The 55,625-nt window shown below is 62.1% G+C and carries 56 protein-coding genes and 1 tRNA gene (1 of these 57 running past the window's edge); 30 read left to right on the forward strand and 27 right to left on the reverse strand.

Annotation, left to right across the window (positions count from 1 at the left end; genetic code table 11):
- Nucleotides 1–31 precede the first annotated feature (31 nt).
- Nucleotides 32–108, forward strand: a tRNA-Met gene (locus tag IB264_RS27030).
- 397 nt (nt 109–505) lie between these two features.
- A complete protein-coding gene (locus IB264_RS27035) occupies nt 506–1,240 on the forward strand; it encodes a response regulator transcription factor (protein WP_025428209.1) in 735 nt (244 codons plus the stop codon).
- Nucleotides 1,241–1,249: 9 nt separating this feature from the next.
- Here the strand turns inward: IB264_RS27035 and IB264_RS27040 are convergent, their stop codons facing one another.
- The 5 genes from IB264_RS27040 to IB264_RS27060 form a co-directional block, all read right to left on the reverse strand.
- A complete protein-coding gene (locus IB264_RS27040) occupies nt 1,250–1,627 on the reverse strand; it encodes a transposase (RefSeq protein WP_128090485.1) in 378 nt (125 codons plus the stop codon).
- Between the two features lie 7 nt (nt 1,628–1,634).
- A complete protein-coding gene (locus IB264_RS27045) occupies nt 1,635–3,077 on the reverse strand; it encodes an HlyD family type I secretion periplasmic adaptor subunit (protein ID WP_025428207.1) in 1,443 nt (480 codons plus the stop codon).
- Between the two features lie 15 nt (nt 3,078–3,092).
- Nucleotides 3,093–4,808, reverse strand: coding sequence for a type I secretion system permease/ATPase (locus tag IB264_RS27050; protein WP_025428206.1), 1,716 nt, complete (start codon nt 4,806–4,808; stop codon nt 3,093–3,095).
- A 101-nt stretch (nt 4,809–4,909) separates the two neighbouring features.
- Nucleotides 4,910–5,527: a hypothetical protein gene (locus IB264_RS27055; protein WP_025428205.1), complete on the reverse strand. Its 618-nt coding sequence runs from the start codon at nt 5,525–5,527 to the stop codon at nt 4,910–4,912.
- A 280-nt stretch (nt 5,528–5,807) separates the two neighbouring features.
- Nucleotides 5,808–6,890: a hypothetical protein gene (locus IB264_RS27060; RefSeq protein ID WP_025428204.1), complete on the reverse strand. Its 1,083-nt coding sequence runs from the start codon at nt 6,888–6,890 to the stop codon at nt 5,808–5,810.
- 378 nt (nt 6,891–7,268) lie between these two features.
- Between IB264_RS27060 and IB264_RS27065 the strand changes: the two genes are divergently transcribed.
- From IB264_RS27065 to IB264_RS27075, 3 genes are read left to right on the forward strand one after another with little or no spacing between them, the layout of a single operon-like run.
- Nucleotides 7,269–8,678 (forward strand): DUF3300 domain-containing protein, encoded by a 1,410-nt coding sequence (locus IB264_RS27065; RefSeq protein WP_025428203.1) that lies wholly within the window; start codon nt 7,269–7,271, stop codon nt 8,676–8,678.
- Between the two features lie 25 nt (nt 8,679–8,703).
- Nucleotides 8,704–9,660 (forward strand): DUF2950 domain-containing protein, encoded by a 957-nt coding sequence (locus IB264_RS27070; RefSeq protein WP_025428202.1) that lies wholly within the window; start codon nt 8,704–8,706, stop codon nt 9,658–9,660.
- A 6-nt stretch (nt 9,661–9,666) separates the two neighbouring features.
- A complete protein-coding gene (locus tag IB264_RS27075) occupies nt 9,667–10,902 on the forward strand; it encodes a hypothetical protein (protein WP_025428201.1) in 1,236 nt (411 codons plus the stop codon).
- 18 nt (nt 10,903–10,920) lie between these two features.
- Here IB264_RS27075 and IB264_RS27080 read toward each other — a convergent pair whose 3' ends face one another.
- The 12 genes from IB264_RS27080 to IB264_RS27135 form a co-directional block, all read right to left on the reverse strand.
- Nucleotides 10,921–11,265 carry a cytochrome C oxidase subunit IV family protein gene (locus IB264_RS27080; protein WP_025428200.1) on the reverse strand — a complete coding sequence of 115 codons (345 nt, stop codon included), beginning with the start codon at nt 11,263–11,265 and terminating at the stop codon, nt 10,921–10,923.
- A gap of 9 nt (nt 11,266–11,274) precedes the next feature.
- On the reverse strand, nt 11,275–11,997 hold the full coding sequence (locus IB264_RS27085; RefSeq protein WP_025428199.1) for a heme-copper oxidase subunit III family protein: 723 nt from the start codon (nt 11,995–11,997) through the stop codon (nt 11,275–11,277).
- A gap of 9 nt (nt 11,998–12,006) precedes the next feature.
- Entirely contained in the window at nt 12,007–12,711 is a 705-nt protein-coding gene (locus IB264_RS27090; protein WP_025428198.1) for a cytochrome c oxidase subunit 3, read from the reverse strand.
- On the reverse strand, nt 12,708–14,486 hold the full coding sequence (ctaD, locus tag IB264_RS27095; RefSeq protein ID WP_025428197.1) for a cytochrome c oxidase subunit I: 1,779 nt from the start codon (nt 14,484–14,486) through the stop codon (nt 12,708–12,710). Before ctaD ends, IB264_RS27090 begins: the two co-directional genes overlap by 4 nt.
- A gap of 32 nt (nt 14,487–14,518) precedes the next feature.
- Nucleotides 14,519–15,361, reverse strand: coding sequence for a cytochrome c oxidase subunit II (locus IB264_RS27100; RefSeq protein WP_025428196.1), 843 nt, complete (start codon nt 15,359–15,361; stop codon nt 14,519–14,521).
- Nucleotides 15,362–15,501: 140 nt separating this feature from the next.
- On the reverse strand, nt 15,502–15,888 hold the full coding sequence (locus tag IB264_RS27105; RefSeq protein WP_025428195.1) for a cytochrome c family protein: 387 nt from the start codon (nt 15,886–15,888) through the stop codon (nt 15,502–15,504).
- A gap of 214 nt (nt 15,889–16,102) precedes the next feature.
- A complete protein-coding gene (locus tag IB264_RS27110) occupies nt 16,103–17,170 on the reverse strand; it encodes an ABC transporter ATP-binding protein (protein WP_025428194.1) in 1,068 nt (355 codons plus the stop codon).
- Nucleotides 17,171–17,180: 10 nt separating this feature from the next.
- Entirely contained in the window at nt 17,181–18,014 is an 834-nt protein-coding gene (locus tag IB264_RS27115) for a carbohydrate ABC transporter permease (protein ID WP_025428193.1), read from the reverse strand.
- 4 nt (nt 18,015–18,018) lie between these two features.
- A complete protein-coding gene (locus IB264_RS27120; RefSeq protein WP_025428192.1) occupies nt 18,019–18,951 on the reverse strand; it encodes a carbohydrate ABC transporter permease in 933 nt (310 codons plus the stop codon).
- Between the two features lie 100 nt (nt 18,952–19,051).
- A complete protein-coding gene (locus IB264_RS27125; protein WP_025428191.1) occupies nt 19,052–20,311 on the reverse strand; it encodes a sugar ABC transporter substrate-binding protein in 1,260 nt (419 codons plus the stop codon).
- Nucleotides 20,312–20,378: 67 nt separating this feature from the next.
- Nucleotides 20,379–21,551, reverse strand: a complete 1,173-nt coding sequence (locus IB264_RS27130; protein ID WP_025428190.1) for a PLP-dependent transferase — start codon at nt 21,549–21,551, stop codon at nt 20,379–20,381.
- A complete protein-coding gene (locus IB264_RS27135; RefSeq protein ID WP_025428189.1) occupies nt 21,548–22,264 on the reverse strand; it encodes a FadR/GntR family transcriptional regulator in 717 nt (238 codons plus the stop codon). The genes IB264_RS27130 and IB264_RS27135 overlap by 4 nt, the downstream gene beginning before the upstream one ends.
- Nucleotides 22,265–22,409: 145 nt before the next feature.
- On the opposite strand from IB264_RS27135, the gene IB264_RS27140 reads away from it, so the two are divergent.
- Nucleotides 22,410–22,664: a hypothetical protein gene (locus IB264_RS27140; RefSeq protein ID WP_025428188.1), complete on the forward strand. Its 255-nt coding sequence runs from the start codon at nt 22,410–22,412 to the stop codon at nt 22,662–22,664.
- Nucleotides 22,665–22,832: 168 nt separating this feature from the next.
- On the opposite strand, the gene IB264_RS27145 is transcribed toward IB264_RS27140, so the two are convergent.
- From IB264_RS27145 to IB264_RS27155, 3 genes are all read right to left on the reverse strand, one after another.
- Nucleotides 22,833–23,936: a Xaa-Pro peptidase family protein gene (locus tag IB264_RS27145; RefSeq protein ID WP_038576383.1), complete on the reverse strand. Its 1,104-nt coding sequence runs from the start codon at nt 23,934–23,936 to the stop codon at nt 22,833–22,835.
- Between the two features lie 228 nt (nt 23,937–24,164).
- A complete protein-coding gene (locus tag IB264_RS27150; protein ID WP_198956869.1) occupies nt 24,165–24,851 on the reverse strand; it encodes a helix-turn-helix domain-containing protein in 687 nt (228 codons plus the stop codon).
- A 192-nt stretch (nt 24,852–25,043) separates the two neighbouring features.
- Nucleotides 25,044–25,736, reverse strand: a complete 693-nt coding sequence (locus IB264_RS27155) for a GntR family transcriptional regulator (RefSeq protein WP_025428185.1) — start codon at nt 25,734–25,736, stop codon at nt 25,044–25,046.
- Between the two features lie 122 nt (nt 25,737–25,858).
- On the opposite strand from IB264_RS27155, the gene IB264_RS27160 reads away from it, so the two are divergent.
- The 4 genes from IB264_RS27160 (at nt 25,859) to IB264_RS27175 (ending at nt 30,113) form a co-directional block, all read left to right on the forward strand.
- On the forward strand, nt 25,859–27,226 hold the full coding sequence (locus IB264_RS27160; RefSeq protein WP_025428184.1) for a glutamine synthetase family protein: 1,368 nt from the start codon (nt 25,859–25,861) through the stop codon (nt 27,224–27,226).
- The gene (locus tag IB264_RS27165; protein WP_025428183.1) at nt 27,223–28,536 is read left to right on the forward strand and encodes an FAD-binding oxidoreductase; all 1,314 of its coding nucleotides are present in this window, start codon (nt 27,223–27,225) and stop codon (nt 28,534–28,536) included. Before IB264_RS27160 ends, IB264_RS27165 begins: the two co-directional genes overlap by 4 nt.
- A 379-nt stretch (nt 28,537–28,915) precedes the next feature.
- Entirely contained in the window at nt 28,916–29,830 is a 915-nt protein-coding gene (locus IB264_RS27170) for a transglutaminase family protein (protein ID WP_025428182.1), read from the forward strand.
- A gap of 133 nt (nt 29,831–29,963) precedes the next feature.
- On the forward strand, nt 29,964–30,113 hold the full coding sequence (locus IB264_RS27175; RefSeq protein ID WP_025428181.1) for a hypothetical protein: 150 nt from the start codon (nt 29,964–29,966) through the stop codon (nt 30,111–30,113).
- Nucleotides 30,114–30,129: 16 nt separating this feature from the next.
- Here the strand turns inward: IB264_RS27175 and IB264_RS27180 are convergent, their stop codons facing one another.
- Both IB264_RS27180 and IB264_RS27185 read right to left on the reverse strand, forming a co-directional pair.
- A complete protein-coding gene (locus IB264_RS27180) occupies nt 30,130–30,522 on the reverse strand; it encodes a nuclear transport factor 2 family protein (protein WP_025428180.1) in 393 nt (130 codons plus the stop codon).
- A 46-nt stretch (nt 30,523–30,568) separates the two neighbouring features.
- Nucleotides 30,569–31,186, reverse strand: coding sequence for a TetR/AcrR family transcriptional regulator (locus tag IB264_RS27185; protein ID WP_025428179.1), 618 nt, complete (start codon nt 31,184–31,186; stop codon nt 30,569–30,571).
- Between the two features lie 116 nt (nt 31,187–31,302).
- Between IB264_RS27185 and IB264_RS27190 the strand changes: the two genes are divergently transcribed.
- The 7 genes from IB264_RS27190 (at nt 31,303) to IB264_RS27220 (ending at nt 38,522) form a co-directional block, all read left to right on the forward strand.
- Entirely contained in the window at nt 31,303–32,397 is a 1,095-nt protein-coding gene (locus tag IB264_RS27190; protein WP_025428178.1) for a PotD/PotF family extracellular solute-binding protein, read from the forward strand.
- A gap of 112 nt (nt 32,398–32,509) precedes the next feature.
- On the forward strand, nt 32,510–33,373 hold the full coding sequence (locus IB264_RS27195) for an ABC transporter permease (RefSeq protein WP_025428177.1): 864 nt from the start codon (nt 32,510–32,512) through the stop codon (nt 33,371–33,373).
- On the forward strand, nt 33,373–34,164 hold the full coding sequence (locus IB264_RS27200; RefSeq protein ID WP_025428176.1) for an ABC transporter permease: 792 nt from the start codon (nt 33,373–33,375) through the stop codon (nt 34,162–34,164). The genes IB264_RS27195 and IB264_RS27200 overlap by 1 nt, the downstream gene beginning before the upstream one ends.
- Nucleotides 34,161–35,261: an ABC transporter ATP-binding protein gene (locus tag IB264_RS27205; protein WP_192434417.1), complete on the forward strand. Its 1,101-nt coding sequence runs from the start codon at nt 34,161–34,163 to the stop codon at nt 35,259–35,261. Before IB264_RS27200 ends, IB264_RS27205 begins: the two co-directional genes overlap by 4 nt.
- A 4-nt stretch (nt 35,262–35,265) precedes the next feature.
- On the forward strand, nt 35,266–36,000 hold the full coding sequence (locus IB264_RS27210) for an MBL fold metallo-hydrolase (protein ID WP_025428174.1): 735 nt from the start codon (nt 35,266–35,268) through the stop codon (nt 35,998–36,000).
- 16 nt (nt 36,001–36,016) lie between these two features.
- Nucleotides 36,017–37,450 (forward strand): aldehyde dehydrogenase family protein, encoded by a 1,434-nt coding sequence (locus IB264_RS27215; protein WP_025428173.1) that lies wholly within the window; start codon nt 36,017–36,019, stop codon nt 37,448–37,450.
- A 226-nt stretch (nt 37,451–37,676) separates the two neighbouring features.
- A complete protein-coding gene (locus tag IB264_RS27220; protein WP_025428172.1) occupies nt 37,677–38,522 on the forward strand; it encodes a DMT family transporter in 846 nt (281 codons plus the stop codon).
- A 108-nt stretch (nt 38,523–38,630) separates the two neighbouring features.
- Here the strand turns inward: IB264_RS27220 and IB264_RS27225 are convergent, their stop codons facing one another.
- On the reverse strand, nt 38,631–39,809 hold the full coding sequence (locus IB264_RS27225) for an aminotransferase (protein WP_025428171.1): 1,179 nt from the start codon (nt 39,807–39,809) through the stop codon (nt 38,631–38,633).
- Between the two features lie 18 nt (nt 39,810–39,827).
- Complete coding sequence (locus tag IB264_RS27230; protein WP_025428170.1) at nt 39,828–40,874, reverse strand: LysR substrate-binding domain-containing protein; 1,047 nt, start codon at nt 40,872–40,874, stop codon at nt 39,828–39,830.
- A gap of 222 nt (nt 40,875–41,096) precedes the next feature.
- Between IB264_RS27230 and speB the strand changes: the two genes are divergently transcribed.
- The 11 genes from speB (at nt 41,097) to IB264_RS27285 (ending at nt 51,011) form a co-directional block, all read left to right on the forward strand.
- The gene (speB, locus tag IB264_RS27235) at nt 41,097–42,158 is read left to right on the forward strand and encodes an agmatinase (protein WP_025428169.1); all 1,062 of its coding nucleotides are present in this window, start codon (nt 41,097–41,099) and stop codon (nt 42,156–42,158) included.
- A gap of 93 nt (nt 42,159–42,251) precedes the next feature.
- The gene (locus IB264_RS27240; protein ID WP_025428168.1) at nt 42,252–43,046 is read left to right on the forward strand and encodes a transporter substrate-binding domain-containing protein; all 795 of its coding nucleotides are present in this window, start codon (nt 42,252–42,254) and stop codon (nt 43,044–43,046) included.
- A gap of 64 nt (nt 43,047–43,110) precedes the next feature.
- Nucleotides 43,111–43,779 (forward strand): amino acid ABC transporter permease, encoded by a 669-nt coding sequence (locus tag IB264_RS27245; protein ID WP_025428167.1) that lies wholly within the window; start codon nt 43,111–43,113, stop codon nt 43,777–43,779.
- Nucleotides 43,776–44,423, forward strand: coding sequence for an amino acid ABC transporter permease (locus IB264_RS27250; RefSeq protein WP_025428166.1), 648 nt, complete (start codon nt 43,776–43,778; stop codon nt 44,421–44,423). Before IB264_RS27245 ends, IB264_RS27250 begins: the two co-directional genes overlap by 4 nt.
- 73 nt (nt 44,424–44,496) lie before the next feature.
- Entirely contained in the window at nt 44,497–45,576 is a 1,080-nt protein-coding gene (locus tag IB264_RS27255; protein ID WP_025428165.1) for a PotD/PotF family extracellular solute-binding protein, read from the forward strand.
- A gap of 119 nt (nt 45,577–45,695) precedes the next feature.
- Nucleotides 45,696–46,733: an ABC transporter ATP-binding protein gene (locus tag IB264_RS27260; RefSeq protein ID WP_025428164.1), complete on the forward strand. Its 1,038-nt coding sequence runs from the start codon at nt 45,696–45,698 to the stop codon at nt 46,731–46,733.
- Nucleotides 46,730–47,584, forward strand: coding sequence for an ABC transporter permease (locus IB264_RS27265; RefSeq protein ID WP_025428163.1), 855 nt, complete (start codon nt 46,730–46,732; stop codon nt 47,582–47,584). The genes IB264_RS27260 and IB264_RS27265 overlap by 4 nt, the downstream gene beginning before the upstream one ends.
- Nucleotides 47,581–48,381: an ABC transporter permease gene (locus IB264_RS27270; protein WP_025428162.1), complete on the forward strand. Its 801-nt coding sequence runs from the start codon at nt 47,581–47,583 to the stop codon at nt 48,379–48,381. The genes IB264_RS27265 and IB264_RS27270 overlap by 4 nt, the downstream gene beginning before the upstream one ends.
- Complete coding sequence (locus IB264_RS27275; RefSeq protein ID WP_025428161.1) at nt 48,378–49,157, forward strand: carbon-nitrogen hydrolase family protein; 780 nt, start codon at nt 48,378–48,380, stop codon at nt 49,155–49,157. The genes IB264_RS27270 and IB264_RS27275 overlap by 4 nt, the downstream gene beginning before the upstream one ends.
- A 214-nt stretch (nt 49,158–49,371) precedes the next feature.
- Nucleotides 49,372–50,325 (forward strand): ring-cleaving dioxygenase, encoded by a 954-nt coding sequence (locus IB264_RS27280; protein ID WP_025428160.1) that lies wholly within the window; start codon nt 49,372–49,374, stop codon nt 50,323–50,325.
- A gap of 122 nt (nt 50,326–50,447) precedes the next feature.
- Nucleotides 50,448–51,011, forward strand: coding sequence for an NADPH-dependent FMN reductase (locus IB264_RS27285; RefSeq protein ID WP_025428159.1), 564 nt, complete (start codon nt 50,448–50,450; stop codon nt 51,009–51,011).
- Between the two features lie 248 nt (nt 51,012–51,259).
- Here IB264_RS27285 and IB264_RS27290 read toward each other — a convergent pair whose 3' ends face one another.
- Nucleotides 51,260–52,816: a VOC family protein gene (locus tag IB264_RS27290; protein ID WP_025428158.1), complete on the reverse strand. Its 1,557-nt coding sequence runs from the start codon at nt 52,814–52,816 to the stop codon at nt 51,260–51,262.
- Between the two features lie 95 nt (nt 52,817–52,911).
- A complete protein-coding gene (locus IB264_RS27295; RefSeq protein WP_025428157.1) occupies nt 52,912–53,769 on the reverse strand; it encodes an SDR family NAD(P)-dependent oxidoreductase in 858 nt (285 codons plus the stop codon).
- 212 nt (nt 53,770–53,981) lie between these two features.
- Between IB264_RS27295 and IB264_RS27300 the strand changes: the two genes are divergently transcribed.
- On the forward strand, nt 53,982–54,737 hold the full coding sequence (locus tag IB264_RS27300) for a Crp/Fnr family transcriptional regulator (protein WP_025428156.1): 756 nt from the start codon (nt 53,982–53,984) through the stop codon (nt 54,735–54,737).
- A 71-nt stretch (nt 54,738–54,808) separates the two neighbouring features.
- Here the strand turns inward: IB264_RS27300 and IB264_RS27305 are convergent, their stop codons facing one another.
- Nucleotides 54,809–55,321, reverse strand: a complete 513-nt coding sequence (locus tag IB264_RS27305) for a Dps family protein (protein ID WP_025428155.1) — start codon at nt 55,319–55,321, stop codon at nt 54,809–54,811.
- Between the two features lie 271 nt (nt 55,322–55,592).
- Between IB264_RS27305 and IB264_RS27310 the strand changes: the two genes are divergently transcribed.
- On the forward strand, nt 55,593–55,625 hold the 5' portion of the coding sequence (locus tag IB264_RS27310) for a response regulator (RefSeq protein WP_025428154.1). 345 nt of this gene lie beyond the right edge of the window; the window shows 33 of its 378 coding nt (coding positions 1–33); its start codon is at nt 55,593–55,595; the stop codon falls past the right edge of the window.

Consider the following 55,625-nt stretch of genomic DNA (forward strand, 5'->3'; position numbering starts at 1 on the left):
GGATAAACCGCATAGCGGTTTACCGAGATGGCGCGGGGTGGAGCAGCCCGGTAGCTCGTCAGGCTCATAACCTGAAGGCCGCAGGTTCAAATCCTGCCCCCGCAACCAAATCAAAAAAAAAGCCCGCCAGGTAAATCCGGCGGGCTTTTTGGCGTTCTGGGACCAACTCCAAAGCGATGATCAGGCGGAAGGTATCGCCGGAACGGCAACCGGTTCAGCGTCCATTTTGACAAAACGAGAGCGGTATCTCGCCGAACTCGGTTGCAAAATTGTGACCGCTGCGATGATAGGCTTTCGATCATCGTCGCAACGAACTGGGTGTATTTTACTACTCAAGATATGTTACAGCGCCCAACGCCAGTGAGTGCGCTTAAAAAAACCGTATGTTGTCAACGGTTTGCCGGGACTGGTCCGATCGGATTAATCCCCATTTTCTCATGACATGATGCATGTTCGGGCATAGTATGCTGACCTTAGAGGTTGCAAACATCCTGGGGGTCGGCTCGTGTCCATCAGTTCAGGAACGCTGCGCCGCAAAGGGCGCAATGCACCCACCGGTATCGTCGTCGAACCGCATACTCTCGCCCGCACTGCCATTGTCACGCTGCTGGAGCGCGAACTGGCGGGGTGGACCTTCATCGACATGATCTCGACCGCGAGCCTGGACAGGGCACTCGGTATGGACATCCGTCTGATTACGCTGGATCTGGCGGGGAGGGACGTCGGAAGCAGCAGTCTGCGTTCCGATCTTGCGGCCATCTCCGAGCGTTTCTCCGATGCGCCGATCGCCTTGCTGTCGGACACGGACGATATCTCGATGGCAACGCAGGCGCTGCAGATGGGCATCCGCGGCTTCTTCACAACGTCGCTGCCAATCGAAATCGCTCTTGCGGGCCTCAGGTTGGTGCTGGCGGGCGGTGTGTTCTGTCCGCATCCGCTGGGGACCTTTGGCGATGGGACAGCGCTGCATTTGAGGCCTGAAGAGGCTGACCCCGCCAGGCGGCCGCGCCGCGACGATCTCCTTCATGCCGACTTCACGCCGCGGGAAACCGATGTTCTGGCTGAGTTGCAATGCGGCTCGTCCAACAAGGTTATCGCCGGCAAGCTGAACCTCTCGGGGCATACCGTGAAGATGCACCTCCAGCACATCATGCGGAAGCTGCAGGTTCAGAACCGCACGGAGGTCGTTGCCCGACTGGGCGGCAGGGCATCGCCGCGCAACGGATTGGCGATACCATAGTCGCTATCGTTATTTCGAGGCTTTCGCTAGCATCTCGCTCAGTGTCGCGGCCGTCAACATGGCTTCGGCCAGCAGTTTTTTCAGCTTCTGGTTTTCCAGCTCCAGCGCGCGTATGCGCCCAACGTCGAAGCCGACGGTTCGAAGCTGTGAGGATTGCCAGCGGTAGAAGGTCGGCTCGCTGATGCCATGGCGGTGGCAAACTTCCGCTACCGTCGCGCCGGTCCGATGTTCCCTCAGAATACCCATGATTTCGTCGTCGTCGAATTTTCGTTTGCCCATTATCGTATCCTTCGGCCGGATCAGGGGTGCCCGCGAGCCAAGAGTGGGGTGCGTCGGCAACAACGGAGCCGCACCTTCATTTGCACCGTGCACGGAGCCACCGGCCAAGGCTGTGTCAGTCCTCACGAAATGCTCTGTTGAAACTGTCAAGCAGTGGTCTCAATGCATAGAGCGCCACGCTGTTCGTACCCGTTTCGATCAGCGTTTGGGCCGGCATGCCCGCGACCAACTCGACCTCGCTCATCGTGGCCAATCGTTCATCAACGACATGGATCGTCGCGGCGTAGTAGGATTGGCCGGTCTGCTTGTCGACCAGACGGTCCGCCGAGACATATTCGACCTGACCTTTCAGCAGCGGGACCCGACGCTGGTTGTAGGGGAGCAGATGCACCTGCGCCGTGAGGCCGGGATGCACGAGATTGATGTCCTCTGGCCGGACGCGGGCGGTGACGATCAGGCGGCCTTTGCGTGGAACGAGATCGACAAGCGGTTCACCGGCGCCGATAACGCCGCCGGTTGTATGGACCCGCAAGTCCATGATCACGCCGTCCTCAGGCGCCCTGATCGCAGTTCGCGCAAGCTGGTCGTCGATCGCACGCAGCCTTTCGCTCAGTTGCAGGATCTGCGTTTCCGTTTCGCGCATGGTTTGCGCCACCTCGTTCAGGCGATCGCTTCGAAGCTTGACGAGATAGGCCTGGGCTTCGCTGATCACTTGATAGGCACGGGAGATCTGGGCGGCGCTTTCGCCGACCCGCCCGCTGATATCGGCCTTTTCCCGTTGCAGATTGAGGACACGGCTCTTCTTTTCCAGCCCCTTCTTGGTCAACGTCGTGACGCTCTCCAACTCCTGTCTGGAGATTTCGACACGTTCGCTCAGAGCCGCCTTCTGTGCGGTGAGACCGGCGACCTCCTGCTGCACCTGTTTCATCTTTTCTTCAGTGATCGCAATTTCGGCGCGCATGACCTGGCGGCGGGTTTCGAAAATCCGCTGCTGACCGGTGACGATCGCGTTGATCGCGGGATTGTCGACCATGGCGGCCAGCATTTCGGGCGGGTAGGTTATGCTGTCGGCATCGTCCTGCTCGGCAAGCAAACGCGCATGCCTTGCCTCCGCATCCCAGAGCTGCCCCTTCAGGCTGTCCCGCTCCGAGCGGAATTTGGTGTCGTCCAGGTCGATCAGGATCTGGCCGGAGGTAACGGTATCTCCGTTCTTGATGCGGATCTGCCTGATGATGCCGCCTTCGAGATGTTGGATGGTTTTGCGGCTGGATTCCGGTTCGACGACCCCCGAGGCGACTGCCGCGCTGGTAAGCGGTGCCAATGCCGACCAGGTGCCGAGGCCGACGACGAAAAAGCCGATGAGCAGATTGCCGGTCCTGGCGACGGAGCGAAGCCGCGACATCGGCGAGGCGGCGGCGAGTTCGATCGGCACGAGGCCGTCGGTCGGCGCATAGGTAAGCAATTTGCCGATTTGACCTTGCGCCTTTGCCAGATGATTGGCCGCGCTGCTTGCAACAGCGGATCGTGATGGAGGCCGGTCGATCTGTGCGGGGAGCATTGTGCGATCCCCCTCCTATGTTCCGGTCCGCGCCGGCGGTTGAAGATGAGTCTCAAAAATCTGTTCGCTGTCGCCGAAGGCGTCGACCGTGCCGTTGCGCAGGATGGCGATCTTGTTGGTGACAGGCAGAATTCCCATGCGATGGGTGATGACGACGACGATCATGCCGCGCGACCTCATCCGCGATATGGCGGTGAACAGCTTGCGCTCGCCGTCGTAGTCGAGGCTCGAATTGGGATCATCGAGCACCACCAGCGACGGATTGCCGTAGGCGGCGCGTGCCAAACCAAGCTGCTGGCGCTGCGCCCGCAGGAGCAGGCCGCCGCCTTCGCCGATATCGGTGTCGTAGCCCTTGGGCAGTCGCATGATCGTTTCATGCAAGCCGACGAGCTTGGCCGCCTCGATCGCCTTGCCGGGGTTGGATCCGTCCAGCCGGCCAATGACATCCTTGACGGCGCCGCCGAAGAGCTCGATGTCCTGCGGCAGGTAACCGACATGGCGTGTGCCCGCGCAAAGCCGCAGGGCGGAGATATCGACGCCGCCGAGAAGTGCACATCCGCTCGTGGCCGGCTCGACGCCTGCCATGATCCGGCCGAGCGTCGACTTTCCCGATCCCGATGGTCCGATCAGGGCGACGCAGTCGCCCGGCGCCAGGCGCAGGGTTACGCCCCGCAATATCTGGCGATCGGCATAGGGCAGGGTGTAGCCGACACTGTCGAGGATAAGGCCGCTCGGTTCCGGCACGGGAACCATGCGCGCGTCGCTGTCAGCGGCGACCGCAATCAGCATCTGATTGAGCCGTTCGAAGGCGCTGCGGGCAAAAGCAAAGGAGCGCCAGGCACCGATCGCCCCTTCGACCGGGGCAAGGCCGCGGCCGAGCAGCAGGCTGGCAACGAAGATGATGCCCGGACTGCTGTTTTCCTCGAGCACCAGCCAGGTGGCAGCACCCATCATCAGGATCTGCGTGAGCGTACGCACGGATTTTGACAGGCCAAGAATGATCTCGGTGCGCTGCATCGCGGCATCCTGTGCCTTCCTGGCCGCTTCGGCGTCGCGGTAGACGATCTGCGCGGCGCCGTCCTGCATGCCCATCGCACGGATAACCTGGATGTATTTGAGCGCGGTCGCAAAGCGCACGTAGCTGCGCGCAAGGGCGCGGTTGGCGTGGGTGAGCGGACGTCGGGTCGCCAGTTCGGTGAGGACGGCCAGGAGCAGCAGCGAGACGGCGCTCAGCACGCCGATCACGCCGAGCAGCGGATGGACGAGAAACAGCAGCAGCAGGAACACGGGCGCCCAGGGAACGTCGAAGAGCAGCGAACTTGCCGGCGAATCCAGAAACTGCCTGAGCGTCGACAGGTCCTTGTAGCAATCGGTCGCAACTGCGGTGCTGGTACGGGCGCCATATTCGAAGGAGGCCGTGAGAACCACCGGGCGCAACCGGTGATCAAGCCAACTGCCGATGCGCGACAGGGCGGCGCGGCGAACGATATCCAGGAGCGATCCGACCACCACGGCGACCGCAACGATCAGCGTCAGCATCACCAGCGTATCGGCGCTGCGGCTCGACAGCACGCGATCGTAGATCTGCAGCAGATAGATGGAGGGGGTGAGCAGAAAGAGATTGTAGCCGCAGCTATAGAGGAAGACCAGGCCAAAGGCGCTGGCGCAGGCCCTGAGGGCCATGACCAGATGCGTTGGTTCGCGCGGCGTGGGTGTCGAATTGGCTGTCATTATCAGATCTCGGTGCAATCGATTCTGACAAGGCAAGGGCTTGGCAAGACGCATGCAAGGATGAGGATCGTCGGCCGAAACCGGCGATCCTCATGAAAAATTCACGAACCGATGTCGTTGAGGTCGATCGATCCGAATGCGTTGATGAAATGGTCGAGCGCGTTCGAGACCGATGTGGTTTCGGTCGTGGTGTCTATGTCCGTTGACGTGTTGGTTTCCGTGAACGGATTGGTGTGAACCAAGGCCGAGGAGATATCGCCGCCCTGTGCAAGGTTGCCATTGCCGCCATTGCCGCCGACGCCGGCGAGAATGGTTGCATGCTGGTCGGCCAGGAACTGGGTGTTCTGCGTTGCCGTTGTGTCTGCAGCAACCGCTGCAACATTACCACCGCTGGTGTTGCCTTGATCGCCATTGGAATAGGCGTCGCCGCCGGCGCCGCCCGAGCCGTTGTTGGTCAGCACGGCCAACAGGCCGTCCCGTGCCTGGGCAAGTCCACCGTCGCCGCCGTCACCGGTTCCCCATCCGGCGTCCTGCCATACATGATCGCCGTTGTAGAGCTTGGTGTAGGCACCTTCTACCGTTTGTGAATTGGCGACATAGGCGACCGGATTGTAGTGAATATCACCATAGTTGAAGCCGTCGCCGCCGTTGCCGGCGCTTGCATCGCCAGCATTGGAGTCGGTGAGGTTGATCGTGTCAGATGCTTGCGGAATAGGCATAGCGTTGCTCCTCTAAGTATCGTGACCCCCGTGTTCTCTTAAGCGGTTCGGTGCCAGCGATACCGTTTGGCAGACGGGGTAACCGCGATTGAATGGTGAGCGCTATCGAGCGTGCGAACTAGCTGGATATTCGGTGACGTCCCTTTGGGCGGGGTATGGGGCGCTGGCTTGCCATGCGGGAGTGCGTGGTATCGGCGACAGACAAACGCACCCGACTGCGGGTGCGTTTTGACATTCGTGCCGGGTCAGGTTCGAAACGGACTGTGCGAGCTGTCCGACTTCAGATTCCATCGACAAGGCTGAGGATATCGTCCACGAGCGCCGAATGGGCATCCGACAGATTGCCCTCACCGCCAAGACCACCGACGCCAGCCATCTGTAGCGCGTGCTGGTCGAAGAGCACGTGATCAAGCTGCTGGGCATCGGCCGTGCCACCGGCCGGTACCGCAATGTTGATCGGGTGGAAATAACCAATGCTGACATCGACCATGCTGCCGTTCGAGTAACCGGACCCACCACCGCCAGCCATCTGGTCGCCGGTGAAGATCGTGTCGGACGACAGGTTGAAGCCACCGCCGGCACCGCCGATACCGGCGATCTGCACGCCGCCCTGATCGAAGATGGCGTTGTTGGTCTGGTGAGCCGAGGCGGCTCCGCCGGCCGCACCGATGGCGATGTTGATCGGCGAAAACACCGCCACGTTCACATCGATCATGCTGCCGATGAAGGTGCCGTCACCGCCGTGTCCGGCGAAGTTGTCGCCGGTGAAGGTGATGGATGTCCCATGGTTGGCGGATGTGCCGCCGCCGGCAATGTTGTGGTCGCCGCCCGATCCGCCGATGCCGCCGATCTGGGTGGCGCCTTGCAGCATTGCCGCGTTGTTGGCCTGATTGGCCGTCGCCGTCGATCCCGGCCCTGCCGCAACGGCGGTATTCACCGGGGCAAATACCCCCACATCCGTGCTGACCAGGCTGCCGATGAAGGTGCCGTGGCCACCGCCGCCGGCATTGCCGCCGCCGCTGCCCGCAAGATTGCCGCTGCCGCCGTCGCCTCCCATGCCGGCCATTTCGGTGGCGTGCTGGTTGATCAGGGCGTCATTGCCCTGCTGCGCATCCGCGGCCGAATGCGGGCCGGTGATAGCAGCGTTGGAGGGCATGAAAACGGCGAGCGTATTGCTGTCGAGGGTACCGATGCTGGTTCCATTACCCCCGGCACCGGCCGAATTGTGGTCCGGATCCGGAACGAGATCGAGGGGAAGCCAGGTGGGGACCAACGCGAGATGCCCGCCGGCAGCGGTCGCGACCGTGTTCTGATTGGTGTTCGCATTCGGCGCCGCTTCCGACAAGGGACGATTTTCCGTCATTGCCGTTTCTCCAATCCACGGTTCAGCCCAGGCCCTGCGATATCGCGCAGGACATGGGGCCGCATTAAACCGCTATTCTGAAGCCAGATGCTGGAAAAGAAGAGCCTGCAATTCGTCTACATCCAATTGGGCAGGACCCGGCCGTTTGGGCGTAGGGCGGCAGGCTCGTTGCGCCAACTTGGCACAACCTATGGTGTGTACCGTCGTGTGGTCATCATTTGTGCATTGAAAAAGAGAGAGCGTATGCAATAGTGTCAACCAACACTTGCGGCGGCCGATGCGCTGCCAACATATGAGACCAGCAGACAGGCAGATAGAAACCCACGCACCAGCAGGCAAGACAGGTGACGCAACAGTGCGTCCGAACGGGGAGGGGAAATGGCAGTGAAGAGTGTCATCCGTTTGCATCGATCGATCTGCTTCCTGGCGACTGCGTGTTTGTTGATACCGGAGCCCTACACTTACAACTTTAGCGCCTTTGCGCAGGAGCAGGCGGCCACCGATCCTTCGGCTGCCCAGCAGGCCGACGCGGACACGCCGGAGCCGCTCAGCGAAGAAGAGCTCGAAATCCTTGTCGCCCGCATCGCGCTTTATCCAGACGAACTGGTCGCGCTCATCGCGTCGGCTTCGCTCTTTCCGCTGCAGATCGTCGAAGCTGAGCGTTATCTTGATAACCTCAAGAAGAACAAGGACCTGAAGCCCAAGGACACGTGGGATGGCAGCGTCATTTCACTTCTGAACTATCCCGATATCGTCAAGATGATGAGCGAGGATATCGATTGGACGCAGTCCCTTTCCGATGCAATGGCCTACCAGCAAAAGGATGTGCTGATCGCCATTCAGCAGCTGCGCGACAAGGCGGTCGCTTCAGGCGTGCTCAAGACCGACGACAAGATGAAGGTCGTTCAGGAGAACGACAACGTCATCATTCAGGCGGCCAATCCGGAAAAGATCTATGTGCCGCAATACGAGCCGGAGATGCTCTACGCGCCAAACTATGCGCCCCAACCGTTGTCCTACTATCCCGAGCCCTATCCGAACTACTACTATCCAACGGCGACGTTCTTTGCCGGTGTGGTCACCGGCGCGGTGTTCGGTGCGATGGTCGATTGGGACGACTGGGGTGTTTGGGGTGGGCGCTACAATGGCGACATCGACGTCGACTGCAACAAGTGCTTCAACAACGTCGATATCAACGGCAAGGTCAAGTTCAACGACATCGACTGGAAGAATGTCGACCGCAGCAAGATCAATATCGACAAGGACCAGTTCGCCAAGTTCGACCGTTCGAACATGAAGAACAGCATCGAAGCCAACGGCAATAACAACATCCGCGACAAGGCCAAGATCACCAGAAGCGATGCGAGTGCCAACCTGCGCCAGAAGGTAGACACGGGCTCCTTCAAGGATCTGAAGGATGTTCGCAGCAACAAGATCGATGGTGCGAAGAACCGGCCGGCTAATGCAAGGCCGAACGCTGGATCCGCGGCGGCGCAGCGGCCCGGGAACATCTCGAAACCCGGCGGCGGTTCCGGCGGCAAGGCCAACCGACCGGCGAGCAAGCCGCGTCCGGCAGGAAAAGCCGACAATCGTCCGCGCAAGCCATCAGGTCTGGGCGAAGTGCGGCCGGGCAAGGTGACGCAAGTGCAATCGCGGCGCGGCGGCCAGGCGATGGGTGGCGGCGCCCGCAGTGGGGGCGTGCCGCATCGGTCCGTTGGACACGGCGGCGGCGGTGGGGCTCGCCATGGTGGTGGCGGTGGACGCGGTGGTGGCGGACGTCGTGGTTGAGCGCGAGAAACGGGAGGGTATGGTCATGACCAGGTATCATCGTCAGAGCATGATTTTCCGTTCGGGTGTCGGGCTGCTGCTGCTCGGCCTGTCGGGCTACGCCGGAGCGACGTTGGCGGCAGAGAGCCAGCCGGCCGAACTTGCAGACTATATCTCGCAGACCGATCCTCCCACCTTCGACGATTCGGACAAGGCGGCTTCAGCCTTCAAGGATGCAATGAGTTCGAGCGATTTCGGCAAACTTGCCGCGCTGCTGGGCCTTGATGCCGAAAAGCTGAAAACAGGCGAAGGTGTGATGAACACCTACGAACAGATCAAGGCGGGTGCCGCCAAAAAGGTGATCCTGACCGACGCGGGCGAAAACAAGATTGTCGAGATCGGCGATCAGCTCTGGCCCTTGCCCTTCCCGATCGTCAAGGGGGAAGACGGCAAGTGGGCGTTCGACACCTATGCCGGGATCGAAGAGATCATCAATCGCCGCGTTGGTGAGAATGAGCTTGAGGCGATCAACACGGCGCGAGCCTATGTGGACGCGCAGGAAGAATACACTCAAGAAGATCACGACGGCGATGGCGTGTTCGAATATGCCCAGAAGCTGATTTCGAGCGAAGGCAAGACCGATGGCCTCTACTGGCCGGCAGAGCAGGGGGATGGTGACAGCCCTGCAGGCGATCTTTCGCAGGCTCAATTGGACAAGGCCAAGGCCGACGAAGGCTATTATGGCTACCGCTTCAAGATCCTGACGCGGCAGGGCGGAAACATCGCCGGCGGCTCCTACGATTATGTCATCAACGGCAACATGATCGCAGGGTTTGGGCTGGTGGCCTGGCCGGTGAAATACGGTGAGACCGGCGTTCATACCTTTGTCGTCAACCGGAACGGCATCGTCTATCAGGCGGATCTCGGCGCGGACACCGCTGCGATGGCGCGCGATATCAAGCAGTTCAATCCCAACGACAACTGGACCATCACCGAGGATTGAGCGCCATTGAGTATTGAAGAAAAGGTTCGCAAGAGCGCCGAACAGGGAACGGCAACATCGCCGCGCCGCGATCTTTCGCCGGGCGAGTATCTCGCCGCGCATGGCGGGCCGTTTTTCGAATTGCAACGCCGGCTCGGGTTACTACGCGAACATGCGCTGAAGACCGGAAGGCGCGCGCTGTTGTTCGTAGCGCTTGCCTGGTTGGTGCCGTTGCTGCTTGGGCTGCCGCGCAGCTTTCTTTCCGTCGACGCGCCAGGCTCCTATCTCGGTGATCTGGGCGTCTGGGGCCGGTTTGCCATCGGCGTCGGCGCGTTTGTGCTGGCCGAACAGCAGGTCGAGCGCGGATTGCACATCAAGCTCGGGCAGTTCCTGAAGGCGCCGATCGTCGCGCCGGGCTCGGTGCAGGCATTTGGCGACGCCGTGACGGTTGCGCTTGCCCGCCGCGACTCGCGGCTAGCGGAGGCGGTCTGTCTTGGCTTGGCGCTTCTTGCCGCCATCTTTGCCTACCTCAACATGCGCACGTCGGGTGTCGCATCCTGGGCAGTCGACGTCTCCGCGGAGGGGCGGCGGATCACGGCGGCCGGCTGGTGGACGATCGTCGTCAGCCAGCCGCTGTTCGTGTTCCTGTTGCTGCGCGGGCTGTGGCGACACCTCGTCTGGGCGCAGCTTCTGCGCCGGATCGCTCGACTGGAACTTCGGCTTGTCGCGACGCATCCAGACGGCAATGGCGGGCTCTCTTTTCTTGCGAGCTATCCCAACGCCTATGTTCTCTTCATCTTCGGTATCAGTGCCGCGATAGGTGCTGCGATCGCCAAGCATCTGCTGCAGGAAAGCCTGACAACCACCACCTTCAGCACGATCGCAACCGGCTGGCTGGTGATCGTGCTGGCGCTCTTTGCCTACCCGCTGTCGGCTTTCTCGAAGCCGCTTGGACAGTTGAAGGAGCGCAGCCTGTTGATGCTGGGGACGCAGGCGACCCGCTATCACCGCTCAAACGAGCGGAAGATACTGGGCACCAATGTGGTGGCGGCAAGCACCGACGAGGTTCAGCAGCAGGCCGATGACATCGCCGACCCGACGAAACAGTTTGAAACGACGCGCAAGCTGTCGGCGATGCTGTTGAGCCGCACGGCAGTCGTGCCGGTGGCGGCAGCTGCCCTCCTGCCGATCGCCGCTGCCGGCGTCACCATTCTTCCCTATAAGGAAGTGTTCTCCGTCCTCAAGAAGTTGCTGTTGCTCTGAGCGGTGCAAACTTCCCGGTCATGGCGCGGCACCAAAGAAGGTGAGGCGGCTGAAGAGCACGTAGTGCGATTCCGATACCATCAGCGCGACGAAGACCAGTACCAGAAGCGGCGGCAGCAGGATCGCGTAGATCAACGCCAGACGTTCCCAGGCCATATGCATGAAGACGGCAACGATGAGCCCCGCCTTGAGCATCATGAAGATGAGGATCAGCGACCATCTGAGATAGCCCTGCAGGCCGACGTAATCGACCAGGTAAGAGAAGGTGCTGAGCACGAAAAGTAGGCCCCAGACCAGCAGATAGAGACCGATCGGGTGCTGTTGGTGCTCTTTGACCGCGATATGTGCCGGTGCGTCAGTCATGGCTGTTCCTCACCAGAGATAGAAGAATGCGAAGATGAAGACCCAGACGAGGTCCACGAAGTGCCAGTAAAGGCCGGTGATTTCGACGATCTCGTATTGCCCCTTGCGGCTGGTGAAAAAGCCGCGCTTGCCGGTTTCGAAGTCGCCGCGCCAGACCTTGCGCGCGATGATCAAGAGGAAGATGACGCCGATCGTCACGTGCGTTCCGTGGAAGCCGGTGATCATGAAGAAGGTGGAGCCGAACTGCGGCGCACCCCACGGGTTGCCCCAGGGCCGAACGCCTTCGGAGATCAGCTTGGTCCATTCGAAGGCCTGCATGCCGACGAACGTGGCGCCGAAGAGTGCCGTCAGCATCATCAGGATCGCCGTCTTGCGCCGGTCGTGGCGATAGCCGAAGTTGACCGCCATGGCCATGGTGCCGCTCGATGAAATCAGCACGAAGGTCATGATGGCGATCAGGATCAGGGGGACGTCCGAACCGCCGATATGCAGCGCGAAGACCTCGCTCGGGTTCGGCCAGGGGACCGCGGTCGACATGCGCGCCGACATGTAGGCGACGAGGAAGCAGCCGAAGACGAAGGTATCGCTCAGGAGAAAGATCCACATCATGGCCTTTCCCCAGGAGACATTCTTGAAGGCGCGCTGATCCGATGCCCAATCGGCGGCAAAGCCGGCGAGACCCGAAGGCCGGGGCAAGGGCTCTGTGACAGGTGCATGTGTCGGCGCGGACATGGGCGGCTCCTAGGTCAAGATTTGCCGGCAGAGGTCGATGAAGTCGTTGGCCCAGCCGGAAAACAGCGCAAACAGCACGAGCCAGACAGCGAGCATGAAATGCCAGTAGGTGGCGCAGAGCGTGATTGACAGGGTCGCCCTTTCATCGATCGGCCCCTTGCGCGTGGCGAGAATGGTGCGGGCAAGCGCGATCAGGCCGCCGACGATGTGCAGGCCGTGCATGCCGGTGATCATGTAGAAGAAGCTGTTGGCCGCATTGCCGGTGAGGAGGTATCCGGCATCGGTGAGCTCGCGCCAGGCGAAGACCTGGCCGACGAGGAAGCCGAGGCCCAAGGTAAGGGCGGCGATGAGCGCCGTGCGGCTTGCTTCGTCACGGTGGCGTTCGGCCGATACCTTGGCGGCATGAAGCATCAGGCTTCCGGCAGCGAGCACCGCCGTGTTCAGCCATAGGAGCGTCGGCATCGGCGTCGACCACCAGTCGGTCGATGCCATGCGCATGAAGTAGGCGCTGATGAACAGGGTGAACAGCGCGCCGACGACGGCGAGAAAGACGCCGAGGCCAATTTTGGCCGGTTCGATCGGGTGGCGGCCCTGCGGGCGCGGGTCGTGGTGGTGGCCGACCTCCAGCCAGGGCTTCGACATCATCCGCTGCTGCGACAGCCACCATCCCGCGATCGCCGCGATGACGGCGAGGAAGATCAGTGTCACGCTCATGTCGCGGTCTCCCGCGTCAGGTTGTCGGGGCCGGGCTGGTTCTGTGGGATGAAATCCTCCGGTGCGCCGGGCACGCTATAGTCATAGGCCCAGCGATAGACCACCGGCAGATCCTTGCCCCAGTTGCCATGGCGTGGCGGCGTTTCCGGCGTCTGCCATTCGAGCGTCGTTGCCCGCCATGGATTGCCGCCGGCCTCGCGGCCGTGGCGAATGCTCCAGACGAGATTGAAGAGGAAGACGATCTGCGCCGCGCCGACGATGAGCGCAACGATGGTGATGAACTCGTTGAGCGTGTGGGCCGAGGCCGGGACAAAGGCGGTTTCGCCCATCTCGTAGTAGCGCCGGGGCACGCCGATCAGGCCGAGATAGTGCATCGGGAAGAAGATGAGGTATGCGCCGACGAAGGTGACCCAGAAATGAAGCTGGCCCATCGCCTCGTTGAGCATGCGGCCGGTGACCTTCGGATACCAGTGATAGATGGCGCCGAAGATGACGAGGATCGGCGCGACACCCATGACCATGTGGAAATGGGCAACGACGAACATCGTATCGGAAAGCGGCACGTCGACGACGACGTTGCCGAGGAAGAGGCCGGTCAGCCCGCCATTGACGAAGGTAACGATGAAACCGAGCGCAAACAGCATCGGCAGGTTGAGATGGATATCGCCGCGCCACAGCGTCAGCACCCAGTTGTAGACCTTGAGCGCGGTCGGCACGGCAATGATCAGCGTGGTTGTGGCGAAGAAGAAACCGAAATAGGGGTTCATGCCGCTGACATACATGTGGTGCGCCCAGACGACGAAGGAAAGCGCGCCGATGATGACGATCGCCCAGACCATCATGCGGTAGCCGAAGATGTTCTTTCGGGCATGGGTACTGATGAGATCGGAGACGATGCCGAACGCGGGAAGGGCGACGATGTAGACTTCGGGGTGGCCGAAGAACCAGAAGAGATGCTGGAACAGGATCGGGCTGCCACCGCCATGCTGCAGCTGTTCGCCCATTTCGACGATCGCCGGCATGAAGAAGCTGGTGCCGAGCACCCGGTCGAACATCATCATGACGCAGGCGACGAAGAGGGCGGGGAAGGCGAGCAGCGCCATCACCGTCGCGGTGAAGATGCCCCAGATCGTCAGCGGCATACGCATCAGCGTCATGCCGCGTGCGCGGCCCTGGAGCACCGTCACCACATAGTTGAGCCCGCCCATGGTGAAACCGATGATGAAAAGGATGAGCGAGGAGAGCATCAGCACGATGCCCCAGTCCTTGCCTCCGGGTGTGCCTGAAAGCACGGCTTGCGGCGGATACAGCGTCCAGCCGGCGCCGGTCGGTCCGCCGGGGGCAAAGAAGCTGGCGACCAGCACGAGCACGGCGAGAAGGTAGAGCCAGTAGCTCAGCATGTTGGCGTAGGGAAACACCATGTCGCGTGCGCCGAGCATCAGCGGGATCAGGTAGTTGCCGAAGCCGCCGAGAAACAGCGCGGTCAGCAGGTAGATCACCATGATCATGCCGTGCATGGTGATGAACTGGTAGTAACGCTCCGCATCGATGAAGGCGAAGGCGCCGGGAAAGCCAAGCTGCAGGCGCATCAGCCAGGAGAGAACCAACGCAACCATGCCGATGGCGATGGCGGTCGAGGCATATTGCACGGCGATGATCTTGGCGTCCTGGCTGAAGACATAGCGCGTCCACCAACTGTGGGGATGGTAGAGTTCAACATCCTCCACCTCGGCGTGTCCGAGCGCGCCATCTGTGCCTGACCGGATGTCGACCATCTATACTCTCCCAATTGCCGTCGGGGCGCCTCCTACCGCGCCGGGGCGGCATTTTCTGCCTGTGCCGTTTCCTTCGTCTGCGCTGCTGCCATCAACTGCGAAAAGGTCTGCTGGCTCGCGAGCCAGGTCTGATAGTCCTCCGCGCTGTCGACGACGACGGTACCGCGCATCTGCGGGTGGCCGACGCCGCAGAGCTCCGCGCAGAGCACTTCGAAGGTGCCGGTGCGCGTGGGGGTCAGCCAGAAATAGGTCACCATGCCGGGCACCATGTCCATCTTGGCGCGGAACTCCGGCACGTAGAAATCATGCAGCACATCGACGGAGCGCAGCAGCACCTTGACCGGCTTGCCGATCTCGAGGTGCAACTCGCCGCCTTCTATGACGACGTCATCCAGGGCGGCCGTGTCGTTGCGGTTGAGGCCAAGCGAATTTTCCGGCGAGACGTCGCGTGTCTCGGAGGTGCCGAGCTTGCCGTCGACGCCGGGCAGGCGGTAGCTCCACAACCATTGTTGGCCGACGATTTCGACCTCGCTAGCACCGTCGGGAACGGTGACGAACTGATGCCAGACGAACAGGCCAGGCGTCAGCATGGCGGCGACGCCGAGCGTCGTGCCGGCGGCAAGCCAGCTTTCGAGCTTCTTGTTCTCAGGTTCATAGGCCGCCTTGTTTCCCGGGCGGTGCCGAAAACGCAGGACGCAGTAGGCCATGAACAGGACGACGGCGACGAAGACGACGCCGGTGATCCAGAAGGTGATGATGAGTGTATTGTCTATGTAGTTCCAGTTGGACGCGATCGGCGTCCACCACCATGGGCTCAACAAATGGAACAACACCGATCCGGCGGCCAGCAAAACCAGAATAACCACCACGGCCATTTCTTGTCCCTCCTCGCCGCTCGCGGCTGTGGGCATGAATACGCAATCCGTAGAGTTCTAAATGCAATTATTGCACGAACGGAAAATACTCGCAATTGACCGTTCGGTTGAGCGCCTGCCGGCAACTCAACCCATTTCGTCTACTGCGAATATTGCTTGAGATAGGCGAGCAGGTTGGAGATATCGCCTTCGTCCTTCAGGCCGGGAAAGACCATCTTTGTGCCCTTCACTTTCGCCTTCGGATTGTGGAGATAATCGCGCAGCGTCGCCTCGTCCCAGACAAGCCCACCCTTGCCGGCATCGATCATCGCCGGCGAATACTTGAAGTCCGGATGCGTGCCGGCTGTTCTGCCCAGCACATGATTGAGCGAAGGACCGACCTTGTTGGTGTCGCTGTCGGCGACATGACAGATGGCGCATTTCTTGAAGACGGTCGCGCCGGCCCCCGCATCGCCCTCTTGCGCGAGGGCGGCGACGGGACAGAGCAGCGTTGTCGAAAAGGCAAGGGCAACAACAAAATTTCGCATGACACTTCCTCAATATCGCCGGGCGCGGGGCAAGGAAGGCTATCGTCAATTCATCGTATTGGCGGTACTTGCTTCTCTCAATTGGGCGCCACGGGCGGTTGATACTTGCGACGGCATGACGGTACGCCTCGTCCGGAAGATGTCAATCTCCGGTCTTGGGCGATATCGCTCGCGCCGCGTCACTTTCCGCCAGCCGCTACGGCCGGCGCGGCAATCAGACCCGATTGCCGGCGGCGTCGAAGAAATGCAGTCGCTCGGGCGGCAGTCGTACCGGGATTTCGCCGGCTGCATTGAGGAAAGTGCGGTCGTTGGTAAAGGCCTTGAAGCTGGCCTTGCCGAAGGACAAATGCAGGATGATGCCGAAGCCGGTTGGTTCGACCAGGTCGACCGTTGCCTTCAGCGCATCCGGCGCCGTGGTGCCGAGCTCGACATGTTCCGGCCGAATGCCGAGCGTCGTGCTGGCCCCGTCAATCAGTTCCGCATGCACTTGCGCCGGAATGGTTACGCCGCCCGCAGTCTCGAAACGTGGCGCTTCGCCGTTTCGGTAGGTGCCTTCGAAGAAGTTCATGCCGGGCGAGCCGATGAAGCCGGCAACGAAGAGGTTTGCCGGACGGTCGTAGAGATCGAGCGGGCTGCCGACCTGCTGCACGAAACCGCCGTTCATGGCGACGATCCGGTCGGCAAGTGTCATCGCCTCGATCTGGTCGTGGGTGACGTAGATCGAGGTGGCGCCCAGATCCTTGTGCAGCTTCTTGATCTCGGCGCGCATCTGTTCGCGCAGGCGCGCGTCGAGGTTTGACAGCGGCTCGTCGAAGAGAAAGGCCTTGGGTTCGCGCACGATGGCGCGGCCCATGGCGACGCGCTGGCGCTGGCCGCCGGAAAGGGCGCGCGGGCGACGCTCGAGCAGCGGGTCGAGACCGAGCTTCGACGCAGCACCGGAGACGACGCTGGCGATCTTTTCCTTGGCCGTCTTCCGGAGCCTTAGGCTGTAGCTCATGTTGTTGGCGACCGACATATGCGGATAGAGCGCATAGGACTGGAACACCATGGCGATGTCGCGGTCCTTCGGGGCCAGTTCGTTGACGCGTTTTCCGGCGATGCGGATTTCGCCTGACGTCACGCTTTCAAGGCCGGCGATCATGCGCAGCAGGGTGGACTTGCCGCAGCCGGACGGGCCGACCAGCACGACGAATTCGCCGTCGCCGATCTTCAGGTCCACATCGTGCAGGACCGGGTGGATGCCGTAGGATTTACGGATGTTGGCGATATCGATGGAAGCCATGGTGGTATCCTCAGCCTTTGACCGCGCCGGCCGTCAGGCCCTGGACGAGATAGCGTTGAATGAGCAGGAAGAAGAGGCAGGCCGGGATCAGCGCCAGCACGCCGGCGGCCATCATCTGGCCGAAGTCGACCGAGAATTTCGACACGAAGGACAGCAGCCCGACCGGAAAAGTCGCCTGGTCGTTGCCCGAGATCAGCATCAGCGAAAACAGAAGCTCGCTCCAGGCAGCGGTGAAGACGAAGCCGAGGGTTGCGGCAATGCCCGGAAGCGTCAGCGGCAGGATGATCTGGCGGAAGGCCACGAACTGGGTTGCGCCGTCGATCATCGCCGCCTCTTCGAGATCCTTCGGAATACCGTCGAAGAAGGACTGCATCAGGAAGGTGGCAAACGGCACGTTGAAAGCGGTGTAGACGATGACGAGGCCGGTCAGGCTGTTGGTGAGGCCGAGCGGCGACAGGATCTTGAAGATCGGTGCGACGAGCATGACGAGCGGGAACATCTGCGTCAGCAGCATCAGCGCCACCAGCCAGTACTTTCCGCGGAAGTTGAAGCGCGACAGCGCGTATCCCGAGAGCGAGGCAAGGATGGTGACGATGATCGCCGTCGAGCCCGAAACGATCAGGCTGTTTTTGAAGAACACCGGGAAGGCGCTGTGGCGCAGCACGAAATCGAAATGCTCGAGGCTGGCGCGCGAAGGCCACATCCGAATGCCTTCGGAGTAGAGCAGGTCGTTGGGCGTGACTGCGACCTTCAGCAGCCAGTAGAGCGGGAAGAGCGCGAAGGCGATATAGGCGAGGATCGCCAGTCGATGTGCGGCTACGAGAAGGATGGGTTTGGCGCGCATGGTCTCAATCCTTGCTCAGCAGCCATTGGCGCAGGATGACAATCAGCATGGAGTAGGCGAGCAGCAGTGCCAGAAGCACCAGCGCGATCGCCGAAGCGTAGCCGAAGTCGAGCCGCTTGAAGGCCTGGGTGAAGATGTAGCTGGCGACGATCTGGGTGCGATCGGCCGGACCGCCATTGGTCATGACGATGATCAGGTCGGCGAAATTCGAGATCCAAACGGTGCGCAGGAGAATGGTGATGGCGATCGTCGGCGCCAGGAAGGGCAGGGTGATCGACAGGAACCGCTGCACCGGGCCGGCGCCGTCGATGCTGGCGGCTTCATAGAGATCACGCGGGATCGCCTGGAGGGCGGCAAGCAGGGTGATGGCGAAGAACGGGATGCCCCACCAGACATTGGCGATGATCGGCCCCCACATCGCCAGATGCGGATCGGAAAGGATGTTGGACGGCTCGCTCATGATGCCGAGCGCGTAGAACCAGTGTGGCAACGGTCCGACGACCGGATTGAACAGCCAGGACCAGTTGAGACCGGCCAGGAAGCTCGGCACCGCCCAGGGCAGGAAGACGAGCGCCTGCGCCAGGCCTCGGCCGTAAAACGGCTTGTCGAGCAGCAAAGCGAGGATCAGCCCGAGGAAAAACTGCAGGAAGACCGAGGCGCCCGTCCACCACAGCGTGTTGCGCAGCGCCCGGTAGAAAGCCTGGTCCTGCGACAGCGCCCGGAAGTGGTCGAGGCCGATGAAGGCGCCGGAGAATGGATTGAGCAGCTGAATATCGCGGAAGGCGTAGGAGACGCCGAGCGCCAACGGCACCAGCATGACGGTGACGATCAGGATCAGCGCCGGCGCGCTATAGAGATAGGGCGCAGCACCATCGGTGATACGCTTCATCAGCGGCCGGCGTGCGGGCAGGCCGTCATGGCGGGCGGCATAGGCCATCGGTCGAAATTTCCCCTGTGCGGCCGCCGGTTTTTTGGCGTGCCCTGTTCTCAACATATCGAGTGACCGGCGGCGGTGAGGTCCGCCGCCGGTCGAAGGCTCACTTCTTGGCGAGGTGCTTCTGCTGCGCCTTGGTGAGGTACTCGGCCCACTGGTTGGCGAGATCCGTCGGCGTGATGTCGCCGAGTAGGGCTTCCTGCGTCGTCTTGATCGCCAGCGAATCCTTGAAGAAGGCGAATTCTTCGAGGTAGGTCGGCATGACCGTCAAAACGACGTCCTTGTCGGCAAGCTCGTCGAACCAGCCCTTGAACTGCGGGCTCGCATAGAACGGATCCTTTTCCGCCGCCTTGTGGACGGGCAAGGCACCGGTGCGCTTGTTCCACTCGATGTTGCCTTCGGGCCCTTCGAGCGTTTCGATCAGCTTCCAGGAGAGGTCCTTGTTCTGGCTCGCCGCAAGCATCGACCAGCCGGCAAAGCCGATGGTGGTGAAGGCCTTGCCGCTCGGTCCCTTCGGCATGGTGGTGACGCCGAAATCTTCCGACTTCATCCGCTCGGCAATGGCGATCAGCGCGTCCGGGTCCTGGTCGAGGAAGGCGCAGGTGCCGCTATAGAAGCCGGCGACGATTTCGTTGAAGCCCCAGTTGACGCTGTCCTTCGGCGCCAGCCCCTTCTTGTAGAGGTCGATCACCCAGGTGAGACCGTTGACCCAGCCTTCGCTGTTCATGGTCGACGTGCCGTCCTCATTGAAGAATTTGTTGCTGCCGGCCATGGTCGCGCCGAACATCACCCAGCCGTTGAGGCCACCAGGACCGCCGCGCAGGCAGTAGCCGGATTTGCCCGGCAGCTTGGAGACGGCTTCCGATGCCTTGACGAAATCGTCCATGGTCTTCGGCGGTTCGCTGACGCCGGCCTCCGACAAGAGCTTCTTGTTGTAGAACATGGCGCGCAGATAGAAGCCGTAGGGCAGCATGTAGGCGGTGTTCTTGATGTCGCGGCCGAGCTCGAGCGTACGCTCGGTCAGGCCCGGCGTGTGCTCCCACTTTTCGAGATAGGGCTCGAGGCTTTCAAGCATGCCGTTGTTGGCATAGAGCGAAAGCCAGGTGTCGGGCATTTCCATCACGTCGGGCAGCTCGCCGGCCGAAACCATGGTCGCGAACTTCTGGAAGGCTTCGCCCCAGGGCAGTGAGATGATCTCGACCGTGGTGCCCGGATTTGCGGCTTCAAACTTGGCGACGATCGATTTCAGCGTTTCGGTGCGCTCGGGGCTGGTGATGACCTCGACCAGCTTCAGCTTGGTATCGGCCAGTGCACTTCCTGCCATCAGGGTGGCAAGCAGAGTGGCGGTAATCAGTTTCCTCATTTTTGTTCCCTTTGTTTTTTGATGGTTGATCCACATGCAATGAGCGGGATGCGGCATCCCGCTCCTGTCAGCCTGACGAAGCGGCAGACATCGCCGCTTCAAGATCGCTCCAGAGGGCCTCCGTTCCCTCCAGGCCGACATGGAGCCGTACGGACCGCGGTGAGATGCCGAAGGCGGCCGCGGAATTGGGCTGGGCTTTCTGTGACAGCACGACTTCGCCCGGCACGATCAGGCTTTCGTGTCCGCCCCAGGAAACGCCGAGCTTGAACAGGTCGAGGTGGTCGGCGAAGCGTCTGACATCGACGCCGTCGCGGAAGATGAAAGAGAAGAGACCCGATGTGCCGGACAGGCCCGGCGGCAAGGTGTTGCCAAGGCCGGGATGGCAGACGGTCTCGACCAGCGGATGGGCCTGCAGGCGCTGCGCTACCGTCAGCGCCGAACGCTCGTGCGCCTTCATGCGGATCGGCAGGGTGCGAAGACCGCGGATCAGGAGCCAGGCATCGAAGGGCGAGAGCTTGCCGCCGAGATAGGGGTAGGCTTCCGAACGGATGCGGCCAATCAGGTCCTTCGAGCCGGCGACGACGCCTGCGACCACGTCGCTGTGCCCGCCGAGATATTTCGAGGCCGAATGGATGACCAGATCGACGCCGAGCGAAATCGGCTGCTGGAAGATCGGGCTCGCCCAGCTGTTGTCGATGGCGGTGAGGATGCCCTGCTGTTTTGCGAGTTTTGCCAGTGCTGCCACGTCATGGGTGTCCATGACCCAGCTTGTCGGGCTTTCCATGTAGAAGAGCTTGGCGCCGGGCAGAGCCCTGGCGACGGCCTCCTCATCGCGGCCGTCGACATAGGTCACCTCGACCTTCATGCGCTTCAGATGGGTGCCGAAGAGCCGGAAAGCGTCGGGATAGACATGGTTGACGGCGACGATGCGGTCGCCGGGCTCGACGAAGGACATCACGGTGGAGGAGATTGCCGCCATGCCGCTGGCAAAGCCGATCGCGTCCTCTGCCCCTTCCAGTTTCGCCAGCATCTCCTCGAACATGCGCACCGTCGGGTTGAGGCCGCGGGTGTAGATCGGCCGCACGCGTTCGCCCTTGTAGGTCGCGACCATGTCGTCATAGTCCTTGAAGGTGAACAGCGAGGTCTGGACGATCGGCGGCACGACGGCGTCAAAGGCATTGCCCTCGTCGTGCGCGACGATCAAAGAGGCGTGGTCGAACGGATCGAAGCCGTTGTTCATTTGGACATTTCCTTGATGTCTTCCTCGACGATTGCGAGGATTTTCAGCGTTTCTTCGCGCGCGGTATCGGGATCCTTTGCCGCGATCGCGTTGAAGAGGGTGCGGTGGAATGGGAAGGAACGGCGGGCGAAATCCGAACGGTCGAAGGGCTCTTCCCAGAAGCGTTCGAAGGCTTCCCGCATCTGTTCGAGCAACTGCCGGAACAAGGGATTGTGGGTGGCGTCGTATATCGCCAGGTGGAAGGCGAGGTCTTCCGGGCCTGAGGTGCCCTTGGCGATGTGCACCCGCTCCATCTCATTGAGCTTCACTTCGATGATCTCAAGGTCTGCGTCGGTGCGTCGGCGCGCTGCGACCATATTGGCTTCGACTTCAATGCCGCGGCGGACCTCGAGCGTCATCAAAAGCACGTCGCGAAGATGCCCGGCGTCGAGCGTCAGCGGCATATGCACGGTGCCGGCCGAGATGGCGCGCAGCAGATAGGTGCCGCTGCCCTTGCGCGCTTCGACGACGCCGAGCGCCTGGAAATGGCGGATGACTTCGCGCACGGTCGAGCGCCCGACGGCAAGCGCCATCATCAGTTCGCGCTCCGCCGGTAGGCGATCGCCGGCTTTCAGGCCAGATTGTTGGATGTAATCGGCGAGCGCGGCAATGACCTGTTGCGCCCGGTCGGCGGGCGGCAGTGGCAGAAGCGCTGCTCTTGCTTGTTCAGTCATTCAGCCTCCCCCTCGGCGCCAAATTGGTCTGACATCTGATCAATATGACCAAGGCACGGGAAGTCGTCAAGCAGGAACTTATAAACACGCGTCGGTTGACCCGGCACTCCGCACGGAGTGATATGGCGAAGCAAGGAGTTCGAAGATGAAGAAAACAGGACGTCTGCTCGTGGCCCTGGCGGCGATCGCAATCGCTGCCGGCACTGCTACGAGCGGTGCCGAGGCGCAGATGCGCACGGGCAAGGGCGAGTATTACCAGGGCATCAAGCGCGCGCCCTATGGCAGCTATCTCTGGATCTGGCCGCCAGAGTGGAGGCGGGAACCGGTCTATCAGCAACGGCCGCAGAACCAGCCTGCCAGCGGCAAATCCGACGGCCGCAAGAAGACTTACGCGCAATAGCCTACTGCATGTTTCCTTAAACCGTATTCGATTTAAGGATAAAAACATGCAGTAATTCAAAGTGCTACAGCGACCTTTGCGCGTCTAATAAGACGCGCGGCGCTGTAGCGGCCAGTGTGTGGCAGGGACAAAGAAAAGTGGCGCCCGAGGGCGCCCCAAAATTCCGTATCAGATTTGCGCGATATGGGCGTCGCGCGGCAGCGACGACAGCACTTCCGGCCCGTCCGCGCGCAGGATGACGATATCCTCGAGCCGGATGCCGAAGCGACCGGGCAGGTAGATGCCGGGTTCGATCGAGAAGACCATGCCTTCCTCCAGAACCGTTTCCGACGTTGCCGTGATGTAGGGTGGCTCGTGGCCGTCGATGCCCATGCCGTGACCTGTGCGGTGGACGAAATATTCGCCGTAGCCGGCGTCCGCGATCACCTTGCGTGCTGCATCGTCCACGGTCTTGGCGAGAACGCCTGGACGAGCCGCCTTGAGCGCTGCCTGAACGGCCCGCTCGACGATCGTGTGGATCTGGCCGTAACCTTCCGGTGCGCGGCCGACGATCGCCATGCGGGTGATGTCGCTCGGGAAGCCCTGCTTGCGGCCGCCGATGTCGATAACGACGGCGTCGCCTTCGGCAATGACCCGTTCGCTGGCGGAATGATGTGGGAAAGCGCCGTTGCCGCCGGCGCCGACAATCCAGAAGGCCGGTGCCGCACCTTCGGATAAGAAGTGCGAGCGGATTTCTGCGGCCAGTTCCTTCTCGGTCATGCCGGGGCGGATCTTGGCGAAGGCCGCCTGCATGGCGCGATCGGCGATGCCGGCATTCATCTTCAGCAGCTCGTATTCGCTCCTGTCCTTGCGCATGCGCAGGGCACCGAGCGTCTCAGGTGTAAAGTCGCGGGCAGTGTCCTCGGGCAGATTGTCGATGAGCAGCAGCGCGAAATCGGCGCGCATGGTCTCGTCGATCACCACGCGGCCGGGCTTTTCCGCGCCGATCCCGGCAAGCGCCAAAGTCAGAGCCTCAACTGGTCCTTCGGCATCGGACCAGTTGTAGAAATCGATATCCGTATGTTCGCGGGTGCCCTCGGCATTGAGCGCCGGCATCAGGAAGGCTTCCTTCTGCGGGCCGATCAGCAGCAGGCAGGGGCGTTCGTCGGGATGCGGATGATAGCCGATCAACCAATCCATGTGCGATCCGGGGGCGAGTGCCACCAGCCCGCTGCCGGTTTCGTTCATCTTGGTCCGCAGGGCGGCAAGGCGTGCTTTCGTCTGTTCTTTCATGGCGTTTCCAGTTCTGGTTCCGGCAGGGTTGTGGGTGAGGTGAGGGGCCGCGCGTCGCTCTCGTGTTCGGGCGTCGATCGACGCGCGGCGGTCGCTAGACGCAGGCGTCCAGACGAAAGGCTGGTGATCTGATGGGCGCAATTGCTGACGCGTTTGCGCATGCAGCAATTCAAAGCGCTACAGCGACCTTTACGCGTCTAATTAGACGCGCGGCGCTGTAGGGCGATCCTATCCGGCGCCCTTGCCGGGGCTTGCCGAGGCACTGCGACGGTCCTCGGCGCGTGTTACCGCGAATGCGCCTTCCGGCGTCTCCATTGCCTGCGCGTCGCCGAAGACATCCATCGTGCAGGTGTGCAGGATCACCGTCGGTTCGCTGGTGTGGTTCCAGGTGAGGTGGGTCAGACCCGACAGGAAATGTGCGGAATCGCCCGTTTCCAGCACCGTCTCTTCGCCATCAATCTCGATCGTCAGTGCGCCCTGGAGAACGAAGAACATCTCTTCGCCCTCGTGGGTCATGGCTTCGCTGCGGTGGCCGGGCGGTGTGTGCACCACGGTGCTGCGCAGAACGCTGCCGGGAAAGGAAGCCGACAGGCGTTCATAGGATATGTTGTTGTCGGGCGACCCAGCGAGCGCATAGGCGCGGCGCTGATCGTGGCGGGTAAATGGCGTTGCCACCCTCGGCGAATTGAGGAATGTCCCGACCTCGACCTTCAGCACCCGACAGACCGCGACCAGCGACGTCAGCGACGGCACGGTGATGCCGCGCTCGATCTGGGAGATGAAGCCCACAGAGAAATCGGCCCGATCGGCAACTTCCTTGAGCGTCAGCTTCAGGGCCTTGCGCCGCTCGCGCAGCCGATCGCCGAGCGAAGGAAGCTCCGATGCCGGATCACCCGGCCGAGACTGCGAATCCACTGTGAAATCCCCCTCATCCCACATCCTCCCCCAAGGGAAGATCTCCTGCGTGGGTACAGACATACACGCCCGGAAATCGCTAGGATTTCAGGGCTATGCACTTGTATTTCCTGAACTTTGCTGCGGCGATCGCGGCTTGTCAATGAAAATTTTAGCCACACTAAAATTTCAGTTGATGGCGTTGGTTTAATGTCAGGCTGCAAGCTTCAGCAGGCGCGCGACGGCCTGCTGGTCGAAGCCGCCGATACCCTCGCGAATATCGGCTGCAATGGCATCGGCAACGGCATCCTCGTCGCGGCGGCGCAAGGCGTCGATCGCCTCGCGATGGCGGTCGACGACATAGAGTTCGCTCACATGCTCCATGGCGATGCCGAGGATCGGACCCAGTTGCAGCCAGACGCTTTCGATCAGCGGCATGACGATCTGGTCCGGATTGGCGGTGTAGATCGTCCGGTGGAAGGCCTGGTTGGCGATCAGCGCCGCCACCTGGTCGCCGCGTTGGATTTCGTCCTCGATGCTGTCGTCGATCGCTGAGATTCGTTCGATCTGCCGCTCCGAAAGATGGGCGACGGCTCGGCGCGCGGCATGGCTCTCGAGCGCGATGCGAAGCGATATCAGCTCTTCGAAACGGGCGGGCGTGATGCGCGGCACGACGATGCGGCGGTTTTCAAGGAATTGCAGAGCGCCGATGGAAGTGAGCTGCCGCAGGGCCTCGCGCACCGGCGTCGGGCTGCTCTCCAGCGCTTCGGCAAGCCCCCTGATCGTGACCGAAGTGCCGGGGCGGAAGCTGCCGACCATGATCGCCTGGCGAAGCCTGGCAAAGGCATAGTCATGCGTGGTCATGCCCTCTGGCCGGTCGAGAAGAGGCAGCGATGGGGTCTTCAAATCAGCAGGCTCCTTCTGCCACGCGGGAATGATCGCGGGCTGATAACATCCGTCGAGGTTGACTCCAACTTCTAAATTATGTCAACTTTCTGCAAATGTGATCACAAAATGAGATTTGCGATATGTCCCTCGACGCGGAAGACCCGAGCGCCTTCAAGGCCTGGCTGGAGCAGAACGGCCCTATCGAAAGCATCCAGGCCGTGGTCTGCGACCTGAACGGTATCATGCGCGGCAAGCGTGTACCCGTGGAGCAGGCCTCCAAGGTGCTGGGGGGCGGCATCCGCATGCCGCTGTCGATCGTCGGCGTCGACGTCTGGGGCGAAGACATCATCAACAGCGAGCAGGTGTTTGCTAGCGGCGATAGGGACGGTATCTGCGCCGTTACCGGGCGCGGCGCGTTGCCGGTCAACTGGACCTCGCGGCCAAGTGCTCTGGTGCCGCTGTGGCTGCTGCTCGAGGACGGCAAGCCGTTCCTCGCCGATCCGCGCCAGGCGCTGGCGGCGATCGTACGCGAGTATCAGGAGTTGGGGTTGCGCCCCGTGGTCGCGACCGAAATGGAATTCTATCTGATCGACCCTGAGCCCGACAGCGCCGTGCCTCCGATTTCGCCCTATACCGGCAAGCGGCTCGATTCCGATGCGATCCTGTCGATCGACGAACTCGACGATTTCGGCGAGTTCTTCTCCGACGTCTACAAGGAATGTGCCCGCCAGAACGTGCCGGCGGATGCGGCGATCGCCGAGAATGGCATCGGCCAGTTCGAGATCAACCTGCTGCACACCGACGATCCCTTGAAGGCGGCTGATGACGCGATCTTCTTCAAGCGCATCGTCAAGGGCGTCGCCCGCAAGCACGGGCTGGCGGCGACCTTCATGGCCAAGCCCTATGGCACCCGCTCGGGCAACGGCATGCACATCCATTTCAGCCTGCTCGACGCTGATGGCAACAATGTCTTCAACGACGGCAGCGACGAAGGGTCGGCGGTCCTCAAGAATGCCGTCGCGGGCCTTTTGCGCGGCATGCCGGAAACGACGCTTATGTTTGCGCCGCATTTCAATTCCTACCGTCGACTGCGGCCGGATACGCACGCGCCGACGGCCGTGTGCTGGGGCTATGAAAACCGGACATCGGCGATCCGCATCCCCGGCGGCAATCCGGCAGCGCGCCGCATCGAGCACCGGGTGGCCGGCGCTGACGCTAACCCCTATCTCGTCATCGCCGCGATCCTCGGCGCGGCTCTCGTCGGTATCCGCAACAAATGGAAACCCTCGGCGCCGGTGACGGGCCGGGCCTATACGGCGGAGAAACTGCCCAAAATTCCCGCCGATTGGGGGCAGGCGGTCGATGCCTTCGAGGCAGGGCCGATTGCCGCCGAGATCTTCGATCCGACGCTGCGCTCGATGCTGATCGCCTGCAAGAGGCAGGAGATCGCCGGCTTTGCCGAGCAGGTGACGGACTATGAATTCAGCGCTTACCTGGAAATCGTGTGATGTCGAGAAACCAAAAATCCTATGCCGGCGACGGCAGCTATCCCACGAGCTACTACGCCTCCTCCCGCAACATCATCCGCACGCCGGTTTCGCTCAAAGGGCGCGTCGAGACGGATGTCTGTGTCGTCGGCGCCGGCTATTCCGGTCTGTCGACGGCAATCCATCTCGCCGAGAAAGGCTACAAGGTCGTCGTCGTCGAGGGCGCGCAGGTCGGCTGGGGCGCATCGGGGCGCAATGGCGGCCAGGTCGTCAACGGTCTCAACGCCAGCCTTGCGACCATCCAGCGCCGCTACGGCGAGGACGCAGCCCGCTTCGTCGGCGGGCTGGTGCAGGAGGGCGGCAAGATCATCCGCCGGCTCGTCAGCCAGTATCAGATCGACTGCAATCTGAAGCCGGGCAACATCTATGCGGCCTACACCCCGGCGCACATGAAGGAACTGGAAGCCAAGCAGGCGCTCTGGCGCAAGTACGGCATGGACGATCATCAGCTTCTCGACCGCGACGCGCTCAGCAAGCTGGTGAATTCCGACGCCTATTGCGGCGGCATGCTGGATACGACGGGCGGCCACATGCATCCGCTCAATCTGGTGCTCGGCGAAGCGCGCGCCTTGGAAAGCCTTGGCGGCACGATCTACGAACAGTCACCGGTCACGCGGGTCGACCATGAGGCGGCAAGGCCGACGGTCTATACCGCCGGTGGCGAAGTCACGGCGCGGATCGTTGTTCTCTGCGGCAATGCCTATCTCGGCGATGCGGTGCCGAAGCTCGTCTCGCGCGTGATGCCTGTTTCCACCCAGATGATCACCACCGCGCCGCTCGGCGAGGAGCTCGCCCATTCGCTGATCCCCAGCGACATGTGCGTCGAGGACGTGCGATACATCCTCGATTATTTCAGACTGTCGGCGGACAAGCGCATGATCTTCGGCGGCGGTACGGTCTATGGCGGCACCGACCCGGCGGACGTCGTGGCCAAGCTCAAGCCCAATCTGGAAAAGGTCTTCCCGAAGCTGAAAGGCGTGAAGATCGACTATGCCTGGAGCGGCAACTTCGCGCTCTCGTTTACCCGCGTGCCGCAGATGGGCCGCATCGGTGCCAATATCTATTTCGCTCACGGCTATAGCGGCCATGGCGTGACGGGATCGCATCTTTTCGGGCGCACGCTTGCCGAGGCGATCGACGGTGACGCAACGCGCTTCGACATGTTCGAGAAACTGCCCTGGTACCCGTTCCCGGGCGGGCGAATGTTCCGTGCGCAGTATTCGACGATCGGCTCCTGGTGGTATTCGTTCAAGGATGTCGTTGGCTGGTAGGGCGGGAACGCACCACTCGGGCCACCTTTCCGCACGGCAATGCGACCCGTCTGAAAAGCCGGAAAACCCGGCGGTGCCGTGTTCCTGCGGCGCCGGACGGCTCGCGGAATGCGGTTGTCGCCTGCCGCGTTCGGGCATAAAATCGACCGGGCAGGAAGACGGGCAGGAATGCCGCCAAGTGCCGTCGTTCTGGGGCGACTAAGGGGTGCGCTACGGCGCCTCGCCGTGGTTCGTGTGCCCTCCATTCGTACCCGGATCGAAGCGGCCGGGTGTTTCTCTTTGCGTGAGTTCACAATTGGCGACGGTAGCGCCATTTCACCGTCGATCCCGGGAACAAAAGGGTTCGCGAAACATTCCTGCCGAACGAGGGAGGTTGGAGATGTTCGTGCGCTTTGGCTATGAGATCGGCATCCGCTGCCCCCAGCCGACACCGATGATGACTTATCTTTCCGTCGCCAGCGAAAAGCGCCCTGACATCCGGCGCGAACGTGGCCCCGTAACCTCGCCGATCGTCAAGATGGAGGAGATTGTCGACCCGCACCGCAATGCGTGCCTGCGCATGATCGCGCCGGAAGGGGACTTCAAGCTCAGCTATGATGCCGTCATCGAAGACGACGGCCGGCCTGACGTTTCCGATCCGCAGGCGCAGGCCGTGCCCGTCGAGAAGCTTCCACCGAACACGCTGCCCTATCTGGCCGCCAGCCGCTATTGCGAAACCGATCGGCTGGGCGCGCTTGCCTGGAGGCTTTTCGGGGAGGTGGCGCCCGGTTGGCCGCGGGTGCAGGCGATCTGCGACTATGTGCATGCGCGCCTGGTGTTCAGCTACGGCTACGCCCAGGCGATGCGCACGGCGCTCGAAGCCCACGAGGATCGCCTCGGCGTCAGCCGTGACTATGCGCACCTTGCCATCGCATTTTGCCGCTGCATGAACATGCCGGCGCGCTACGTCAACGGCTACATGGCCGACCTTGAAACCGAGAACAGAGTGGCGCCGATGGACTTCAATGCCTGGTTCGATGTCTTTCTCGGCGATCGCTGGTACACGTTCGACGCCAAGAACAATGCGCGCCGTGCGGGGCGCATTGCCGTTGCCCGGGGCCGCGACGCCGCTGACATTCCGCTGATCCAGACCTTTGGAAAACACCAGCTGACGGGGTTTACGGTTTGGACCTGCGTCGAAGCCGATGGCGGTCTCACCCGCTCTCATCGCGATGCCAATGTGTCGCTTTTGACGCCATGGTTCAGCGAAAGCTGGTCGCGACATGTGCAGGAACGCGACCGTGATCGCCACTGAAGGCGCCGCCTGGCGGACGATTTTTTACTTTTGGGGTGGAATCGAGAAATTAATATCTATAAACTCAATCGAGAATATCGGAGAACATGGCTATTAACGGCCAAGTTCCCGGCCTGAACGACGGAGAGACGCGATGAACGCTGCGAAGCCGACAATCCAGTCCCGATATGCGTCCTACGCTGCAGCCCCGCCGCGCCGCTCACCCATCACCCTGTTTCCGCACGCGATCGCCTTTGTCGCTGCCTTCTGCTTCGTTTCCGCCGTCGTCATCGGTGCCCTCTAAACGCGTTTCGGGACTGCTATCCGGCGCGCGACAGATGCTCGTGGACCGCCAGCCAGGTTCCGGCCCCATCCCGTTCAAACACGATCGTTTCTCTTTCCTGCGACGTCAGTGCTTCACCGCCGATCTCAAGTTCGGTTCGAACGCCATGCGTGAAGACGGCAACGTTGCCGATCATTTGCACATGCCGATCGCTGGACTGGCAGCCTCGGACGCGGAAGCTGTCGCGGGTCTCCCACAACGCCCATTCCGCCTCATATTCTGCCCGGCTGCGCAGGGGTCGATCGAGATTGTGGAAGATGAAGGTCGCATTCGGCGCGAAGGCTGAAAAGTAGGCGGCGGCATCATGGCGGGCAAAGGCTGCGACGAGCCGATCGGCGGCGGCAAGCACCGACTGTTCCAAGTCTTGCATCGATACGCTCTTTATTGTGAGAGTTGGCTTCATTGTCCGGGTTGGATCATGGCGCCGCGATCAGCGTTGCGAGCGGCCGGTTCTGTCTGCTGACACGCGCCTTGAGCTCATCGAGCGGCATCGCCTCGTGCTTCGCGAATTCGATGAACATTAGATTGAGATTGTTGAACAGCATCTCGCCGACGGCGCGAATGTCGGTTCCGGGGGCGACGAGGCCCTTCACCTGCAGCTTGTGGATGAGCGTCGACACCTGGTCGCAAAGCCGGCGGTCGAGCTCGGTATAGCGCTTGCTGAAGGGGCTCTCCGGCTGCTGGATCGAAATCGCCATCGCAGTGCGCCACATCTCCTTGCTGAGATAGACGAGCGAGTGATCGTAATATTGACCGATCAGGGCCTCCAGCGCGCCTTCGACGGAGGAGGGGGGATTGTCGACGATGGTGCGCCCGGCGGCGAGAACTTCCTCCACTTCCATCGACACCGTGGCGACCAGGATGTCGCCCTTGTTTTCATAGTAATTGTAGAAGGTGCCGACCGACACTTCGGCCCGTTCGGCGATGTCCTCGATGCGGGCGCTGTCGTAGCCGACCTCGCGAAACAACTGAGCGGCGGCGTCCAGGATACGTCTGTTCCGGTCGGCTTTCTGCCGTGCGCGCAACCCTGTCATGTGGATTTCCTTGAATTCTGAATGTCTTCAAATTTGAGATTGACTTAAAAAATGAATTCATTCAATCTTTTTTTGAAGACGCCGAAACGAGCGTCAAACAAGAGGGCAACAGCATGATGCAGTCAGTTCATGACGGCGCGCACCTGCGCCGATTTTTCTCCTCGGTCGCTGCAGGCGCGATCGTCGCCGCTTCGCTTGTCTCGGTTCCGGCACCGGCTTTCGCGACCGAAGAACTCAATGCGCTCGTCTGGTGCGACCACACGGATCCGGCCCTGGTCGAGCCGTTCGAAAAGGCCAACGACGTCAAGGTCAACCTGAAGGTCTATGAAGGCACCGGTGCCGCGCTCTCGATCCTCGACCAGTCCCGTCCGGGCGACTGGGACGTCCTCGTCATCGACGGCGTCGATGTTCACCGCGCCATCGATCTCGATCTGCTCGCCGAAATGCCGGCCGATGCCTTGCCGACATCAGACCTCTTCCCCGAAGTCCGGATGGAGGCCAACAACACCAAGGACGGCAAGACTTATGCCGTCACGGAAAAGTTCGGCTACAACACCATCTCCTACGACAAGTCCAAGGTCGATCCGAAGGACATGCAGGATCTCTCGGTGATCTGGTCGGACAAGTACAAGGGGCGCATCGCGCTCTACGACTACTACCTGCCGATGATCGGCCTCGTCGGTCTCGGGCTCGGCAAGAAGACCGCAGAGCTAACCGAGGCGGACATGCCGGCGATCAAGGAAAAGCTGGCGGCAATGCGTGCGGTTTCCAAGCAGGTCAGCGATGTCGTGTCCTCCCAGACGGCGCTGGCAACCGGCGAGGTCGATATCCTGGTCGGTGGCGGCGAGTGGATCACCGCGGTGCTGTCGGCCGACAAGCCCAATCTCGACTGGACGATCCCGGAGCAGGGGGCGGTGCGCTGGGCGCAGTCGATTGGCGTGATGAAGGATTCGACCAAGCAGGATCTGGCGCTGAAATTCGTGCAGTACATCGTCAGCCCCGAAGGCCAGGCACGGCTTGCGACATCCTCCTGCTACTGGGCGATGCCGGCAAACAGCAAGGCCGGCGAGCACCTGACAGACCAGCAGAAGGCGGCGCTGCGGTTCAACGAGCAGGCCGAATACCTGAAGAAGACGCAGCTCTATCCGATCCCGTCCACCGAACTGGATCAGCAGTTCCAGGATGCCTGGACGGAAATGCTGCAGCAGTAACGCCCCGAACGGCGTTCGCCAATCCTGCAGCCGATCGCCGCCCCACCGTCCGGTGGGACGGTGAACTGCGGCCACCATCCTTGTCTGGTGGGCGCTCAGATCTGGAGCTTTCATGACCGCGACAACTCTCGAAGATGCCGACCGCCGGAAAGCCTGGGGTTTTGCTGCGCCGGCACTTTTGTGGACGTTCGCCTTCTTCGTTGTGCCTTTCCTGTTCATGGCGGCGATGAGCCTCTGGAAGCGCGAGGGACGGGAGATCGTCCGCGTCTGGAATCTCGACAACTATCTGCGCTTCTTCTCCGAGAACGCGCTGTTGCAGGGCCTGGTCAATTCGCTCGAAATCACGGTTATCGTCACGGTCCTTTCGGTGCTGCTTGCCTACCCGCTCGCCTGGATCATTGCCGAGCGCGTGCCGAAACGGTTTCAGCGCATGGCGCTGATCCTGGCGATCCTGCCGTTCTGGACCTCCTATGTCGTCCGCTCTTACTCATGGTTGCTCGTGCTGTCGAAAAACGGCGTCATCAATCAGATACTGACGGGCGTCGGGCTGATCTCCGAGCCGCTCGCGATCGCCAGCACGCGCACGGCGACGGTGATCGGTTTCGTCCACTTCTTCGTCATGCTTTTGACGCTGACAATCTATTCGAACCTGATCCAGCTCTCGCCGAACTATCGCCGCGCGGCCGCCGACCTTGGCGCCAACGCCTTCCAGACCTTCTGGCATGTGGTGCTGCCGTTGACTTTGCCCGGCATCATGACCGGCGCATTTCTCACCTTCGTGCTCTGCATTGGCGACTATGTCACGCCGCAGATCCTCGGCGGCAACAACGAGCTGGTGCTGCCGCAGATCATCATGCTGCAGCTCGGCCGGCGCGCCGATTTCCCGATGGCAGCGGCGCTGTCGATCATCCTCATGCTGGCCGTCACCGTCGCCTATGTGCTGTGTGCCCGTTGGCTGAAGATCGAGAGGGCCTGATGCTGCGCAGAATTTTCATTGGCGGTGTGTCCTGGGCCTATCTCGCTCTCGTCTACGCCTTCATCTTCCTTCCGGTCGCGGTGCTCGTGCTGTTTTCCTTCCAGGACGGGCGCCTGCCGGTGCCGCCGTTCAACGGCTTTTCCACCCAATGGTACGAGGCTGTTTTCGTCGACCGCAAGCTGATGGCAGCACTCGGCAATTCGATGCTGGTCGCCATCTCCTCGTCCTTGGTCTCCTGCGTGCTCGGCTTTCTCGCCGCCTATTCGCTGGCGCGCTACAGGCTGCCGGGCTCGGCCTTGCAAAGGGGCCTGCTGATCGCGCCGATGACGGTCAGCTATCTGATCATCGCGCTCGGACTGCTGGCGCTTCTCAATGCGCTGCACATGCCGCTCTCGTTGTTGACGGTCGGCATCGGTCACGTGGTGATCAACCTGCCGCTCTGCTTTGCGATCATCTATGCCGCGATGGGTGACCACCAGATCAACATCGAGCGGGCGGCGCGCGATCTTGGCGCCAATGATTTCAAGGTCATGGCGCTGGTGACCGCGCCGATGCTGATGCCTTCGATCCTGGCTGCCTTCTTCCTGTCGGTGACCTTCAGCTGGGACGAGTTCATCATCGCCTTCCTGCTGTCGCGTTTCGACGTGACCCTGCCCGTCGAGATCTGGAGCATGCTGCGCTCTGGCCTCAATCCCAAGACCAATGCGATCGGCTCGCTGGTCTTTCTCGCCTCGGTGGCGCTGCTGCTGATCCTCGAGTTTTCCCTGTTCGGAAGGACGAAGAAACAATGACCGCTCCCGTCTCGATCGAAAACGTCAGCAAGACGTTCGGCCACTTCACGGCGCTGGACAGGGTCTCGGTCGACATCCGGGCAGGGGAGTTCATCGTGCTGCTTGGGCCCTCGGGCTGCGGCAAGACCACGCTTCTTTCCATTCTCGGCGGGTTCCTGTCGCCAAGCTCCGGGCGCGTCGTCATCGGCGATCGCGACATGACCTTCGTCACGCCGGCCAAACGCCCGACCACGACGATGTTTCAGGACTATGCGCTCTTCCCGCATATGCGGCTCGTCGACAATGTCGGCTTCGGGCTCCGGATGCGCGGTCTCGGCAAGGCCGAGCGGGACGAAAAGGCGCTCGGCTTCCTCGACCTCGTCGGTCTCAAGGCGTCCGCCGGCAAACGGCCGCACGAGCTTTCCGGCGGCCAGCGTCAGCGCGTTGCACTTGCCCGCGCGCTTGCCGTCGATCCCGAAGTGCTGCTGCTTGACGAACCCTTGGGCGCTCTGGACCTGAAGCTTCGCCGCCAGATGCAGGATGAGCTGAAGGCGATCCAGAAGCGGGTCGGCACCACCTTCGTGCATGTGACCCACGACCAGGAAGAGGCGATGGCGATCGCCGACCGGATCGTCGTCATGAACCAGGGGCGAATCGAGGATTTCGGTCCGCCATCGCAGATCTATATGCGGCCACGATCGCTGTTTTCGGCGGGCTTCATGGGCGAGGTCAATTTTGTTCCCGGCCGGATCAAGGCCGCCGACGCTTCGTCGGCCGAGGTTGAAACCTCGCTCGGCAACTTGGCGCTTCCCGCCGCCAATTTTACTGCGAGAGCGCCCAGGGCCGGCGACGCGATCACGCTCACCATTCGGCCGGAGCATTTTCGCGGGAACGACAAATCGGACGGTCCGATGTTCGCGCTCGGCGATGCGCGGGTCGCCGGCAGCGCCTTCTTCGGTACGCACTACCGTTGCCACCTCAAGCCTTGCGCAACCGACGGCGATGCGTTGGTGGCGCATCTGCCGCAATCCTCCGACGTGCGCGACGGCGAGATCGTCCCCCTTGCGGTGCGGGCTGCCGACGTCGTAGCCTTGCCGGCGGCAAGCGGAACCCTGTAGCAAGATGCGGCGAATTGCTCCGAAAGACTGGTATGCGGCGAAGCGTCTCGACGACGATGTCACCTACATCTGCGAACCCTTTATCCAGGAGTTCTACCGCTGCAACATGTGGCACGTGCGCGGGCGCGACCGTGACATGCTTGTTGATAGCGGCATGGGCGTGGTGTCGTTGCGCGCGTGGGTGCCGCTGGTCACCGAGCGCAAACTGACCGCCGTTGCCAGCCATACGCATTTCGACCATATCGGCTGCCATCACGAATTCGATTGCCGCGCCGTGCATGCGGCCGAAGCTGAGCTGCTGGCGCATCCGACGCGCATCAACACGCTTGCCGACCCCTATGTCGCCGACGAGATTTTCGACGCGCTGCCGCCCGAGCCCTATGCCTCGACCACCTACGCGGTGAAGGCTGCGCCTGCGACGATTGTTCTTGCCGATGGCGATCATATCGATCTTGGCGATCGCGTCTTCGAGGTGATCCACACGCCCGGGCATTCGCCCGGTGGCATCGCACTCTGGGAGGAGAAGAGCGGCGTGCTCTTTTCCGGCGACATCCTCTACGACGGGCCGCTGATCGAAGATACCTACCACGCCAATGCCGACGACTATCTGGCGTCGATGGAACGGTTGCTGCGCATTCCGGCGCGTATCGTCCACGGCGGACATTTTCCGAGCTTTTCAGGCGAGCGCTACCGCGCGCTCATCAAGGACTGGCTCGCGGAGAAAGAAAACACAATCTGACGGGAAGGAGGAGCGTATGCTCGACAAAAGGAAGTTTTATATCGACGGCCAATGGGTCGATCCGATCACGCCTAACGATCTGGAGGTGCTGAACCCGGCGACCGAGAAGCCGATCGCGGTGATTTCGATGGGTTCGGCCGCCGATATCGATCGCGCCGTTGCCGCTGCGAAGAAGGCCTTCGCCACCTATAGCCGTACAAGCGTCGACGAGCGGCTGGCGCTGCTCGAAAAGCTGTTGTCGATCTACAAGCGCCGCTATGACGAGATGGTGGCCACCATCACCATGGAGCTCGGCGCTCCGACGACAATGACGCGCGAGCAGCAGGCGGATGTCGGCGTCGGCCATCTGCAGGGGTTCATCGATGCGCTGAAGCGGCTGAAGACGCGCGATACGCTGGCGAACGGCGACGTGATCCTGCGCGAGCCGATCGGCATCTGCGGCCTGATCACGCCCTGGAACTGGCCGATCAACCAGATCGCGCTCAAGGTCGTTCCCGCACTTGCGACCGGCTCGACCTGCGTGCTGAAGCCGAGCGAATTCACGCCGCTCAACGCCATGCTCTATGCCGAAATGATCGATGAGGCCGGTTTTCCAGCGGGCGTCTTCAACCTCGTCAATGGCGATGGCATCAATGCCGGTGCCGCACTGTCGAAGCATCGGGACATCGACATGATGTCGTTTACCGGTTCGACCCGCGCCGGCATCGCCGTCAGCAAGGATGCGGCCGAAACGGTCAAGCGCGTGACGCTCGAACTCGGCGGCAAGTCACCGAACATCGTCTTTGCCGATGCCGATCTCGAAGACCGAGTGAGCGGAAGCGTGCTCGAATGCTTCAACAATTCCGGCCAGTCCTGCGATGCGCCGACGCGCATGCTGGTCGAGCGTAGCGTCTACGACAAGGTCGTCGAGATCGCCGGCCGCGTCGGTCGTGGAGCCGAGGTCGGCGATCCGACCAAGGAAGGCGGCCACATCGGCCCGTTGGTGAGCGACGTCCAGTTCGGCCGCGTGCAGGCGCTGATCGAAGCGGGTATCGCCGAGGGCGCGCGTCTTGTCGTCGGCGGTGCCGGCAAGCCCGAGGGCTTCGAGACCGGCTACTTCGTCAAGCCGACCATCTTTGCCGACGTCAACAACACCATGCGCATTGCTCGCGAGGAGGTGTTCGGGCCGGTGCTGGCGATCATCCCCTTCGATACCGAGGAGGAAGCGATCGCGATCGCCAACGACACCAATTACGGGCTGGCCGCCTATGTGCAGACCGGCGATCCCAAGCGGGCGGAGCGGGTGGCGTCACGCCTGCGCGCCGGCATGGTCCACATCAACGGCGGCCCCCATCGTTATGGCAGCCCCTTCGGCGGCTACAAGCAGTCCGGCAATGGACGCGAAGGCGGCATGTTCGGGCTCGAGGATTTCCTTGAGGTCAAGACCGTGCATATTCCGGACGCGGCCTGACGACACCAAGCATTGCGCCGACGAGGCGCGATAGAACCATTGGACGGTCGCCGTGTTTGCGCATGGCGGCCGTCTTTGTTGCTGCGGGCGATTTATTGCGACTGTTGCCGATGCCGCACTTCTGCTAGCTGCCTTCTCAGGGGCGCCATGATCGCCCGCCAGCAGAGAGCCGGACATTGACGTGACCTCAGCACCCGCCGCCGCCTCTTCTCATAATCGCCTTGCCATGGCTGCCCTGCTGATCGGCGGGGCTGCGATCGGCGGCTCGCCGATCTTCGTGCGCCTGTCCGAGGTCGGACCGATGGCGACGGCCTTCTGGCGCGTGGCGCTGGCGCTGATCCCGCTTCTCGCCTGGTCCTGGTTTCGTGGGGCGCCGGCGTCCGACCGGCGGCCCGAGCGGCTGTCGGAGTATGCGCTGCTGGTGCTGCCGGGTGTCTTCCTCGCAATCGACCTTGCCGCCTGGCACTATGCGCTGACCAAGACGTCGGTCGCCAATGCCACCCTGCTGGCCAACCTTGCCCCCGTTTTCGTGACGCTTGCGAGCTGGCTGCTTTTTCGCGCCCGCATCAGCACCGTGTTTGCCATCGGACTTGCGACGGCGGTCGCCGGCGTGATCATCCTCAAGGGCGGCCCGATGGCGCTTGCCGACGGCAATCTGCTGGGCGACGGCGTCGCCGTCATCGCTGCGATGTTCTATGCCGGTTACATCCTGGCAATCGGGCGGCTGCGCAGCCTGTTCAGCACCATCCGGATCATGGTTTGGAGCACGGCATCCGCCGCCATCTGCATGCTGCCGATCGTGCTTCTGTCCGAGCCCACGCTATTGCCGCCGACGCTCTTCGGCTGGTCGATGCTGTTCGGCCTCGCCTTCGTCAGCCATGCGGGCGGGCAGGTGGCGATCACCTATGCGCTCGCCTATCTGCCGCCGGCGTTTTCGTCGCTGACGCTTTTGCTGCAGCCGGTGGTCGCGGCGATCCTCGCCTGGATACTGCTCTCCGAGCCGGTCGGGCTGATGCAGGCAATCGGCGGGGCGATCGTGCTTGTCGGCATCCTGATCGCCCGCCGCGGTTAGAGCATTTCCAGGAAAGGTGCGAACGCGGTCTTCCGTCAGGAAATGTGTAAAAACATGGAGCAAGAGCGTTTCCGCGGCTGCGTCGAAACCGGATACGCTCTTGCCCTGTTACAGGCCGGGAAGGTTGAAGCCGGCGAGCCGCTCTTCCAGTTGGCGGATCGTGCCCGCGTCGGCATTGGCAAAGGCAAAGCGCAGGTAGTTTTCCTGGCCTTCGCCGAAGTAGTCGCCCGGCAGGCAGATGACACCGGCGAGTTTCGCCAGCTTCTCGGCCACGAACTGCGAATCGATGTCCGCGAAGGGATGCCGGATATAGGCGAAGTAGGCGCCGATCGCCTGCAGCTTCCATTGCGGCAGCCGGCCCATGACATCGCGCAGCGCGTCTGTACGCGCAGCGATCTCGGCGCGATTGCCGAGACGCCAATCGGCAAGTGCTGGAATAGCCTTGGCGACCGCGGCCTGCGCCGAACGGGGCGCGCAGATCTGCAGGTTGTCCATGATCTTGGTGACCTGCTCGACCAGCGCCGGCCCGGCGGTGATTGCGCCGAGGCGATGGCCCGGAATGCAGAAGGATTTGGAGAAGCTGTAGAGGCCGATGAAGCTGTCCTGCCATCCCTCCGTCTGCAGCAGGCCGTGCGGTGCAGCGCCGGCATCGGGCAGGAAGTCGCGATAGGTTTCGTCGAGGATCAGCCAGGTGCCGTTGGCGCGGCAAACTTCGTAGATGCGCGACAGAAGCTCGGGCGGATAGATCGCGCCGGTCGGATTGTTCGGCGATACCAGCGCGAGCGCCCGGATACCCGGCCGCAGCGCAGCAGTGATTGCGTCGATCTCCGGCAGGAAGCCGGCGCCGGCGTCGCAGGGCACCAGCTCGACATTGATGCCGAGCATGGCGAGCGTCGTTTCCTGGTTGAAGTAATAGGGGTTGGTCATCAGGATCGTATCACCGGCTGAGGCGATCGCCATCGCGGTGCAGATGAATGCCTGGTTGCAACCAGAGGTGATGTGGATGTTGTCGGCCGTGATCGCGGCGCGATAAAGGCCTGCCACATGCGCGGCATAGGCCTCGCGCAGCGCCGCTTCACCCTCGATCGCGCCATAGCCGGTATAGGCAGTCGACGCCGCGGCTTCGCCCAGCCATGCCAGCATGTCCGGGTGCGCCGGATAGCCGGGCACCGCCTGCGAGAGGTCGATCAGCGGCCCGCGGGAGCCATCATAGCTTTTCGCCCAGGCGAGCACCGACGGCACGGGCGGCGACGAGAGCTTTTCGACGAGCGGATTGAAATGCGGCATGGCAGGTGTTCCTATGGCTCAGGCTTTGTTCTTGCGTTTCTGTGGGCGTTCCGTGCGCCGGCCGCGGGCCGGAGCTGAAACCGGCTGAAAACCGTCCTTCACCGATTTACGGTCTGTCGGCTCGGATTTCGAGGCTCGGCTGCGAATAATCGTGCGCGCGGAGGTCTGCAGTTCCGGCATCGGGTCGTTTTCCAGCGCCGAGAACATCCAGTCGATGAAGATACGCACGATCGGGGCGGCCAGCACTTCATTGCGGCAGGCGACGTAAAAGGCGTCGTTGGCCGGAACCGTCAGGTCGAAGGGAGCGATCAACTCGCCGCGCGCGATCAGGCTGCCGGCGGTGATGGTGTCGCCAAGCGCGACACCCTGATTGTGCAGCGCCGCTTCGGTCGAAAGCCGCGCATCGCTCATGAAATGTTGGCGACCGCGCTGCAGGTCGCTGGCATCGGCCGCTGCCAGCCACGTGTTCCATTCGCGCCCGTCGTCGCCATGCAGCATCACATGGTCGCGCAGGTCGCGCACGGAGCGCAACGGCCGCATATTCAGCAATGTCGGGCTGACGACCGGGAACAGTTCCAGCCGGCTCCAGAGCTTCGACCAGCAGCCCGGCCAGTTGCCGTCGCCATAGATCAGGCAGACGTCGACATCGGACGCATCGAGATAGGCGGCATCATTGGAGGCGATCAGCGTCAGCCGCACATCGGGAAACTGCTCGGTGAAGAGGTGCAGGCGCGGGATCAGCCAGAAGGAGAGCAGGGCGGGGACGCAGGTGATGCGCAACTCGCCGCTGGTGGTCGGGCGCGTCATGGCGGCTGTTGCGGCGGCGATTTCGGCAAAGGCGTGGGTAACCGCCGGAAGTAGCAGCGCGCCCTGCGGCGTCAGCTTCAGCCGCTTTCCGCCGCGCACGAATAGCGTGGCGTTGATCGAGAGTTCGAGCGCGCGGATCTGGTGGCTGATGGCGCCGTGCGTCACGTTCAGTTCGCGCGCGGCAGCCGACACGGAGCCACGGCGCGCCGTCGCCTCGAAGGCGCGCAAGGGGTTCAGGGGCGGCAGGCGGCTGGACAAAAAGCTTGGTTCCGGCGGGCTGTTGTCATGTGAATTTTTCTCACACGAAACGCTATAACAATGTCAATTGATTTTCCAGAGGATTTGTCACCTAATGGAACTCAACAGGGCAAAAAGCCTGGGGAACTTGATTGAGCCGGAGAGAACCGGCCCCATCCGCAGATGCTGATCTGTGGCGCCTTTGTGCGCATTCCCCGGCTGACATGACGGAGGTTTGAGCGGATGGCCTGGGACGAAAAGAAGCTTGGCGAACTCAAGGCGAAATACGGTGAAAGCCATGGCGGCGAGCTGTTCGACCCGACCTTCCGCCGCGTCGCCGACAAGATCTTCACCAAGAGCGGCACGCGCCTTGCGCCCTATTCCGGCATCCCGACCTTCCTGACGGCGCCGCACATGGCTGTTGATGCGGACGAGCCCGATTTCGGCAATCTGCAGGTCGCGATCGTCGGCATCCCCATGGATCTTGGCGTCACCAACCGTCCTGGTTCGCGCTTCGGACCGCGGGCGCTGCGTTCGATCGAGCGCATCGGCCCTTACAACCATGTGCTCGGTTGCGCGCCGGTTCACGAACTGCGTGTCGCCGACATCGGCGACGTGCCGTTCCAGAGCCGCTACCGGCTGGAGCTTAGCCACGACGATATCGAAAAGCGCATCAACCAGATCGTCGATGCCGGCGTCATTCCGCTGTCTGTTGGCGGCGACCATTCGATCACCCATCCGATCCTGAAAGCCGTCGGCAAGAAGAAGCCGGTCGGCATGATCCACATCGATGCCCATTGCGACACCGGCGGCGCCTACGACCTCACCAAGTTCCACCATGGCGGCCCGTTCCGCAACGCGGTGCTCGACGGTGTGCTCGATCCGACCCGTGTCGTGCAGATCGGCATCCGCGGCTCGGCCGAATATCTCTGGGAGTTCTCCTACGAGTCCGGCATGACCGTCATCCATGCGGAGGAAGTCACCGGTCTCGGCATTCCCGCGATCATCGAGAAGGCCAAGAAGATCGTTGGCGACGGCCCGACCTATCTCTCCTTCGACATCGACAGCGTTGATCCGAGCTTTGCACCGGGCACCGGCACGCCTGAAATCGGTGGTCTCACCACCCGCGAAGTGCTGGAACTGATCCGCGGCCTCAAGGGCATCAACCTTGTCGGCGGCGACGTCGTCGAGGTCGCGCCGCAATATGACGCGACGACCAACACGGCGCATGCCGGCGCCCAGGTTCTGTTCGAGATCCTCAGCCTCATGGTGTTCAGCCCGGCCGTTACCGGCAAGTCCGCCTGACGCCTGAAAGAAAGATTGTCGGCTGCCGGACTGGAAGCGGCGGCCGACCAGCAAATGCCACAACCAACAATGCTTCCGGACAGGGGAACGACAATGACACTTCACAAGACGATGAAAGCAGCATTCGCCGCCGCTCTGATGCTGGGCGCGGCAACCGGTATCGCACGTGCCGACGCGCTCGCCGACATCAAGTCGGCCGGCCAGATCAATGTCGGCATCTTCTCGGACTTCCCGCCCTTCTCCTCGGCCAGTGCCGACATGAGCATCAAGGGTTATGACGTCGATGTCGCCCAGCAGATCGCCGACGGCCTCGGCGTCAAGCTCAACCTGGTCAGCGTCACCGGCCAGAACCGCATTCCCTATCTCAACGACAAGCGCGTCGACATCCTGATGAGCGTCGGCTTCTCCAAGGAACGTGCCGAGGTGATCGACTTCGCCGCGGCCTACGCACCTTACTACATCGCGGTCATCGGTCCGGCTGAGCTCAAGGTTGCCGGCAAGGACGACCTTGCGGACAAGACGATCGCCGTCAACCGCGGCACGCTGGAAGATACGTCGCTGACCGAGGCAGCGCCGTCGACCGCCGCGATCCAGCGCTTCGACAACTACAATGCCGTGATCCAGGCGTTCATCTCCGGCCAGACCCAGCTGATGGTCGTCGGCAACGACGTCGGTGCGCAGGTGCTGGCCCGCCAGGAGGCGCTGAAGCCGGAACAGAAGTTCCAGCTCCTGACCTCGCCGTCGCATATCGGCCTCAACAAGAACGAGGAAGCCCTGAAGACGGCCGTCAACGACGCGGTTGCCAAGATGCTTGCCGATGGCAAGCTGAATGCCAGCTCCGAGGCCTGGCTGAAGACGCCGCTCAACCCCGAAAACCTGAAAGACTAATCAGCACTTGACGCCCACGGGGACATGCGTCTCCGTGGGTGCCTTTCGGGGAAAGGTTGCGACGATGGGTTACAGCCTCGATTTCGGGTGGCTTCGGGATGCCGCGGGCGCGATCGCCCATGGCGCTGCGATGACGCTCTTTCTGATCGCCTGCACCATGGTGCTCGGCATTCTGATCAGCATTGTCTTTGCAGCCGCCCGCCGCAGCCGTTACGGCGTGCTGCGCAAGGCGGTTGCCGTCTATGTCGAAGTGATCCGCAACACGCCGTTCCTGGTGCAGTTGTTCTTCATCTACTTCGGTCTGCCGAGCCTCGGCATCCGGCTCGATCCGATCGTCGCGGCGATCCTGGCGATGACGCTCAACATGGCGGCCTACACCACGGAGATCGTCGGTGCCGGCCTTGACGCCGTGCCGAAGGGCCAGGGCGAGGCAGCCTTTGCACTCGGGCTGAGGCCACGGCAGGTGTTCGTCAAGATCATTCTGCCGCAGGCTCTGAAGGTCATCTTTCCGGCGCTGATCAGCCAGGTGATCATCATGATGCTGGAATCGGCGGTCGTGTCGCAGATCGCCGTGCGGGAACTCGCCCATGAGGCGGACCTGCTGCAGGCGCGGACCTTCCGATCCTTCGAAACCTATTTTGTCGTCACGCTGATCTATCTCGCGTTGTCGATGATGATCCGCCGTCTGTTCGTGGCGGGCGGCCGGCGCATGCTTGGGGCGGGCGTGTCATGATCGAGTTCACCTTCTGGGACATCCTGCGCAATCTGGTATTTGCGACCCGCTGGACGCTGCTTCTATCGCTTGTCGCCTTTGCCGGTGGGGCTGCCGTCGGCCTGATGATCCTGTTTGCGCGCATATCGAAACAGAAGTGGCTGCGTCGGTTCGGCTCGGGCTACATCGCGCTGTTTCAGGGCACGCCGTTGTTGATGCAACTGTTCCTGATGTTCTTCGGTCTGCCGATGCTTGGCTTTCGCATCGAGCCATGGACCGCGGCAGCATTGGGGTTGACCTTCTATGCCAGCGCCTATCTTGCCGAGATCTGGCGCGGCGGCGTCGAAGCCCTGCCGGCCGGCCAGTGGGATGCCGGCGCCAGCCTCGGGCTGCATCGCCTGCAGGAACTGCGCCTGGTGATCCTGCCGCAGGCGTTCGCGATCACCCGGCCGCCGGCTGTCGGCTTCCTCGTCCAGCTCATCAAGAGCACGGCGCTGACGTCGATCATCGGCTTCGAGGAGCTTCTCAGAACCGCCAATGCGATCAATAATGCAACCTTCGAACCTTTCACGGTCTATGGGCTGGTCGCGGTGATCTTCTTCGTGCTGTGTTATCCGCTGACACAATATGCACGCATGCTGGAACGCAAAATGCCCGCGCACTGAGACCGAAAATGTGCAAGAAATCAAAGAGAACAGGGAACAAGGCGGATCACCGCCGAAACAAAGGAGAAAGATGATGATCACCACTTCCATCAAGCGCCGCACGCTGCTCGGCGCGGGTCTTGCCGGCGCTTCGATGCTGGCGATGCCCTCGGTACTGCGCGCCCAGGACAAGTCGCTGAAGGTCGGCGTTTACGGCGGCTATTTCAAAACCTCGTTCGACAAGAACATCTTCCCGGAATTCACCAAGGCGACGGGCATTGCGATCGAATCGATCGCCGAGCCGACCGGCGAAGCCTGGCTCGTTCAGCTGGAGCAGGCCGCACGCGCCGGCCAGGCGCCGGCCGACGTTTCGATGATGTCGCAGGTGGCGATGCTCAAGGGACAGTCGACCGAGCTGTGGACGCCGATCGACATGGCGAAGATCAAGAACAGCTCGAACCTGCTCGACCGCTTCGTCAACAAATATCCGGATGGCCGCGTTGCCGGCATCGGGGCCGTGTCCTGGTACATCACGCTGGTCACCAACACCGATGTCTACAAGGAAGCGCCGACCTCCTGGTCCGCGTTCTGGGATCCGGCAAATGCCGACAAGCTGGGCCTGCTGGCGCTGGTTTCCAACTCCTTCCTACTGGAAGTGACCGCCAAGACCTACTTCGGCGGCACCAATGCGCTTGATACCGAAGAGGGCATCCTCAAGGTCTTCGAAAAGCTCGCCGAGGTTAAGCCGAACGTCCGGCTCTGGTACCGCGACGAGGCACAGTTCGAGCAGTCGCTGAAGTCGGGTGAAATCCCGATGGGCCAGTACTATCACGACGTGACCGGCCTTGCGGCCGCCGACGGCAATCCGGTGCGCTCGACCTTCCCGAAGGAAGGCGGCATCCAGGATTCCGGTTGCTGGGCACTGTCGCGCGCCTCGCAGAAGTCCGAGGAAGCCCATGTCTTCATCGACTACATGTGCCAGCCTTCGATCCAGGCGACCCTGTCGCGCAAGGTCGGCACGTCGCCGACCGTCAAGCGCGAAGTCACCGATCTGACGGATAAGGAATTTGCAGCCGTTTCGTCTGACATCGAGCCGATCGTGCCGCGCTACGACCTTTATCAGTCCAAGTCCGATTGGCTCAACCAGAAGTGGACCGAGCTGATCGTCGGCTGATGACAAGACGTTGGCCCTCCGCTTTTTTAAAGGGGAGGGCCGGAGCTTAAACGAAAGGGGGCATCGTCTCCCTTGCCACCCCTCCCGCAGACGGGAGGGGACTATCCCGCGGAGAGACAATGTCCGGACTCGCCCTTCAAAACGTCGTCAAGGAATTCGGATCCTTCAGAGCCGTCAACAATGTCGACCTCAACGTGCCGCACGGGACGTTCGTCTGCATGCTCGGCCCGTCCGGTTGCGGCAAGACCACGCTTTTGCGCATGATCGCCGGCCTTGACCTGCCGACCGGCGGGGCGATCCAACTTGATGGCGACGACATCACCCATGTGCCGACGCACAAGCGCAATCTCGGCATGGTGTTTCAGTCGCTGGCGCTTTTCCCGCATCTGACCGTCGGCGAGAACATCGCCTACCCCTTGCGCATCCGCGGTGCGGCAAAGGAAGACCAGAAGAAGCGCGTCGACGAACTGCTGTCGATGATCCATCTGACCGGTTATGCCGACAGGCCCGTTGCCAAACTTTCAGGCGGCCAGCGCCAGCGTGTCGCGATCGCGCGCGCACTGGCGATCTCGCCCAAACTTTTCCTTCTCGATGAGCCGCTGTCGGCACTCGACGCCAAGCTGCGCGAGGCGATGCAGGTGGAATTGCGCCAGCTGCAGCAGAAGCTCGGCATCACCACCATCGTCGTTACCCACGACCAGCGCGAAGCGATGACCATGGCCGACACGGTCGTCGTGATGAACGGTGGCGAGATCCGCCAGGCCGCGTCGCCGATCGAGATCTATCGCCGCCCCGCCGACAGCTTCGTCGCCGACTTCATCGGCCAGACCAATCTTCTCGAGGTGCAGGCCGACAGTGCCGGCCGCGTCGAGGTGCTGGGGCAGCCGATTGCCGGCCTTGCATTGCCTGCAGGCGCTTCCAAGGGAACGCTGTCGGTTCGTCCTGAAGATGTGCACCTGACCGCACCCGGTGCCGGCGCACTCACTGGCAAGGTCACCTTTGTGCGCGATCTCGGCGGCACGATCGAAACCTTCGTCGACATTGCCGGCCGGCAGATCGTCGCGGTCTCGACGCCGCGCGGCCGGCCAGACGTCACCGTCGGCCAGGAGGTCGGCATTGCGCTTACCCCCGACGTTTGCGTGGTGTTGAAGAAATGAGACGCGAACCGCCCCAGACCCTTGGCGATTACGCGCCGCTCCTCTTTCCCGCGGCGATGCTGACGATCTTCTTCGTCGTGCCCTTCGGCACCATGATCGCCGTCAGCTTCTTCCAGCGCCAGCAGGGCGGCTTCTACACGCCGGCCTTCGTCTTCGACAATTATGCGCGCTTCCTCTCCGCCTTCTTCGGCGGTGTGCTCGGCTTTTCGCTGCTGCTCGCCATCACCGTGGCGATCTGCTGCGTCGTGCTGGCGCTGCCCTTTACCTACATGCTGACCCGCATGGGACGAAAGGTGCAGGTGCTCTGGCTCGTGGCGCTCCTGTCGATCCTGTCGCTGTCGGAAGTCATCATCGGCTTTGCCTGGTCGACGCTGTTCTCTCGCACGGCCGGCATTACCAACATTCTGGTGGCGCTCGGCATCATGAGCGAGGCGAAGGCACTGACCCCGAGTTTCGGCGCGGTGCTGACCGGCATGGTCTACCAGGCTTTCCCCTATACGGTGCTGGTGCTTTTCCCGGCACTTGTGCGGCTTGACCCGACCCTGACGGAGGCTGCCCGGACGCTTGGCGCATCGCCGCTCAAAGCCTTCTTCACCGTCGTCGTGCCGGCGCTCAGAAACACCATCACTGCAACGCTGATCATGGTGTTCATCTTCGCGCTCGGTTCCTACCTGCTGCCGCAGCTGCTCGGCCGGCCGCAGCATTGGACCCTGTCGGTGCTGATCACCGACCAGGCGATCTACCAGTCGAACATGCCTTTTGCCGCGGCCATGGCGGTGTTCCTGGTGCTGGTGACGCTCGGGCTCGTGGCGCTGACCGTGATTGCCGGACGCAAGGGAGAAGCGGTATGACCTCGATCTTCCGCAAGGCCTACTTCTTCCTGATCGGGCTCTTCCTGGCGCTGCCGCTGATCGTCGTTGCCGGTGTATCGGTCAATGCCAAGCAGACGCTGGCTTTCCCGCCACAGGGCTTTTCGCTGTCCTGGTACGGCGAGATCTTCCTCAATCCGGAATGGCGCAGCGCGCTTTTCGCCTCCGTCACGCTGGCGTTGCTGTCGGCGGCCCTTGCCGTTGCGATAGCGTTGCCGCTGGCCTGGTTCCTCTGGCGCCGGATCGCGCCCTGGGCCAATATCTTCCAGTTGCTCGGCGTCGCGCCCTTTACGCTGCCGCCCGTGATCACCGCGCTTGGCATGCTCACCTTCTGGGCAACGGTCGGCTTCTACGGCCAGCCCTGGACGGCGGTCGTCAGCCACGCGATCTTCTTCGTGACGCTGCCGCTGGTGACGTTGTCGCTCGGCTTCACCGCGATCGACCGATCGCTGGTCGAGGCAGCCGCGACCATGGGGGCCGATGAGCGCACGATCTTTCGCACCATCGTCCTGCCGCTGATCCTGCCCTATATCGTCTCGGGCTACGCGTTCGCCTTCGTGCTTTCGCTCAACGAATACATCGTTGCCTACATGACCGTCGGCTTCACCATGGAAACGCTGCCGATCAAGATCTTCAATGCGCTTCGCTACGGCTACACGCCGACCATGGCGTCGGTGACGATCCTGTTCGTCACTACGGCCGCCGTGATCTTCGGTCTCGTTGCCCGTTTCGGCGACCTGCCGAAGCTTTTGGGCGCCATGTCGTCGGACGGAAAATGATGAAGCTCGCCGCGCTCCAGATGCAATCGGCCTGCGGCGATGTCGCCACCAATCTCGACCGCCTTGCGCGGGCGGCGAAGGAGGCGGCTGCGAGAGAAGCGACGCTGCTGATGACGCCGGAACTCGGCCTTACCGGGTATGGCGCGGGGGGGGCGATCCGCGATCTCGCCGAGCCGGCGGATGGACTGATCGTCCGGCGCCTGGCGCAGATTTCGCGGGAAAGCGGCATCGCGCTGATCGCCGGTTTCGCCGAACTCGATGGCAACGACATCTATAACAGCGCCGTCTATGTCGATGGCGATGCGACGCCGACCGTTTACCGCAAATCGCATCTCTACGGCGACTACGAGCGGTCGCTGTTTAGGGCCGAAAAACCGTCGACACGGCTGTTCGCCCACCGTGGCGTCACCTGTGGCATGCTGATCTGCTACGATGTCGAGTTTCCTGAGAATGTGCGCAGGCTGGCATTGGCGGGTGCCGAAGCGGTGCTGGTGCCGACGGCGCTGCCGGCCGGATGGTCGGGCACCTTCATCACCGACCACATGATCCAGACGCGCGCCTTCGAGAACCAGGTCTTCGTTGCCTATATCAACCATTGCGGCTCGGACCCGATGTTCTCCTTTGCCGGCCTCTCGCGCATCGCATCGCCGGACGGACAGGTGCTGGCCAAGGGTGACGCCGGCCACGAGGCGCTGATTTTTGCCGACATCAATCCGGCGAGCTTCGCGATCTCGCGGCTGGAAAATACCTATCTCGGTGATCTCAATCGCACGTAGGCTTCTCCGGTTTGGACGATCGTGGAAACGCTCTGTCTCCTAGTTTTACGCATTTCCTGACGAAGAACTGCTTCGCGCTTTTCCTGGAAATGCTCCGAGGTTGTGCGGAGATCGTTCACTCCAGAAGAACATTGCGTTCTACATTGTCCACTTTCGCAATCGCCGTGCCGCCCCATATTGTGCTCAACAGAAAAGCCACGCATTGGAGGCAATCATGAGTTTGCAACTGACGGGTATTCACCATCTGACGGCAATCACGGCGAACGCGCCGGAGAACCTGCACTTCTACACCAAGGTTCTCGGGCTGCGCCTGGTCAAGAAAACCGTCAACCAGGACGATACAACCGCCTATCACCTGTTTTACGCCGACGGCAAAGCGAGCCCGGGAACGGACCTGACCTTCTTCGACTGGCCGGTCGGACGCGAAGGCCGCGGCACGCACAGCATCTCGCGCACCGGCCTGCGGGTCGGCAGTGCCGATAGTGTTCGCTGGTGGAAGGGTCGCCTCGACGAGATGAAGGTGACCGCCGGCGATGTGCGCGAAATCGACGGCCGCATCTCTCTCGACTTCGAAGACGGCGAAGGCCAGCGTTTCCGGTTGATCGACGACGGCGGACTTTCACCCTCGCACCCCTGGGAAAAGAGCCCGGTTCCGGCCGAGCACCAGATCAAGGGTCTTGGGGCCATCACCATCAGCGTGCCTGATATCACCAACACCGAGCTGGTGCTGACGCAGGTGATGAACATGACCGAGGCAAGACGCTATCCGTCGCCGGATGGCGAGGGCCAGGTGCATGTGTTCTCGATGGGCGAAGGTGGTCCCGCAGCTGAACTGCATGTGGCCGTTCAGCCCGGCCTGCCGCCCGCCCGCCAGGGTGCCGGCGCGGTGCATCACGTCGCCTTCCGGGCGCCGGATACAGATGCGCTGACGGCGTGGACGGAGCGCCTGCAGGGCTTCCGCCTGCAGTCGAGCGGTGAGGTCGAACGCTACTATTTCCGCTCGCTCTATTTCCGCGAGCCGAACGGCGTGCTGTTCGAGATCGCCACCGACGGGCCGGGGTTTGCCGTCGACGAACCGATGGAAACGCTTGGCGAAAGCCTGTCGCTGCCGCCGTTCCTGGAGCCGAAGCGGGCCCAGATCGAGGCACGGCTGAAGCCGCTGGAATAACGATCAAAAGCAGAAAGCCGGGGCTCGTCCCCGGCTTTTTCGGTTTTACATCCCCCTGATCCCATTGGCTTTCCCGTCGCATCGACCCATGATGGCGGCAACAAGCAGCAAAGGGTCAGATCATGGTGAAAATCCTCGGCATTTCAGGAAGCCTCAGGAAGGCGTCGTTCAACACAGGCCTGATGAAGGCTGCCGCGTCAGCCTCGCCCGATGGTGTCGAATTCGGAACCGCGACGCTGCATGGCATTCCGCTCTATGACGGCGATGTCGAGGCCAGGGACGGCATCCCCGAGGCCGTTACCGCGCTGAAACAGAAGATCATGGCAGCCGACGGCGTGATCCTGTTCACACCCGAATACAACAATTCGATGCCGGGGGTTTTCAAGAACGCGATCGATTGGTTGAGCCGGCCATCGGCCGATATCGCCAAGGTGTTTCGTGGGCGACATTTTGCGCTCGCAGGTGCGTCGCCGGGCAATTTCGGCACGATCCTCAGCCAAAACGCCTGGCTGCCGGTCATGCGTACGCTCGGCGCCGAGCTGTGGTCGGGCAAGCGGCTGATGCTGCCGCGCGCGGAAAGCCTGTTCGATCAGGACGGGCTGCTGACGGACACGGACGCGAGCGACCGTCTGCGCGCCTTCGTCAAGGCTTTCGCAGACTTTGCTGCGGCAAAGAGTGGGAATTAAGGGCTTCAGTCCTGAGGGGACACTTGTCTAGCCTCCCACGAGGTGGCGAAAGACCGAATTTTGTCATCCTCTGGCTTGACCCGAGGATCCATCTGCGCGCGCACCGTCGGTGCAACGTGGCTCAAAGCCTTGAGGCCGTGGATGCTCGGGTCAAGCCTGATGCTCGGGTCAAGCCCGAGCATGACGGAGAGAATTGAGGGTGCGCCTGCTACGCTGCCAACGCGAACTCTTCCTTCGTCCGCGAGCCCTCAGACGCTGTTTTCTGTCAGCCATTGCTGGATGGCAGCGATATCGGGAGCGCCGATTTCATGCCCCATGTCGAGATCGATGGCCGTGAGCCTGGCGCCGGTCTTCTCCAGCTCAGTTTTGAGGCGCGGCGCAAACTGGCCGTAGCCGTCGCTCTTGCCCGTCAAAAGCAGGATGTTCGTGCCGGCGAGATCGGGCGTCGGCATATCGTCGAGAACCACCATCGAGCGCATCAACACCACCTGCCGGATCAGGCCTGGATGCAAGGTCATCAGCGCGCCCAGCAGGTTGGCGCCGTTGGAATAGCCGATGAAAACGGCCTTTGAGAGATCGATACCGTAGCCATCGCGCGCGCCTTCAAGAAAGGCCGCAAAGGCGTCGGCCTCCGAGCGCGCATCCCTCTGGTCGAAGGTGGTCGAGGAATAGCGCCGGAACCAGCGCGGCGAGCCTTCTTCGGTGGAGCGACCGCGAACGCCGAGCAGCGTGGCGTCGTGATCCACCTGATGGGCGAGGTGCAGAAGCTGCGTCTCGTTGCCGCCGCTGCCGTGCAGGAGCACGAAGGTGCGGTCGTCGGGCGTCTCCGGATGATAGAAGCGATGAACGAAGGGCAGGTCCCGCTCCGCCAGGCGCGGCTCCCCCGGCAGCGCGAACTGCGGCAAGCTGACCAGCGTTTCCGCAGTGCGGTCGGCAAAATGGGCGGGGATGAACAGCTCCGTGCCGAGCGTCTCCTTCGGCTCGTCGACGGTGAAGCCGGGCTTGTCGGTTGCAAACTCGTAGAGCGAGCCGCCGGGTTCGCGGACATAAAGCGAATAGAAGTATTTGCGGTCGTGGGCGTTGATGACGCCGGCATCGTCACGTTTGAGGTCGTCGCGGACCTTCAGAACGGTTTCCTTGTCCGGGGCGCGAAAGGCGATATGGTCGATCGTGCCGGTGCCGGGTGCCGATGTCCAGAAACCGGTGGCGTCGCGCACGTCGATGATGTCGCCCGATTGCGAGGTGAAGCGGCGGATCGTGTCGGTGGCGCCGGTTTCGCTATAGCCGAAGTGCTCCGCGAGAAAACGGGCGGAGTCGGCCGGCTGCTCCGTCAGGATCGTCGCTCCGCGCAGGCGCCGGATCGCGTCTGCCTGGGGAATGTCGCGCGTGCTCCATGGTGCCGCTGCCGAAAGCGCATTGGTTCCCACGAGCTTGACGATGACGCCGTCGGGATCCTTGAGCCGCAGCACCGGTTCGCCGAATTCCTGGGCAGGACCGGAAATCTTGATGTTGTACTGGAGCGCCCGCGTCAGCCAGAAGCCGATGCTTTCCGGCGCGATGGCAAAGGCGATCTCGCTTGGCTGGCCGTGGCCAACGCGGCCGGGTGCGCCGTCCTCCCACATCAGGAAGGTCACAAGCGAGCCGGGGGAGCCCTCAGCGTCGCCGTAGAAGAGATGGAGCTGGGTGGCATCCTCGTAGCCGCCGGTTCGCTTTACCAGGCGCAGGCCGAGGAAGCCGACGTAGAAATCGACGTTCGCTTGCACCTTGCGAGCAATCAGCGTGATGTGGTGGATGCCGCTCGTCATTTTTCGTCTCCCGATATGATGCGCTCACAAACCACATGCGGATCGCTGGCGCCAGAACCGCGGCGGAGAACGCTGTGTTCACGTGGGCGGAAAAGTCAGCTCCGCTCCTTGGCGAGGAAGGCCTTGAAGGCGTCGGCATAATCCGGGTGCCAGCGCGACAGCGGCGGCCGGTTCTCGACGATGTCGCCGGCTGCCCACAGAATACGTTTCTCGTCAGTCGACCGGATCACGTCGTTGTCCGGGCAGAGGATGTAGAAGTCGCCGCGCTCAAGGCTTTCCATCATGAAGTCTACTGTCTGATCCGGCGTCCAGGCGCCTTCCGGTTTTTCCGTGCGGCCACTTGCGGTCAGCGACGTGTAGACGAAGCCGGGGATGAGCAGATGGGCGTGGACCTGGCCGCCGGCGATGTTGCGCAATTCATGTTCCAGCGCCTCGGTGAACGCCTTCACGCCGGCTTTTGAAACATTGTAGGCGGGGTCGCCGGGAGGCGTGGTGATGCCCTGCTTCGAGCCGGTGTTGATGATGACGCCCGGCTGGCCATGGGCGGTCATGTGCGAGGCGAAGACGCGTGAACCGTTGATGACGCCCCAGAGATTGACGGCGAGTACCGCCTCCCAGTTTGCCTGCGGGCCGAATATCGCGCTGCCGGGCTGAATGCCGGCATTGTTCATCAGCACATGGACTGGCCCGAAGCGCGCGCGGGCGTCGCGCTCCAGCGCTTCGATCTCTTCAAGGCGAGAAACGTCCGCCGGGATGGCTGCAACATAGTCCGTGCCCTGCGACGACAACTCTGCGACCTCGGCTGCAGCTCGCGTCAGGCGCTCGCCGTCGAGATCGGCGAGTACGACACGCATGCCGAGCCGCGCGAAACGGCGGGCGCTGGCAAGGCCGATGCCGGAAGCGGCGCCGGTGACGACGGCAAGGTGATCGGGGGCAAAGGCGGGGTGAGACATGGCGGAAGCTCCAGCGGTCAGGATCGAACGCAAGAGATAGGGCGCAAGGAGGCGCCTGTCCATCACTGTGGTCCGTTGCGCCTAGCGTTGAAGCGCCTGAAATCTATCCGTTTTCAGCACGCCAAACCTTGTCACCCCGACCGGGCACACTAGTTCCGATAAGAACCATCGGTAGCCAGAGTGGCCTGCCGCAACAGGTATCGGATGGATTGATGGCAGGAACGGCAACCCGCAACGACAAACGCATCCCATGCGAAAGCTGTCCCTTGCGCAAGCTCGATCATTTCCGGGCATTCACCGCGGACGAGCTGGCCTTCGTCTCACAGTTCAAGACAGGGGAACTCGCAGTCGACGGCGGGGCGACGATCCTGGTGGAAGGCGCACACAGCGCCTATCTCTTTACCGTGCTGAGCGGTTGGGGATTTCGCTACAAGATGCTCGACGACGGGCGCCGGCAGATCCTCAACTACATCATGCCCGGCGATCTCGTTGGACTACAGGGCAGCCTCATGGGGGAGATGCAGCATTCGATCGAGGCCCTCTCGCCTGTCACGCTCTGCGTCTTCGAACGCGGCAAGCTCAATCGGCTCTATAGCAGCTATCCTGATCTCGCCTATGACCTGACCTGGATCGCCGCGCGCGAAGAGCGCATCCTCGACGAGAACCTCTTGAGCATCGGCCGCCGGTCGGCGCTGGAACGTGCCGCCTATCTCATCGCCTTTCTCTATCAGCGTGCCAAGGCGTTGGACCTCTTCAACGGCAGCCGCGTGGCGATCCCGATTACGCAGCAGCACGTGGCCGATACGCTCGGCCTCTCGATCGTCCATACCAACAAGACACTGAAGAAGCTGGCCGAGCGTGGCATGATCCGCTGGGCGGACAAGGGCTGCAACGTTCGCGATATCGACGGCCTGCTGACGATCGCCGGCTGGGAAGGTTTCAGCGAGGCCAAGCGGCCGCTGATCTGACGCTTCGGTCTGGACTGATATGCAAGAAGCCCCGCCGGACGGCGGGGCTCGGTGACACCGTTCATCGGTCGTCAGGCGGCGACGATCGCTCTCAACATCCACAGCGCCTTCTCATGGAAATTGAGCCGGTCGGTCAGCATGTCCGTCGTCACCAGGTCGCCGTTGTCGTCGGCCTTGGTGCCGGCGTCGCGCATGCGTCGGGCCGCAGCCTCGTGGTCGGCAATGAGGTCGGCGACCATCTCGGCGGCGGTCGTGTGGTTCACCGAGGCGCTGGTCGGCGCAAACTGATTGGCCTCGCCAAGCTTTGCCGGCGCCAGGTGCCCCAGCGCGCGGATGCGCTCGGCGATGATGTCGGTGGCCTTGAACAGTGTGTTGTAGTGTTCCTCGGTCAGTTCATGCAGCGGCTTGAACAGCGGACCGACGACATTCCAGTGATAGATGTGGCTCTTGATGACAAGCTTGTACGTGTCGGCGAGAATGTCGGAGAGCGCGGCCGCCATCTGCTGGCGATAGGCCTTCTTCAGCCCGATGTCGAATTCCTCGTCCTTGACCTTCGGTTTCAGCACGGAGGCTGCCTGTGCCATGATCTTTCTCCAATCCGTTTCGGAAATTCATCCTGAGTATCGAGACGCGGCCGCGAATGCAGCTTTCAGCCGGCGATGCGCCGCTTCCTATTGAACGCCCCCCAGCGCGCCTTGTTCCTTCGCTGGCGCGGGTAGAGATGCGACAAAATCGCTGGGGGTGCCCGACATGTCTTTTTTAAATGCCGGGTGGGTTCGCGGGGTCTATAGATCAAGGTTGAATGCGGCGACCGCTTCTGCGGCCGGCGCATGGTTCTCGCGAAAGGTGGACCGAATGCCAACGATCGAGATTCCACCGTCGATCAGA

The sequence above is a fragment of the Ensifer sp. ENS11 genome, assembly GCF_014851895.1.
GTDB lineage: Bacteria > Pseudomonadota > Alphaproteobacteria > Rhizobiales > Rhizobiaceae > Ensifer > Ensifer canadensis.

What these genes read in the sequence shown, in the direction of transcription:
- IB264_RS27135 (WP_025428189.1), bottom strand. Translation starts at nt 22,264, where the DNA reads ATGACTGAACAAGCAAGAGCAGCGCTTCTGCCACTGCCGCCCGCCGAC.
- IB264_RS27285 (WP_025428159.1), top strand. Translation starts at nt 50,448, where the DNA reads ATGGTGAAAATCCTCGGCATTTCAGGAAGCCTCAGGAAGGCGTCGTTC.
- IB264_RS27105 (WP_025428195.1), bottom strand. Translation starts at nt 15,888, where the DNA reads ATGCGAAATTTTGTTGTTGCCCTTGCCTTTTCGACAACGCTGCTCTGT.
- IB264_RS27145 (WP_038576383.1), bottom strand. Translation starts at nt 23,936, where the DNA reads ATGAAAGAACAGACGAAAGCACGCCTTGCCGCCCTGCGGACCAAGATG.
- IB264_RS27065 (WP_025428203.1), top strand. Translation starts at nt 7,269, where the DNA reads ATGGCAGTGAAGAGTGTCATCCGTTTGCATCGATCGATCTGCTTCCTG.
- IB264_RS27225 (WP_025428171.1), bottom strand. Translation starts at nt 39,809, where the DNA reads ATGCCGCATTTCAATCCGCTCGTCGAAAAGCTCTCGTCGCCGCCCGTG.
- IB264_RS27050 (WP_025428206.1), bottom strand. Translation starts at nt 4,808, where the DNA reads ATGACAGCCAATTCGACACCCACGCCGCGCGAACCAACGCATCTGGTC.
- IB264_RS27240 (WP_025428168.1), top strand. Translation starts at nt 42,252, where the DNA reads ATGACACTTCACAAGACGATGAAAGCAGCATTCGCCGCCGCTCTGATG.
- IB264_RS27300 (WP_025428156.1), top strand. Translation starts at nt 53,982, where the DNA reads ATGGCAGGAACGGCAACCCGCAACGACAAACGCATCCCATGCGAAAGC.
- IB264_RS27180 (WP_025428180.1), bottom strand. Translation starts at nt 30,522, where the DNA reads ATGCAAGACTTGGAACAGTCGGTGCTTGCCGCCGCCGATCGGCTCGTC.
- IB264_RS27205 (WP_192434417.1), top strand. Translation starts at nt 34,161, where the DNA reads ATGACCGCTCCCGTCTCGATCGAAAACGTCAGCAAGACGTTCGGCCAC.
- IB264_RS27160 (WP_025428184.1), top strand. Translation starts at nt 25,859, where the DNA reads ATGTCCCTCGACGCGGAAGACCCGAGCGCCTTCAAGGCCTGGCTGGAG.
- IB264_RS27220 (WP_025428172.1), top strand. Translation starts at nt 37,677, where the DNA reads ATGGCTGCCCTGCTGATCGGCGGGGCTGCGATCGGCGGCTCGCCGATC.
- IB264_RS27130 (WP_025428190.1), bottom strand. Translation starts at nt 21,551, where the DNA reads ATGAACAACGGCTTCGATCCGTTCGACCACGCCTCTTTGATCGTCGCG.
- IB264_RS27140 (WP_025428188.1), top strand. Translation starts at nt 22,410, where the DNA reads ATGAAGAAAACAGGACGTCTGCTCGTGGCCCTGGCGGCGATCGCAATC.
- IB264_RS27090 (WP_025428198.1), bottom strand. Translation starts at nt 12,711, where the DNA reads ATGAGCGTGACACTGATCTTCCTCGCCGTCATCGCGGCGATCGCGGGA.
- IB264_RS27120 (WP_025428192.1), bottom strand. Translation starts at nt 18,951, where the DNA reads ATGGCCTATGCCGCCCGCCATGACGGCCTGCCCGCACGCCGGCCGCTG.
- speB (WP_025428169.1), top strand. Translation starts at nt 41,097, where the DNA reads ATGGCCTGGGACGAAAAGAAGCTTGGCGAACTCAAGGCGAAATACGGT.
- IB264_RS27260 (WP_025428164.1), top strand. Translation starts at nt 45,696, where the DNA reads ATGTCCGGACTCGCCCTTCAAAACGTCGTCAAGGAATTCGGATCCTTC.
- IB264_RS27305 (WP_025428155.1), bottom strand. Translation starts at nt 55,321, where the DNA reads ATGGCACAGGCAGCCTCCGTGCTGAAACCGAAGGTCAAGGACGAGGAA.
- IB264_RS27255 (WP_025428165.1), top strand. Translation starts at nt 44,497, where the DNA reads ATGATCACCACTTCCATCAAGCGCCGCACGCTGCTCGGCGCGGGTCTT.
- IB264_RS27185 (WP_025428179.1), bottom strand. Translation starts at nt 31,186, where the DNA reads ATGACAGGGTTGCGCGCACGGCAGAAAGCCGACCGGAACAGACGTATC.
- IB264_RS27215 (WP_025428173.1), top strand. Translation starts at nt 36,017, where the DNA reads ATGCTCGACAAAAGGAAGTTTTATATCGACGGCCAATGGGTCGATCCG.
- IB264_RS27290 (WP_025428158.1), bottom strand. Translation starts at nt 52,816, where the DNA reads ATGACGAGCGGCATCCACCACATCACGCTGATTGCTCGCAAGGTGCAA.
- IB264_RS27045 (WP_025428207.1), bottom strand. Translation starts at nt 3,077, where the DNA reads ATGCTCCCCGCACAGATCGACCGGCCTCCATCACGATCCGCTGTTGCA.
- IB264_RS27170 (WP_025428182.1), top strand. Translation starts at nt 28,916, where the DNA reads ATGTTCGTGCGCTTTGGCTATGAGATCGGCATCCGCTGCCCCCAGCCG.
- IB264_RS27085 (WP_025428199.1), bottom strand. Translation starts at nt 11,997, where the DNA reads ATGTCCGCGCCGACACATGCACCTGTCACAGAGCCCTTGCCCCGGCCT.
- ctaD (WP_025428197.1), bottom strand. Translation starts at nt 14,486, where the DNA reads ATGGTCGACATCCGGTCAGGCACAGATGGCGCGCTCGGACACGCCGAG.
- IB264_RS27070 (WP_025428202.1), top strand. Translation starts at nt 8,704, where the DNA reads ATGACCAGGTATCATCGTCAGAGCATGATTTTCCGTTCGGGTGTCGGG.
- IB264_RS27245 (WP_025428167.1), top strand. Translation starts at nt 43,111, where the DNA reads ATGGGTTACAGCCTCGATTTCGGGTGGCTTCGGGATGCCGCGGGCGCG.
- IB264_RS27055 (WP_025428205.1), bottom strand. Translation starts at nt 5,527, where the DNA reads ATGCCTATTCCGCAAGCATCTGACACGATCAACCTCACCGACTCCAAT.
- IB264_RS27270 (WP_025428162.1), top strand. Translation starts at nt 47,581, where the DNA reads ATGACCTCGATCTTCCGCAAGGCCTACTTCTTCCTGATCGGGCTCTTC.
- IB264_RS27295 (WP_025428157.1), bottom strand. Translation starts at nt 53,769, where the DNA reads ATGTCTCACCCCGCCTTTGCCCCCGATCACCTTGCCGTCGTCACCGGC.
- IB264_RS27125 (WP_025428191.1), bottom strand. Translation starts at nt 20,311, where the DNA reads ATGAGGAAACTGATTACCGCCACTCTGCTTGCCACCCTGATGGCAGGA.
- IB264_RS27250 (WP_025428166.1), top strand. Translation starts at nt 43,776, where the DNA reads ATGATCGAGTTCACCTTCTGGGACATCCTGCGCAATCTGGTATTTGCG.
- IB264_RS27265 (WP_025428163.1), top strand. Translation starts at nt 46,730, where the DNA reads ATGAGACGCGAACCGCCCCAGACCCTTGGCGATTACGCGCCGCTCCTC.
- IB264_RS27080 (WP_025428200.1), bottom strand. Translation starts at nt 11,265, where the DNA reads ATGACTGACGCACCGGCACATATCGCGGTCAAAGAGCACCAACAGCAC.
- IB264_RS27115 (WP_025428193.1), bottom strand. Translation starts at nt 18,014, where the DNA reads ATGCGCGCCAAACCCATCCTTCTCGTAGCCGCACATCGACTGGCGATC.
- IB264_RS27175 (WP_025428181.1), top strand. Translation starts at nt 29,964, where the DNA reads ATGAACGCTGCGAAGCCGACAATCCAGTCCCGATATGCGTCCTACGCT.
- IB264_RS27190 (WP_025428178.1), top strand. Translation starts at nt 31,303, where the DNA reads ATGCAGTCAGTTCATGACGGCGCGCACCTGCGCCGATTTTTCTCCTCG.
- IB264_RS27195 (WP_025428177.1), top strand. Translation starts at nt 32,510, where the DNA reads ATGACCGCGACAACTCTCGAAGATGCCGACCGCCGGAAAGCCTGGGGT.
- IB264_RS27210 (WP_025428174.1), top strand. Translation starts at nt 35,266, where the DNA reads ATGCGGCGAATTGCTCCGAAAGACTGGTATGCGGCGAAGCGTCTCGAC.
- IB264_RS27110 (WP_025428194.1), bottom strand. Translation starts at nt 17,170, where the DNA reads ATGGCTTCCATCGATATCGCCAACATCCGTAAATCCTACGGCATCCAC.
- IB264_RS27275 (WP_025428161.1), top strand. Translation starts at nt 48,378, where the DNA reads ATGATGAAGCTCGCCGCGCTCCAGATGCAATCGGCCTGCGGCGATGTC.
- IB264_RS27200 (WP_025428176.1), top strand. Translation starts at nt 33,373, where the DNA reads ATGCTGCGCAGAATTTTCATTGGCGGTGTGTCCTGGGCCTATCTCGCT.
- IB264_RS27100 (WP_025428196.1), bottom strand. Translation starts at nt 15,361, where the DNA reads ATGGCCGTGGTGGTTATTCTGGTTTTGCTGGCCGCCGGATCGGTGTTG.
- IB264_RS27280 (WP_025428160.1), top strand. Translation starts at nt 49,372, where the DNA reads ATGAGTTTGCAACTGACGGGTATTCACCATCTGACGGCAATCACGGCG.
- IB264_RS27060 (WP_025428204.1), bottom strand. Translation starts at nt 6,890, where the DNA reads ATGACGGAAAATCGTCCCTTGTCGGAAGCGGCGCCGAATGCGAACACC.